Below are 57,333 nucleotides of genomic sequence, written 5' to 3'. Positions count from 1 at the left end.
CTTCTTCAGGTAGGGCCCGTACCGGCCGTTCTGCGCGGTGATCTCCGCGCCGGTCTCCGGGTCCTTGCCGACCACGCGCGGCAGCGAGAGCAGCCTGAGCGCGTCGTCCAGCGTGACCGTGTCCAGCGACATCGACTTGAACAGCGAGCCGGTGCGCGGCTTCGGCGCCTTCTTCGTGCCCTCCGGCGCCTCGGGCAGCACCTCGGTCACGTACGGGCCGAACCGGCCCTCCTTGGCCACGATCTCGTGCCCGGTGACCGGGTCGTTGCCCAGCGAACGCCCCTCCTGCGGCGTGGCGAACAGCTTCTCCGCGATCTCGCGGTTGAGTTCGTCCGGCGGCAGGTCGTCGGGCAGGTTCGCCCGCTGCGCGGCCACCGTGCCGTCCGGGCCCTCGACCTCGCGCTCCAGGTACGGCCCGTAGCGGCCGACCCGCACGTACACCGTGCGGCCGTCCAGGTCGGGGAACAGCGGGATCGAGTTGACCTCGCGGGCGTCGATCTCCTCGACGCTGGAGCCGACCAGCTTCTTCAGCCCGCCGGACCGGCCGACCGACGACTCCGGGCCGACGTTGCCGCCGAAGTAGAACCCGGACAGCCACGTGGTGCGCTCCTGGCGGCCGGCGGCGATGCCGTCCAGCTCGTCCTCCAGCGCGGCGGTGAAGTCGTAGTCGACCAGCCGGCCGAAGTGCTGCTCCAGCAGCCCCACCACGGCGAACGCCACCCACGACGGGACCAGGGCGGAGCCCTTCTTCCACACGTAGCCGCGGTCCTGGATGGTGCTGATGATCGAGGCGTAGGTGGACGGGCGGCCGATGCCCAGCTCCTCCATCGTCTTGATCAGGCTCGGCTCGGTGAAGCGCGGCGGCGGCGAGGTCGAGTGGCCGTCCGGGGACAGCTCGGCCGCGAGCACCGACTGGTCCTTGACCAGCTGCGGCAGGCGCGACTCGACGTCGTCGGACTCACCGCCCGCCTCCGAGTCGACCGTCTCCACGTAGGCCTTGAGGAAGCCCGGGAACGTGATCGTGCGGCCGGAGGCGGCGAACGTGACGTCCTCGCCCCCCGCCGTCGTTCCGGAGATCCGCACGGACGTCGTGTTGCCGCGGGCGTCGGCCATCTGGGAGGCGATCGTGCGCTGCCAGATCAGCTCGTACAGCTTGAACTCGTCGGACTCCAGCTCACGGGCGACCTGGCCGGGGGTGCGGAACACCTCACCCGCCGGGCGGATGGCCTCGTGCGCCTCCTGCGCGTTCTTGACCTTGCGGGTGTACTGGCGGGGCTCCTTGGACACGAACTGCGAGCCGTACAGCTCGGTGGCCTGTGCCCGGGCCGCCGCGATCGCGGTCTCCGACAGCGTGGTGCTGTCGGTGCGCATGTAGGTGATGTAGCCGTTCTCGTACAGCTTCTGCGCGGTGCGCATGGCGCGGTCCGCGGAGAACCGCAGCTTGCGGCCCGCTTCCTGCTGGAGCGTGGAGGTCATGAACGGCGCGTACGGCTTGCGCGAGTACGGCTTCTCCTCCACCGAGGACACCGTCATGGTGGCGTTGACCAGGCCTTCGGCGATCGCCGTCGCCTGCGCCTCGTCCAGCACGCGGACGTCCGCTCCTGCCTTGAGCCTGCCGTCCGGCCCGAAGTCGCGCCCCGCGGCGAGGCGGGTGCCGTCGACCGCGACCAGGCGGGCGCCGAACGTGCGCGGCGAGGCGTCCTCGCCCGCGTCCATGGTCGCCGAGACGTCCCAGTACGAGGCGGTGACGAACTTCATCCGCTCGCGCTCGCGCTCGACCACGATCCGGGTCGCCACGGACTGCACGCGGCCCGCCGAGAGCTTCGGCATGACCTTCTTCCACAGCACCGGGCTGACCTCGTAGCCGTAGAGGCGGTCGAGGATGCGGCGGGTCTCCTGGGCGTCGACCAGGTCCTGGTCCAGGTCGCGCGGGTTCGCGGCGGCGGCGAGGATCGCGGGCTCGGTGATCTCGTGGAACACCATCCGGCGGACCGGGACCTTGGGCTTGAGCGTGTCCAGCAGGTGCCAGGCGATGGCCTCGCCCTCGCGGTCGCCGTCTGTCGCGAGGTAGAGCTCGTCGACGTCCTTGAGCAGCTCTTTCAGCTCCGCGACGGTCGCCTTCTTGTCCGGCGTGACGACGTAGAGCGGCTCGAAGCCGTGGTCCACGTCGACCCCGAGGCGTGCCCACGACATGCCCTTGTACTTCGCGGGCACGTCGGCCGCGCCGCGGGGCAGGTCCCTGATGTGCCCCTTGGATGACTCCACGACGAAGTCGTTGCCGAGGTAGGACGCGATCTTCCGCGCCTTCGTGGGCGACTCGACGATCACCAACCGCCGGTTGCCGCTCGCTGATCCCCCGTTTGTCTTCCTCGCCCGTGTCGATCCAGCCACGCCGTCCCGCTCTCTTCGAACACTGTGTCCCGACCCGCCAGTGTGCACTGTCCTTTGTCGCCGCATGGGCAGCCCTGGTCGGGACAGGGTGACACAACTGTGCCGGATCCTCCGCCAACCTGACGCGCTACGCGGCCGGCCAGGTGCGTTCCGCGACGCCCCGCGGCGCACGTCCGACCAGCTCGGCGAGCCGTTCGAGCCGCCGCCTGCCGACGACACGCAGCGCCGGCCCCCCGGCTCTGCCGGTCAAGAGTGTCGAGGGCAGGCCCGACGTGGCCAATGCTTTTCGCAACGCTTCGTGCGTGTCGGGTGCCTCGGGGTCGAGGCCGAGGAGGTACCCGGAGCCCGACTCGACCCACCGGCCGGACGCGAGCGCCCACAGCCGCAGGGCCGCGCCGTCGAGGGTGAACTCGGGCGGGACGACCTTGCGGTCGCCGTCGAGCCAGTGCGCCGCCAACCCGGCCAGGTCGGTGCGGAAAGCCGTCGTGACCTGCCACGACTCGGTGAACTCGGGCTCCACCGCCTTGGGCTCCTCGGACTCGACCGGCCCGGGCTCGACCACGGGCTCCACGACCTCGGCGTCCGGCTCGGGTGCCGCCGGTCGGCTCCGGCCCGATCCGATCACCACGGGCGCGAAGCCGTCCGGCTCGTCGTCGACCGGGTCGTCGAGCACCTCGTCCAGCGGATCGCCCGGGGCGATCCCCTCCGCCACCGACTCGAGCTCGGCGGGCTCCTCGGCCACCGGCTCGTCCCCCGGCTCGTCCGGTGTGGCGCCGTCCTCCTCGGCTTCGGCCTTCACCGGCGTCCTGACCAGCTCGGACCTGGCCTGCACGCCGCGCTCGGCCAGCGCCGCCACCACCGCGGCGGCCCGGTCCCGGGTGTCGACGGTCACCGACACCCGGGCCGCACGTCCACGGGCGAAGCCCAGCGCCCGGCCGGGCCCGCACAGCAGGCCCGCCAGGTCACCGACGCAAGGCTGTCTCGCCTCGGCCGAGTAGAAGGACAGTTGCCCCACGGACACGCAGCGTAGAACACACGTTCGACCTCGGCCAGTCTCCGAAGGGCTGAACCACCGACCCCACCGGTCTCAGCAGTCCCAGCGGTGTCAGCCGCCGAGGCCCGTCACCGTCTTCGACAGCTCCACGCACTGCGGGGCCTTCCCGTAGGCGTCGGCGAGCTGCGGGTCCTGCTGCACCTTCTTGATGTGCTCCTGCAGCTTGGACGGGTCGGACTGGTCGCCGCCCAGCCGCTCCAGCTTGGCGTCGAAGTCCGGGTCGGCCGGGTCGAGCCCCGCCAGCCCCGTGTTGACCTCGGTCAACGACTTGCCGGAGTCGGTGAAGAACTTGACCAGCTCATCGTGCAGCTCCCGGGCCTCGGCCGACGGCGCGCCGAGGCCCTCGAGCTTCGCGCCCGCCGCGGTCATCGACTTGCCCGCCTTGCCGCTGTACTCGAGCAGCGCGGCTTTCTGCACGGCCGGGTCCTCCGCGCCGCCCTCGAACATCGTCTTCAGCATGGCCAGCACGCCCTCGACCGCGGGCCCGATGCCCTCGCAGAACGTGCCGGTCCACTCGACCGGGTCGGCGTCGGCCGCCGCGGCCTTGGTCGTGGTCGTGGTGGTCGCCGGAGAACCGGACGTCGGAGACGGCGAAGCGCCACCGCCGCCGCACGCGGCCGTAACCAGGACGGCGGCGAACACGCCGGCGAGCGCGACACGGTGCTTCACGGAAGTCCCCCAGATAGGGTGAAAAGAGGTGAGGGGGCAACCTACTACGTGGTCGGCTGCGGCGACTCCGACGGTTGCAGCCTCCGCAGGCTCTGGCAGGCAGGCGCCTTCTGGCTCGCCGCAGCCAGTTCCGGCACCGACTCCAGCTGCTTCAGCGGCGCGACGAGTTCATCCAGCCGGGTGATGGCCTCGCCGGCGGCCTGGAGCCCGCCGACCGGGTCGTTGGCGTCCGCCGCCTCGATGGCCGCCTTGGCGTCGGTGAAGTTCTTCGCGATGCCGGCGAACGTCGCCGCCATCTGCTCGACCTGCTGGTCACCGCCCGCCACCGGCGACGGCCCGACCTCGCGCAGCTTGGTGGCGGGCTGGTTGTACGCCTCCGCCATCTGGCCCATGTACACGGCCATGTCGGCCTTGCCCTTCGCGGGGTCGTTCGGGTCGATCTGCGGCGGCGTCCTGGTCACCGAGGCGAACGACGCCGTCGCCGTGCACACCTTGTCCATGTACGCCACCGCGGCCTCGTCGGACGGCGTCGCGGACGTCGCCGACGTGGGCGCGGTGGACTCGTCCCCGGACCCGCACCCGGCGACCGCCACGACCACGGCGGCCGAGGCGAGCAGCGGAATCAGTCTCATCAGGGGGCTCCCCATCGTTCTGCGCGACAGTGCCGGTCGTCACCGAACAGTGTGCCCCCATCCGGGCGCGTCCACCCGGCCTACCCGGACGTGCGAGGGCGGGGTGCCTCCGACCGCGGCACCCCGCCCTAGTGCGGCACTAGCCACACGTCACGCGGAGGTGGTGGCCTCCGCCGGGGTGTCCGCGATGGCCGTGCCGCGCCGCTTGGACACGACCACGGCCGCCACGATGACCACCGCCGCGACGATCGCGATGGCGTAGCGGATGCCCGCCGACTCGCCCGTGCCGACGCTGAAGCCGACGATGGCGGGCGCGATCAGCACCGAGACCAGGTTCATCACCTTGATCAGCGGGTTGATGGCCGGACCGGCGGTGTCCTTGAACGGGTCGCCGACGGTGTCGCCGATGACCGTCGCGGCGTGGGCGTCGGAGCCCTTGCCGCCGTGGTTGCCGTCCTCGACCAGCTTCTTCGCGTTGTCCCAGGCGCCACCGGAGTTGGCCAGGAACACCGCCATCAGCGTGCCGGTGGCGATCGCACCGGCCAGGTAGCCGGCCAGCGGGCCGACGCCCAGGCCGAAGCCGACCGCGATCGGCGCCAGCACCGCGAGCAGGCCGGGGGTGGCCAGTTCGCGCAGCGAGTCCTTCGTGCAGATGTCGACGACCTTGCCGTACTCCGGCTTGACCGTGCCGTCCATGATCCCGGGGTTGTCGCGGAACTGGCGGCGCACCTCGAACACGATCGCGCCCGCCGCGCGCGTCACCGCGTTGACCGCGAGACCGGAGAACATGAACACCACGGCCGCGCCGATCAGCACGCCGACCAGCACGTTCGGGCTGAACACCACGTTGCTGAACGACACCGGGACCTCGCCGAGGCCCACCTGCACGTCCCGCAGCGCCTGCTCGATGGCGTCCTTGTAGGAGCCGAACAGCGCGGTCGCCGCCAGCACGGCGGTGGCGATCGCGATGCCCTTGGTGATCGCCTTGGTGGTGTTGCCGACCGCGTCCAGCTCGGTGAGGATCTGCGCGCCCTCGCCGTCCACGTCACCGGACATCTCGGCGATGCCCTGCGCGTTGTCGGAGACCGGGCCGAAGGTGTCCATGGCCACGATGACGCCGACCGTGGTCAGCAGGCCGCAACCGGCCAGCGCGACCGCGAACAGCGACACGACCACCGAACCGGACAGCAGGAACGCGCCGTAGACCGCGCCGCCGATGACCAGCGCGGTGTAGACCGCCGACTCGAAGCCGACCGAGATGCCGGACAGGATGACGGTCGCCGCGCCGGTGAGCGAGGTGCGGCCGACCTCCTTGACCGGCTTGTGCTCGGTGCCGGTGAAGTAGCCGGTCAGCCACAGGATGACGCCCGCCAGCACGATGCCGATGATCACCGCGACGGCGGCGATCAGGGCCGGGTTGCCCGGGGTGCCCGCGATCTCCTCGGACACGCCCGCCAGGCCCGCGAACGAGCTGGGCAGGAACACGAACGCCGCCACCGTGCACAGCACCGCCGAGATGACCGCCGAGATGTAGAACGAGCGGTTGATCGCGGTGAGGCCGTTCTCGCCGGTCCTGGCGCTGGTGATGTAGACGCCGATGACCGCGGTGAGCACGCCGATCGCCGGCACGATCAGCGGGAACAGCAGGCCCTTCGCGCCGAACGCGGCCGTGCCGAGGATCAGCGACGCCACGAGGGTCACGGCGTAGGACTCGAACAGGTCGGCCGCCATGCCGGCGCAGTCGCCGACGTTGTCGCCCACGTTGTCGGCGATGGTCGCGGCGTTGCGCGGGTCGTCCTCGGGGATGCCCTGCTCGACCTTGCCGACCAGGTCCGCGCCGACGTCGGCGGCCTTGGTGAAGATGCCGCCGCCGACCCGCATGAACATGGCGAGCAGGGCCGCGCCGAAGCCGAAGCCCTCCAGCACCCGGGGTGCCTGGCCGACGTAGACGAACACGACCAAAGCCGCGCCGAACAGGCCGAGGCCGACGGTGAACATGCCGACCACGCCGCCCGTGCGGAACGCGATCCGCATGGCCTTCTCGCGACCGCCGTTCTCCTTGGCCGCGGCGGCGACGCGCACGTTCGCGCGGGTCGACAGCCACATGCCCAGGTAGCCGATGACGGCGGAGAAGCCCGCACCGACGAGGAAGAACAGCGACCTGCCGATCCGTTCCCCGATGTCCTCGGCGGGCAACGCGAACAGCAGCACGAACACGATGACGACGAAGATGCCGAGCGTTCGGAACTGCCGGTTGAGGTAGGCCGCCGCGCCCTCTTGGACCGCCTTGGCGATGTCCTGCATCTTGGAGGTGCCCTGGCCCGCGGCCAGTACCTCCCGGAGCAGCACGTAGCCCACGGCCAGGGCAGCCAGGGCGACCACGGCGACCACGGCGACGAGGCCGCGATCACCTCCGGAGAGCTCTAGGCCCTCCGCGAGGAATTGCCGGGACATCCGTCCTCCTGGTGAGTTTTCCAAGCCCAATGTCAGGGCCACCCCGCTGCTGTGAGGCGGGTCACTCACGCGACTGTCAGCCCCGACACAACGTGATGCACCCCTCAATTGGATGCGATAGCGGCGGAGTCTATTCATAGGACGCAAGTAGGCAACGGGGCGTCCCGATCCGTACACACACCGTTATCCGCAGAGGCAGGGTCCGGATGTCGGACAGGTGTGCGAAGCTGCGCCACGTGGCGAACCAGGGACGACGTTTGCTGGACCGGGTCCTCGCCGGTGTTCCGGCGGGCGAATCGCCGTTGACGCACACCCAAGACCAGCCGGCACGGCCCGCGCAGCCCGTGCCGTGGCCGTCGTGGGCACCGGCGCCGGTGGTGTCCGCGCTGGTGGAGCGGGGTGTAGTCCATCCGTGGCGGCACCAGGCGGAAGCGGCGACGCACGCGTGGTCCGGATCACACGTCGTCGTGGCTACGGGCACCGCTTCGGGTAAATCGCTGGCGTACCAATTGCCTGTCTTGAGCGCGTTGACAGTTGATCCGAAGGCAACAGCCCTGTACCTGTCACCGACGAAGGCGTTGGGCGCCGACCAGTTGAGATCGGTGACCGGTTTGGGCGTGCCGGGCGTACGCGCCGCGTCGTTCGACGGCGACACCCCGATGGCGGAACGCGATTGGGTGCGCGCCCACGCCAACTGGGTGTTCAGCAACCCCGACATGCTGCACCGCGGTGTGCTGCCCAACCACGCCAGGTGGATCAGGTTCCTGCGCAGGCTGTCGTACGTGGTGGTCGACGAATGCCACACGTACCGGGGTGTTTTCGGCTCGCACGTGGCGTTGTTGCTGCGGCGGTTGCGCAGGGTGGCGCGGCGGTACGGCGCGGACCCGGTGTTCGTGCTGGCGTCGGCGACGGTGGCCGATCCGGCGGCGTCGGCCTCGGCGCTGCTGGGCGCGGACGTGGCGGCGGTGACGGAGGACGGGTCGCCGCGGGCCGGGCGGACGGTGGCGTTGTGGGAGCCGCCGCTGCTGGACGACCTGGAGGGCGAGAACGGGGCGCCGGTGCGGCGGTCGGCGGGCGCGGAGACCGCGCGGATCCTGGCCGACCTGGTGGTGGAGGGCGCGCGGTCGTTGGCGTTCGTGCGGTCGCGGGTGGGGGCGGAGCTGACCGCGTTGGGCGCGCGTCGGGTGCTGTCGGAGGTCGACCCGTCGCTGACCTCGCGGGTGGCCGCGTACCGGGGCGGGTACCTGCCGGAGGAGCGGCGGGTGTTGGAGCGGGCGGTGTCGTCGGGCGAGCTGCTGGGCGTGGCGACGACGAACGCGCTGGAGCTGGGCGTCGACATCGTCGGGCTGGACGCCGTGGTGGTGGCCGGGTTCCCGGGCACGCTGGCGTCGTTCTGGCAGCAGGCCGGGCGGGCGGGGCGGACCGGGGACAGCGACGCCCTGGTGGTGTTCGTGGCGCGGGACGACCCGTTGGACACCTACCTGGTGCACAACCCGTCGGCGGTGCTGGACAAGCCGGTCGAGGCGACGGTGCTGGACCCGACGAACCCGTACGTGCTGGAGCCGCAGTTGGCGTGCGCGGCGGCGGAGCTGCCGTTGACGCCGGAGTCGCTGGACGCGTTCGGTGGTGACGCGGCGCTGGCCGTGCTGGAGGACATGACGGCGCGGCGGGTGCTGCGGCGGCGGCCGAACGGCTGGTACTGGACGTCGCACGACCGGCCGCACGCCCACGTGGACATCCGCGGGTCCGGTGGCGAGCAGGTCGTGGTGGTGGAGGCCGACTCGGGGCGGATGCTCGGCACCGTCGACCCGGGTTCGGCGTGCTGGCAGGTGCACTCGGGTGCCGTGTACCTGCACCAGGGCGAGTCGTACGTGGTGGACGAGCTCGACCTGGACGCCGGTCTGGCGATGGTGCACGCGGAGAAGCCGGACTGGACGACGACCGCCCGTGACACCAAGGACATCTCGGTGGTGCGGGTGTTGGAGAAGCGCTCGTTCGAGGGGGTGACGGTGTGCCTGGGCGAGGTGGAGGTGACCTCGCAGGTGGTCGGCTACCTGCGCAAGCTGCCATCCGGCCAGGTGATCGACTCGGTGCCGCTGTCACTGCCCGCGCAGACGTTGGTCACGCGGGCGGTCTGGTACACGGTGTCGGCCGAACTGTTGGGCACTGCGTCGTTGGGCGCTGGTGATGGGCACAGTGCGCCGGGGGGCGCCGGTCTGACTCCGGCGCGCGTCCCCGGCGCACTGCACGCCGCCGAACACGCGGCGATCGGCCTGCTACCGCTCTTCGCGACCTGTGACCGCTGGGACATCGGCGGAGTCTCGACCGCGCTGCACCAGGACACCGGGGAGGCGACGGTGTTCGTGCACGACGGTCATCCCGGGGGAGCCGGGTTCGCCGACCGCGGGTTCGACGCGGTAGTCCCGTGGTTGGTCGCTACTAGGGAGGCCATCGCGGCTTGCGCGTGTCCGGCCGGGTGCCCGTCCTGCGTGCAGTCGCCGAAGTGCGGGAACGGCAACGATCCGCTGGACAAGGCGGGCGGTGTGGCCGTGCTGGACGTCGTGCTCGGGGTGGTCGGGGAGAGACACCACGACGTCCAACACGGCCACGTCGATCACGACCGGTCGGCGGCGACCAGGCCGTAGTCGGAGGTGCGGTCGGCGGCCTGGAGCAGGGCGTCGCGGACCACGTCCACGTGCGGCAGGTGCCACGCGCAGATCTGCGGCTTGACCCGCCAGTGCACCACGCCGACCTGGCCGGGGCTGGGCGGCAGCGGGACGTACTCGCCCTGGCCGTAGTGCGTGACGTCCGGGTCGGTGATCGGCGTGCCACCGGAGGCGACCAGGAACATCCAGCGGCCTTCCGGGGTGGCCACGATCGGCACCGGGATGCCCGCCGCGCGCAGCTCGACCGCGGCCCGGCGGCCGAGGTCGGCGCTCACCTCGACGGCGTCCACGCCGTGGCCGGTGGCCAGCAGGATGCTGTAGGAGTGGCCCGCCCACCAGGTGGCGACCTGCTCCGCCTTGGTGCCGATGCGCTCCTGCCAGTCGTGGTGCACCGGGACGGGCCCGCTGTCCTCGACGCCGTCACGCCCGGCCCACCGGTCACCCGCCGGATAGGTGCCCGGCAGCACAGACCACCCGTGCCACGCGAGGTTGACCGCCTCTGCGCGCAGCTCGATGCGGAAGGCCCCGCGCCAGCTATCCGACCACTCCATCTTTCGTTCGCCTCCTGCGTTCTGCGTCCACGACACCGTGTCGCGCGTTGTTCGACACCGTGTCGGTGCCACCACTTGAACTAACGCCATGACCGGCGGTTTTGGTAAGCGCTTGTCGGTCACTGGTCGTTGTGGCACGGCGAGCGCGGTCGGCGGGGGCGGCCGGCAGAACGGCGTGCGGGCCGCTCACCCACCGTGAAGCCGCGAATCTGCGGTCGTGTGAGTCCGCTCACCGCCGGCGGACGACCGTTCGTCGCGTCGGGCCGGGGTCACGGTTCGGCCGGACCTGCCCGGGCACGTGCGCTGGGCGCGCCGAACACCGTGGCCTCGCCGGACACCCGGACGCTCACCTCCCACCCGTCCACCTGGCACGCGGTCAGCCGGCCGCCCATCCGTGCCACGACCCACTCGGCCCGCGCGCACGCGTGCGCGACCCCGCCGGCGAGCTGCCCGGCCGCCGCCAACGCCCCGAGGTCGGCCGCCGCGGCCACCCGGTGCCGGCTCACCACGGCCTCGCCGACGTGCACGCCGACCGCCACCAACCCGAACCACACCGCGCCCACGGCCACCGCCACGACGGACGCCGACCCGCGGTCATCCACGCCGGTCACCCACCGACCACCCCCGGCTCCAGCACCGCGTAGGCACCTCCTCGCAGCTCGACACCCAGCCACGAGACCGTGACCTCCACCGACGCCGTGTCCTGCGCTCTTCGCACCGCCCACCGGGCGCCCTCGGGCGCGATCCCCTCGACCACGCCCGGCACCCGGGCGTCGTCACCCCGGGCCACCAGCCGTGCCGCCTCCCGCGCCGCGTCCGTGCACCGGAGGTAGTCCACGACCGCCATCACGGCACCGATGCCCAGCACCAGCAAGGCGACCAACCCGCACACCGCCACGGCCGCTTCGACCGTCACCCCGCCTTGGTCGTCACCGAGCGCGCCGCGCCCGCGCTTCACGTGTCCACCGCGAAGGCCCGCACGATCAAGGCCCGGAGCAGGCCCTCCACCCAGTCACCGCTCATCAGCGAGAACAGGAGCAGGGCGAGCGCGGCGGCGGCGAGCGAGCCGATCGCATACTCCACCGTCGACATGCCACCGTCATCGAGCAGGATTCGTTTGCCGGTCACCATTTCCTCCACACCAATGTCTAATATGGACAGTCAGAAACCTTCGCTCACCCGGCTGACGACGCCGATCACCACCGGCACCACACCGAGGCACAGGAACGCGGGCAGGAAGCACAGCGCCAACGGCCCCGCCACCAGCACGGCGGCACGGTGCGCCCGAGCCTCCGCCTGGTCCGACACGCTCGCCCGCGCCTCCGCGGCCAGGTCCGCCGCCGCCCCGGCCAACGCCGCACCCGACCGCGCGGTCCGCCGCGCCGCCCTGGCCAGCGGCGCCGTGTCCGGGTGTGCCAACGCCTTGGCCCACGCCTCCACCGGATCCGCACCCAACGTCAACAGGTCGACCACTTCCCGCAGCCGCCCCGCCGCTCCGGCCGGAACACCCGGCAGCACCGCCCGCACCGCCTCCGCCACCGGCAACCCGGCCCTCAGCGCGGCCGCCAGCAGGTCCCACGCCGCCGCCGCGGCGAACGGGTCCGCGGATCGCGCCTCGGGCCCGCGTTTTCGCCTCACCTCCGCACCGAACCGTCGCCAGGTCCTCAGCGGTGTCCGCCTCCCGGCCACCGGCCGAGCCACCCGCTCAGCGCTCGCACCGGATCGTCGCCCGATGCCCACCCAGGGGTGTCGCCAGGCCTCCACCCCAAGCTTTCGCCCGATGTCCGGCGCGGGCGTCCGCCCGATCGCCGAAGCGGGCTGCGGCCCCGGCTCCAGCCAGAACGGCCGCTCGATCTCCGCCCTGACCTGTCCGCCGGCCTCCGACACCGGTTCTCGCTCGGCCTTCGACCGAGGCCGGCGGCCGACCCTCAGCCACGGTTGCCGCCCAGCGCCCGCGCCGAGTTCTCGCGCGGCCTCCGGACCAGGTTCCCGCCCGGCTCCCGGTTGCCCCCGGGCCGTGTGCCTGAGCCGCGCCGCGGCCCTGCCCGGTGCCGGGAGCGCGATGACCGCCAAGGCAAGCAGCACCAGCGGCAGCACCAGCGGCGGCGACAGGCTCATGCGATCACCTGCCTGGTCAGTCGGCCGCTCCACCGCAGCCCGGCACAGATGAGGACCACCCCCGCGACCAGCAGCACCTGTCCCGGCGCGGTGCCGGACAGCACGGCCAGCGGTCCCGCCCCACTCAGCTCACCGAGCACCACACCGAAGAGCGGCAACCCGGCCAGCACCGCCGCGCTCGCCCGCGGACCGGCCATGCGGGCGTGGACCTGCTTGGCGAAGGCGGTGCGCCGATCGAAATCCCGGCGGACCGCGTCGAGCACGTCCGCCAACGGCACGCCGTGCACGGCCGACAGCCGCCACGCCCGGGCCAACTGGCGGGCGTCGGGGAAGTCGGCCAGCGCCGCTTCCACGTCACCGCCACGTGCCGACGTCGCCGCGACGGCCCGCAGCACGTCGGTCGCGGGCGGCTCCGCGTCCTCCGCCGCACCCATCGCCGCCTTCGCCGGGTGCGCACCCGACCGCAGCTCGGCGACGAACGCCTTCAGCCCGTCCGCGAGCGCGACGGACGCCGCCAGCCGGTCGCGTTGCCGAGTCGCCTCGCGGTACGCGTGCCACACGGTCGCCGCCAGCAACGCACCCGCGATCACCCCACCGACTCCCACCGGCAGGCCCAACGCGATCCCGACCAGCACCGCGTGCACTTGCTTGGGCCTCAACGGCTTCCACCGCACCCGACGGCGAGGTCCGGCGAGGCGTCGCCGCGCCTCGGCCGAGGGCACCACCAGCAACGCCGCGGCCAGCAACAGCAGAGTCATGGCGCACCGACCAGGTCCTTGAGCGCCGCACCGGCTTCCCGCCAACCGCCGTCACGCCGCCAAGCGGGCCGGACGACCAGGTCACCGGAACGCCGTTCCAGCACACCGATCTCCGCCAAGTGCCGGGTGCCGTCACCCGCGCGGCGCATGTGCAGCACGACCTTCACCGCGGCGGCCAGCTGGCTGTGCAAGGCGTGCCGGTCGAGCCCACCGAGCGCGGCCAACGCCTCCAACCGGGCGGGCACCTCGGCGGGCGAGTTGGCGTGCAACGTCCCCGCACCGCCGTCGTGCCCGGTGTTGAGCGACGACAGCAGCTCGCACACCTCGGCGCCCCGCACCTCCCCGACCACGATCCGGTCGGGGCGCATCCGCAACGCCTGCCGGACCAGGTCCCGCATCGTCACCTCGCCCGCGCCCTCGACGTTCGGGCCGCGGGCCAGCAGCCGGACCACCTGCGGGTGGTCGGGCTGGAGTTCCCCGGCGTCCTCGACGCAGACAATGCGCTCGTCGGGCGGGACACACCCCAGCAGCGCGGCGAGGAGAGTCGTCTTCCCCGACCCCGTGCCGCCGACGACCAGGAACGCCTGCCGCGCGGCCACGATCGCCCGCAGCAGGTCGGCCGCCACCTGGTCGAACGTGCCGGAGTCCCGCAAGGCCACCAGGTCGTGCGCCGCCGGCCGCAGGACCCGCAACGACAGGCAGGTGAACGGCGCGATCGGCGGCAACACCGCGTGCAACCGCACCGAGCCGGGCAACCACCCGTCGACGTAGGGCGAGGCGTCGTCCAACCGCCGCCCAGCCGCCACCGCGAGCCGCTGCGCGAGCCGTCGAACCGCGGCCTCATCGGGAAACGTGACGTCCGTGCGGCGCAACCCGTCCACACCGTCGACCCACACCTGGTCCGGCCCGGTCACCAACACGTCGGTCGTGCCAGGGTCCCGCAACAGCGGCTCCAGCGGCCCGGCACCGACGAACTCCTGCCGCAGCACCGCGAGCGCCCGCTGGACGTCCTCGTCACCGAGCACCCCGCCGGCCTCACCCCGCACCGCCGCCGCGACCGCCGCGGACGTGAGGTCCCCGCGCCCACTGGCCAACCGCACCCGAACCCGCTCAACAAGGTCGTTCACGATCACCCTCCCGACGACGCCCACCCAGAACTTCCCGAGCGGCATCGACCAACCCCTGCCGCCCACCACCCGCCTCGGCTCGCAACTGCGCCGACAACTCGGCGAACACCAGCGTCGAAAGCAGCTCGGGCCGACACCGCCGAAACCGCACCGGCGCCCGAAACCCGGGATGCCGCCTCAAGGTGGGCCCGAGATCACGACCCACAACCCACCGCCCGACCCCTGACTGCCGCAGGTCGCCAGGCCCGTGCGATGGATGGGTTCGATCAGTGGTCATGAAGCACCGCCAAGAGGTCTTGGTCCGCCCTCACCAAGGGCGGACGACTGGATCGCGGGCACTTGCCGGGCCTCGGACCGCGCGGTCCGGGCGCCCGGGGAAGTGATGTCGCGACGGGTGATGGGGAACGCGGGAACCCGAGTGGTGCTCGGAGTGCTCCGCGTGAGGCTGGGAGGACTTCGGGTGGCTCGGTGAACCGCGCGCCGCGTTCGGCTTGCCTACCACCGCCGTCGACCGCGGCCTGGTGTTGCTCGGCGCCGGGTTCGACGTGCAGGCGCCCGCTCTCGGCCGGGTGTCGCCCCACGCCGGATTCCGCACCCGGGCAACCATCGTCGACCGGGCGCTGCCCCGCACACAGTCCCGCGCACCGGCAACCGCTCTCGGCTGGATGTTGTGGCCGGTCGGGTCGTGCCGGCGGGGAACCGGCGCCGGTCGGGGATGGTGGGGCGGATTCCGTTTGAGGGCGGGTGGCGTTGGACAGCGGGGCGTTCGGGTCAGTGGGCATGGAGGGCCGCCAGGACTTTTCGGGCGGCCTTCGCCAACGGGCCGCGGGTGGTTTCGGGGAAGTGGCCGTTGTCCAGTGCCCTGGCCAGCCTCGGTTCCGGGCGCATGGTGGTCAGCAGCGGCACGTTGATCGCCTCCACCACTTGCGCGGTGGTCAGGCCACCGGGAGCCGGGCCTCGGACCACCGCCTTCAGCCGCACGCCCCGTTCGGCGGTCTGCTCGACCACGGTCCTGGCCGCCATGCACGCCTTCACGTCCGCCGGCACCACCAACACCGCCAGGTCGGCCCGGTCGAGCGCGGCGAACGCCGCGGCGGTGAGCTGACGCGGCACGTCGCACACGACGGTTCCTCCGGCACGCCTGCCCGCCTCGACCACCGCCACCACGGCGTCCGGCTCCGGGCCAGGACCTGTCCGGCCGCAGGACAGCACGGTCAGGCTGCCGCGCCTGCCCGAACGGCCCGGCAGCGCCGAGCGCAGCGCCGCGGCGGGCACGCGGCCACCCTTCAGCCGCAACGTGGGCCACCGCAGCCCTTCCTGCCGCTCCGCACCCAACGTCAGGTCGAGACCGCCGCCCAACGGGTCGCAGTCGACGAGCAGGCCGTGACCACCGGCCGCCAGCACGGCCTGCCCCACCGCCACCGCCAGCACCGACGCACCGGCACCGCCCCGCGCGCCCAGGATCGCCAGCATCCCGCCCTCACCGACCGGCACGTCCTCCGCCGCATCGGCCAGCACCGCCCGCAGCCGCTCCTGGTCGGCGGGCAGCTCCAGCACCTGCTCCGCGCCCAGCGCCAGGGCACGCCGCCACACCTCCGCACCCGGCGGACCGGTACCGACCACGTGCACACCCGATCTGCGCGGGAACCCGGCGCACGCGACCACGGCCTCGAAGTCCAGCACCAGCGCCGCCGCACCGTGCCAACGCCCGCGCAACGCCGTCACGTCGACCATGCGCTCCAACTCGCAGCCCACGACCGCCGCCGCGTGCAGCACCTCGTCCACCAGTCCCGCGTCGGTCACCAAAGCCACCGGTCGCTTCACGCCACTCCCCCGTTCCCGTTGTGGATCTACGGGTTCCACGGTGTCGGGCGGTGAGGAAGGACACAACGCCACATGATCAACATGTGGACAACCGGATGGCCTGTGGACAACTCGACGGCCGACCACACCGGGCAGCAGTCCGCAAGACGGCGGTCACGGCCGTCGCGGCAAAAGATTCGGAGGATGATGCAAGAAGGGGCGCGAGTGCGCGGAGGTCCAGCGCGACGACCCCGGAAAACCGACCCCGGACATGGGACGACCCCCGCCAGGGGGGAGGGACGGGGGTCGTCATTGGTTCAGTCCCGGGGGGTCGGACTGAACCCGTCCGGTCGAGCCGGACCCGTCTACTGTATCCCCACGGGACACGGTCATGCGTGCTTCTCGTTAGAGGGAGACCAAATTTCGACCGACCGCACATCTGATTCGTAAACTCACGAACATCTGCGGCGGCCGGCCGACCCCTCCCCGCTTAAGCTTGACCGGTGACCGAGCACGCCACCGACGGCAGTCGAGTCGCCGCGTTCTTCGACCTGGACAAGACCGTCATCGCCAAGTCGAGCACGCTGGCGTTCAGCCGGCCCTTCTTCCAAGAGGGCCTGATCAACCGGCGTGCGGTGCTCAAGAGCGCCTACGCGCAGTTCGTCTTCATGCTGGCCGGCGCCGACGCCGACCAGATGGACCGGATGCGCTCGCACATCACCGCGCTCTGCGAGGGCTGGGACGTCGAGCAGGTGCGCTCGATCGTCGAGGAGACGCTGCACGACATCGTCGACCCCCTCGTCTACAAGGAGGCCACGCAGCTCATCACCGACCACAAGGGCGAGGGCCACGACGTGGTCGTCGTGTCTGCTTCCGGCGAGGAGCTGGTCGCGCCCATCTCCACCATGATCGGCGCCACCCACAGCGTGGGCACCCGGATGGTGGTCGCGGGCGGCCGCTACTCCGGCGAGGTCGACTTCTACTGCGCCGGCGAGAACAAGGCGATCGCCCTCAAGCAGCTCGCCGAGCTGCACGACTACGACCTGAGCCGCTGCTACGCCTACTCGGACTCGATCACCGACTTGCCGCTGCTGGAGGCCGTCGGCCACCCGACCGCGGTCAACCCGGACCGCGCGCTGCGCCGCGTCGCCACCCAGCGCGGCTGGCCGGTGCTCACGTTCTCCGACCCCGTGTCGCTGCGCGCCCGCATCCCCCGCCCGTCGGGCACCGCGGTGGCCGTCACCGCGATCGGGTTGGGCGCCGCGACGGCCGCGGGCGTGGCCTGGTACGGCCTGCGCAGGCGCCGCCGGAGCTGATTCACCCCGGCGTGCCCCGGTCAGCGGTACCGGGGGTCCCGAGGGGCACGGAATCACTGTCACAAAAGACTTTCCACTACTGACGGTCGCTTGAACGGTGCACCCCATCGAGCCCTTGCTGTGACGGCGGACACGCACTACAAAGGAAGTGCGGACCTCGGGTCGGCCAGGGACGAAGCGGAAGAGAAGCGGCGTCCACCCCGACGGAGCTCCGTGCGCGGACTTCGAGACACCCACGCGCAGCACGCCGCGGGAGGCTTGTCGTCTAGGGCCTGCGTACCGGGACGCCGGACGCCGAGGCCAGGTCGGTACGACACGAGTTGCACGCCTGGTAACTCAGAAGCCCGCGCTGACGACGGTGGGGCCCCTCAACCGAGGGGCCCCACCGTCTTTTTGCGCCACTGCTTCCTGCCCCGAAAGCGCGACCCGCCGAACTAGTGCCCGAACGAGTGACGCGCCAAACCCCTGGTTCTGTCGGTGCCCCTCCGCACAATGGCCACACAACGCAACCCGTTGACCCGCCTGTGTGACGTGGGTAACTTGCCAAACGCACCACGTTGTGGTTGAAGATTCCCAGTGGGGAGGCCGCAGTGCTCCGTCCGCTCGTCGCCGTCGCCGTGGCCGCGGCTTCCGCAATGCCGACACCGGCGCACGCCGCCCCGGACCAGGCGCAGCACGTCACCGCCATGGTCCGCGGCATGTCGCTGGAGCAGAAGGTCGGCCAGCTGTTCGTCACCTACCTGCACGGCCAGTCCCCGGACGAGGCGCACCCCGGCAACCTGCGCGACTTCGGCGTCGCCACGCCCGCCGAGGTGGTGGCGAAGTTCCAGCCGGGCGGTGTCGTCTACTTCAACAACTCCAGCTACGACAACATCGACACACCGCGCCAGATCGCCACCCTCTCCAACGGCCTGCAGGCGGCGAGCCGGATCCCGCTGGCCATCGCCACGGACCAGGAGATGGGCATCGTCACCCGCATCGGCGCGCCCGCCACCCAGTTCCCCGGCAACATGGCCCTCGGCGCGGGCCGCAGCGCCGAGAACGCCGAGCACGCCGCCCGCATCACCGCCCGCGAGCTGCGCGCCATGGGCATCACCCAGAACTTCGCGCCGGACGCGGACGTGAACTCCAACCCGGCCAACCCGGTCATCGGCGTGCGCTCCTACTCCAGCGACCCGGCGCTGGCGGCCGAGCTGACCGCCGCCCAGGTGCGCGGCTACCAGGGCCGCTTCCTGGCCAAGCACACCGTCAGCGCGACCGCCAAGCACTTCCCCGGCCACGGCGACACCGACCAGGACAGCCACACCACGCTGCCGAAGGTCGACCGCTCCGAGGCGGAGTGGAGCGAGGTGGACGCCCCGCCGTTCCGGGCGGCCATCGCCGCGGGCGTCGACTCGATCATGACCGCGCACATCCAGATGCCGAAGATCGACCCGTCGGGTGAGCCGGCGACGCTGTCCAAGCCCGCGCTCGACCTGCTGCGCCGCAACCTCGGCTACGACGGCGTGGTCATCACCGACTCGCTGGCCATGGCGGGCGTGCGGCAGCTGCACAGCGACGCCGAGATCCCCGTGCTGGCCTTGAAGGCGGGCGTGGACCAGCTGCTGATGCCGGTGAACCTGGAGCTGGCCGTCAACAGCGTGCTGGCGGCCGTGCGCAGCGGTGAGCTGACCGAGCGGCGCATCGACCAGAGCGTGCTGCGGATCCTGCGGATGAAGTTCCTGCGCGGCATGCTCACCGGCCCCGCGGTGGACGTGGACAAGGTCGACGCCGCGGTCGGCCCGGCCGAGCACCTCGACGCCGCCGAGCGGATCACCGACCGCACGATCACCGCCGTGCGCAACGACGCGGGCGTCCTGCCGCTGCGCACCAAGCCCACCGCCGCGCTGGTCACGGGCTGGGGTGAGACGACGACCCGCACCCTGGCGGGCTTCCTCGGTGGCACGGCCCTGCCCACCGGTGCCGCGCCGACCCAGGCCCAGATCACGGCTGCCGTCACCGCCGCCGCCAACGCCGACGTGGTCGTCGTGCTCACCAACGCGCTGTCGCGGCAACCGGCGCAGCAGACCCTGCTGACCAGGCTCCTGGCCACCGGCAAGCCGGTCGTCGCGGTCGCCGTGCAGAACCCGTACGACGTGGCGCACACGGCCGCGCCCACCTGGCTGGCGACCTACTCCTACGGCGCGGTGTCGATGGCCGCGCTGACCAGGGTGATCACCGGCGAGGCGGCACCGGTCGGCAAGCTGCCGGTCGAGGTGCCCGGACCGACGCCCTACCCCTTCGGCCACGGACTGGAGTGGTGACCGCCATGGATCGCAGGCACTTCCTCGCGGCGGGCGCCGGCGCCCTCGCCGTCCCCGCGCTCGGCGCGTTCGACAGCGCTCCCGACCACCCGGACCGGCCGCGCCTGATCAAGACCGGTGCCGAACAGCTGGCCGAGGACGGCTGGCGGCGGTTCGCGGGCGGCAAGGTCGGCGTGGTCACCAACCCGACCGGTGTGCTGCGCGACCACACCCACATCGTCGACTCGATGGTGGCCGCCGGGGTCAGGCCGCTGGCCGCGTTCGGCCCCGAGCACGGCTTCCGCGGCACGGCGCAGGCCGGCGGCTCGGAGGGCGACTACCTCGACCCGCGCACCGGCATCCCGGTCTACGACACCTACGGCGCGAGCGTCACCAAGATCGCCGGGATGATCACGAAGTCGGGCGTGGACACGCTCGTGTTCGACATCGCGGACATCGGCGCGCGGTTCTACACCTACATCTGGACGATGTACGCGGTCATGCAGGCCGCCGCGGCGACCGGCGCGCGGTTCGTCGTGCTCGACCGGCCCAACCCGGTCGGCGGCACAGCCCGCGGCCCGCAGCTCGACCCGGCCTACGCGACGTTCGTCGGCCGCAAGCCGATCGCGCAGCAGCACGGCATGACCATCGGGGAGCTGGCCCGGCTGTTCGACGGCGAGTTCCTGCCCACCGACGGCGGCCGGGTGTCGAGCCTGGAAGTGGTCGACGTGCGGGGCTGGAAGCGCGACGACCTGCACTCCGGCCTGCCGTGGGTCCCGCCGAGCCCGAACGTCCCCACGCACGACACCGCCCTGGTCTACCCGGGCACGTGCCTGTTCGAAGGGCTGGTGTTCTCCGAGGGCCGGGGCACCACCCGCCCGTTCGAGACGATCGGCGCACCGGGCCTGGACTGGCGGTGGGCCGAGGACCTCAACGCGATGGGCCTGCCCGGTGTCCGGTTCCGCGAGACCTACTTCACGCCCACGTTCAGCAAGTTCGCCAACAAGCTGTGCGGCGGCGTCGCCCTGCACCTCACCGACGTCCACAGCTTCGACGCGCCGCGCACGGCCGTCGCCATGATCGTCACGGCGAAGGCCCGCTACCCCCAGGTCTTCGCGTGGCGACCCGACCTCTACATCGACAAGCTCAGCGGCTCGGACCGGCTGCGCCGCATGGTCGACGCGGGCGCGAACACCGACGAGGTGGTTGGCGCCTGGGCCGACGAGCTGGCCGCGTTCGACCGCACCCGCCGGCCTTACCTGCGCTACCGGTAGAGGGAGAACAGCGATGCGCGTCCCCGCCCTGCTGATCGCGACCACCATGGCCCTGTCCGTCACCCTGCCGGCGCACGCCGAGGGCCGCGAAGCGCGCTTCGACCAGCCGCACGAGGGCTGGTCGAGCAGCGTGCTGCGAACGGGTACCCCGCAGCGCGTGGGACTCGACCCGGCCCCGCTGGACGCCGCCCTGGCGCAGATCGAGCGCTACACCGTGCCCGATGCGACCGGCCACCCGCTGTTCGCGGGCGCCGTCACGCTGTTCGCGCACGACGGCGTCGTGGTCACGCACGAGCCGACCGGCTGGGCGGTCCGCTACGCCGACGCCGCCGGCACCGAGCTGCCCGAGGCGCAGCGGGTGCCGATGACCCAGGACACGATCTTCGACCTGGCGTCGATCTCGAAGCTGTTCACCTCGATCGTGGTGATGCGGCAGCACGAGCTGGGCCGCTTCGGCCTGGACGACCCGGTGGCGCGCCACCTGCCGGAGTTCGGCGTCAACGGCAAGGAGTCGATCACCGTCCGGCAACTGCTGACCCACACCTCCGGCCTGGTCGCGTGGCTGCCGCTGTGGTCGCAGTACCCGGACGTCCCGTCGCGGCTCAAGGCCGTGATGGACACCAAGCCGCGCAGCACCCCCGGCACCACGTACCTCTACTCGGACCTCAACCTGATCACGCTGGGCCTGCTGGCCGAGAAGTGGTCGGGCAAGAAGCTGGACGAGCTGGTCCGCGACGACATCACCGCGCCGCTCGGCCTGGTGGACACCGGCTACAACCCGCCGGCGGCCAAGCTGGACCGGATCGCGGCCACCGAGTACCAGGCGGGCCGGGGCATCATCCGCGGCAGCGTGCACGACGAGAACGCCTGGTCGCTGGGCGGCGTCGCGGGCCACGCGGGCATGTTCTCCACCGCGCGGGAGCTGGCCGTGCTCGGCCAGGCGATCCTCAACGGCGGTGCGCACGCGGGCGGCCGGATCCTGCGCGAGGAGACCGTCGAGCTGATGCTCACCGACTTCAACCAGGGCTTCCCGGGCAACTCGCACGGCCTGGGCTTCGAGCTGGACCAGCGCTGGTACATGGGCGCGCTGACCTCGCCGCGCGCCGCCGGGCACACCGGTTACACGGGCACCACGCTGGTGCTGGACCCGTTGTCGCGGTCGATCGCGATCCTGCTGACCAACCGCGTGCACCCGAGCCGGAACTGGGGCTCGATCAACCCGGCCCGGCGGGTGGCGGCCGACGGCTTGGCGCGGGCGCTGGCGGTGCGTCCCCGGCACGGCACGGCGTGGACGCCGGAGGCGAACGGCGGCACGTTGACCACGCGGGAGCTGCCGCGGCGCTCGGCGAAGCAGCAGCTGTCGTTCTGGGCGTTCGTGGACCTCGACCCGGGCGACGAGGTCGTCCTCGAAGCGACTGACGACGGGTCCACGTGGCGCGAGGTCCACGCGTTGGCCGGTTACGGGCAGCGGCGTTGGCAGAAGGTCGAGCTGGAGACGGAGTCGGCGGGCAAGTTCCGCTGGCGGTACGTCCGGGGCACGGGCTACGGCGGCCGGGGCGTGTACGTGGATGCCGTCCGGGTCACCGACGAGCGGGGCGTGGCACTCGACGCGGAGCGCGAACCAGCGGGTTTGCACCCCGAAGGGTGGCGGGCCGCGGACCGTTAGTGACATCGGCGCGGTCCGGACCCGCCAAGCGGTGATATTGGGTCACGGTTGGGGTGAGTTACCCCCACCGTGCGTTGACCACCGGTTGGACGGTTAGTAAGTTTCCCACGTGTCCACCGAAAGTACCGCCGACTCCAGTCCCCTGGTCAAGATCCGTTCACTCCTGCCGGGCCTGGCCCGGGCCGAGCAGCGGGTCGCCAAGGTCGTGCTGGACAACCCGGCGACCGTCGCCCACCGCAGCATCACCGAGGTCGCCGAGGCCGCGGGCACCAGCGAGACCACGGTGACCCGGTTCTGCAAGGCCATCGGCGTCGGCGGGTATCCCGAACTGCGCATAGCGCTGGCCGCCGACACCGCCCGCACGTCCATGCGCACCGACCGCGACCTGGGCGGCGACATCGGCCCCGGCGACGACCTGCGCCAGGTCGTCGGCAAGGTCGCGTTCGCGGACGCGCGGGCGGTCGAGGAGACCGCCGAACAGCTGAACGTGGAAACGCTCGAAGCGGTCGTCGAGGCGGTCGCGGGCGCGGGCCGGGTGGACGTCTACGGGTTCGGGGCGAGCGCGTTCGTGGCGTTCGACCTCCAGCAGAAGCTTCACCGGATCGGGCGAACCTGCTTCGCGTGGAACGACACGCACATCGCGCTCACGTCCGCCGCCGTGCTCACCGGCGCGGACGTGGCGGTCGGCATCTCGCACACCGGCTCCACCTCCGAGACCGTCGAGGCGCTGCGGGTGGCCAAGGAGCACGGCGCGACCACGGTGGCGCTGACGAACTTCCCGCGCTCGCCGATCAGCGAGGTCGCCGACCACGTGCTGACCACGGCGGCACGCGAGACCACGTTCCGCTCGGGTGCGATGGCCAGCCGGATCGCCCAGCTCACCGTGATCGACTGCCTGTTCATCGGGGTCGCGCAGCGGCACGTGGACAGCGCCAAGACCGCCCTCGAAGCGACGTACGACGCGGTGTCGGGGCACCGCCTCGGAGCGCGGCCGGACGGCAGGCGGCGCCGGGAGTCCGGTAAATGACGCCGCCCCGGGACGGTGTCGCGGTCCGCGTGGACTCACCCACCGAGGCCAGGAACCCGCGGACGGAGGACATCGACCGGCTCTCCACGCTGGACGTGCTCCGCCTGATCAACACCGAGGACCACCTGGTCCCCGAGGCCGTGGCCGCCGTGCTGCCCGAGCTGGCCCGTGCCGCGGACCTCGCCGTGGGCGCCCTGCGCGCCGGTGGCCGCGTGCACTACGTCGGCGCGGGCACGTCCGGCCGGCTGGCCACGCTCGACGCCGCCGAGCTGGTGCCGACGTTCAACGCGCCGCCGGACTGGTTCGTCGCGCACCACGCGGGTGGCCGGGACGCCCTGGTCAACGCGGTGGAGAACGTGGAGGACCAGGCGTCCGCCGGCGCCGCCGAGATCCGCGAGCACGCGGCACCGGGCGACCTGGTCGTCGGCGTCACGGCGTCCGGCCGCACTCCGTTCGTGGTGGCGGCGCTGGAAGAGGCGCGCACGCTGGGCGCGCACACCGTGCTCGTGTCCAACAACCCGACCGCGCCGGCACCGGTCGAGGTGGACGTGCTGATCGCGCTTGACACCGGCCCGGAGGCGATCGCCGGGTCCACCCGGATGAAGGCGGGCACGTCGCAGAAGCTGGTACTGACGTCGTTCTCCACCGCGGTGATGGTCCGGCTCGGCCGCACGTACTCGAACCTGATGGTGTCGATGCGCGCGACCAACGCCAAGCTGCGCGGCCGCACGGTCCGCATCCTGCGCGAGGCGACGGGCCTGGGCGAGCAGGAGTGCACGACCGCGCTGGCCGACGCGGGCGGTGACCTGAAGGTCGCTCTGGTGCACCTGCTGGCCGGTGTGCCCGCGGCGCGTGCCGCGGAGGCGTTGGAACGCACCCAGGGGCACGTCCGGCTGGCGCTCAGCCAGCTAGCACCGGGCGCCACGGGATAGGCGTCGACAGCACCATCGCGCTGGACGTCTCGCCGTAGCCGCCCAGCCGCACCAGCAACCGCTCCAGCTCGCTGATCGACGTGGTCACCACCTTCACCACCGAGCAGATGTCGCCGGTCAGCCGCAGCACCTCCACCACCTCGGGGCAGTCGTCGAGCAGCTCCGGGTGCACCGTGATGCACCGCGGCCCGTAGCACTTCATCCGCACCAGGGCGACCACCGACCGCCCCACCGCCGTCGGGTCCACGGTGGCGCGGTAGCCGGTGATGACGCCCGCGTTCTCCAGCCTGCGCACGCGCTGCGCGACCGTCGGCGGCGACACGTGCACGCGCCGTGCCAGCTCGTTGTACGAGAGCCGCGCGTCCTCCTGCAGTGCCTCCAGCAGGGCCCAGTCCACGCCGTCCAGTTCGATGCTCACGATCGCAAAGCTACTCGCGGAGTCGTCTTTCGTTCGTAAGAACTTCGCGGTCAAACAGTCGTCGTCACCCATTCAACTCACCCGAACACCCAGGTCATGATGAAGACATGACTTGCCCGGTTTCACCCAAACTCGACTTCGGCGGCACGACGCCCTACGAGGACTACGTGCACGCCTCCGTGCTGCACTCGCTGCAGCAGCAGTGGTCCGAGGACCCGCGTGAGATGTCGTTCCTGGTGATCACGCAGGTCATGGAGCTGTACTTCGGCCTGCTGTGCTTCGAGTGGCGGCAGGCCAAGAAGGAACTGCGCGCGGACGACCTGCGCGCGGCGGTCCGCACCCTGCGTCGCAGCGACCTGCACATGCAGGCGCTCAACGCGGCGTGGCGGCCGATCGCCCGGATGACGCCCGCCGAGTTCAACTCGTTCCGCGACGCCCTCGGCGAGGGCTCCGGTTTCCAGTCGGGCCGGTACCGCGAGGTGGAGTTCCTGCTCGGCGAGAAGTCGCGGTCGATGCTCGTGCCGCACCGCGCCGTGCCGCGGCAGCACGAGGCGCTCGAGCAGCTGTTGACCGAGCCGAGCCTGTACGACGACGTGCTCGCCGCCCTGTACCGGCAGGGCCTGCCGATCCCGCAGGACGTGCTCAAGCGTGACGTCAGCCAACCGTACGAGCCGAACGCCGAGGTGGAGGCCGTGTGGGCGGACATCTACCGCGGCGGCTCCCGTGACCTGCTCGAACTGGGCGAGGCGTTGACCGACATCGCCGAGGAGTTCGCCCGCTGGCGCTACGACCACCTGCTGGCCACCCGGCGTTCGATGGGCGCGAAAACCGGAACCGGTGGCTCCGCGGGGGTTGCGTGGTTGGAGAAGCGCACGCAACGCTCCGTCTTCCCGGAACTCTGGACGGCCAGGAGCTACGTGTGAACGACCCGTTGGCGCACATCCGCGACTTGTTCGACCTCGACGACGACGTGGTGTACCTGGACGGCAACTCGCTGGGCGCGCCACCGAAGGCCGTCGCCGAGCGTGTGCAGGAGGTGGTGCGCCACCAGTGGGGCCGCCGCCTGATCCGCAGCTGGTCGGAGGGCTGGTGGGAGGCTCCGGAACGGGTCGGCAACCGCATCGGCAGGCTCATCGGCGCCAAGCCCGGACAGGTCGTCGTGGCCGACTCGACCAGCGTGAACCTGTTCAAGGCGCTGATGGCGGCGGTGCGCAACACCGACCGCATGGAGATCGTGGTGGACGCGGGGACGTTCCCGACCGACGGGTACATCGCCCGGTCGGTGGCGGAGCTGACGGGCCTGGCGTTGCGGCCGGCGCCGCCGGAGGAGCTGGACCTGCGGGACACGACGGCGGTCGTGCTGCTCAACCACGTCGACTACCGCACGGGCCGGCTGCTGGACATGGCGAAGCTGACGGCGCAGGCGCACGCGGTGGGCGCGAAGGTCGTGTGGGACCTGTGCCACAGCGCCGGCGTGCTGCCGATCGAGCTGGACGCGCTGGACGTCGACCTGGCCGTCGGGTGCACGTACAAGTTCCTCAACGGCGGGCCGGGTTCGCCCGCGTTCATCTACGTGCCGAAGCACGCCCAGCCGACGTTCGACCAACCGCTGACGGGCTGGACGGGCCACGAGGTGCCGTTCGCGATGTCACCGGAGTACACGCCGGACCCCGGCGTCTCCCGGGCGCGTGTCGGCACACCGGACATCCTCTCGATGCTCGCGCTGGACGCGGCCCTCGACGTCTGGGACCACGTGGACCTGCGTGACGTCCGCGCCAAGGGCCTGGCCCTGACCGCCCACTTCCGCTCGCTGGTCGAGGACCTGCCGGGCATCGAGGTGATCACCCCGGCCGACGAGTGGCGCGGCCACCAGGTCTCCCTGCGCCACCCGGACGCGGCACGCCTGATGGCCGAGCTGATCGACCACCAGGTCATCGGCGACCACCGCCCACCGGACGTCCTGCGCTTCGGCTTCGCCCCGCTCTACAACACCTTCGACGACGCCGACCGTGCCGCCACCACCCTGAAACAACTCCTCTGACCCGGTTCGACAAGCCGGGCAAGGCACGGGAACCGACGATCCCTAACATTGCCCGATGCGTGTCGGTGTGTACGTGGACGGTTACAACCTGTATTACGGAGGGCGCAAGCACTGCGGCAGAGGCACCGCCGGTTGGCGTTGGTTGGACATCCGCGCCCTGGTCAGCGCAGTGCTGACGGAAAAGGCGACCGACTGGCCCTCGGCCCGGCTCGAGCGGATCGTGTACTGCACCGCCCGGATCAGCGCCGCGCACAACGCGTCCGGCTCGCAGGACCAGGACGTCTACCTCAAGGCGCTGCTCGCCGTGGGCAGTGTCGACCACATCGAGTACGGCAACTACATCAGCAAGGTCGTCAAGCGGCCGTTGGCCGTGGAGAAGGGCGGCAGCGGGAAGAGCAGGCACCACCCGGTGCTGATCACCCCGAGCTGGCCGATCATGGTCCAGAGTGCGGGCGCACCCGTCGCCGACGCCCTGTTCATGGCGTCCGTGGCGACGTTCGAGGAGAAGGGCTCGGACGTCAACGTCGCCGCGCACCTGCTGGTCGACGTGCTCACCTCGGCGGTGGACGCCGTCATCGTGATCAGCAACGACAGCGACCTGCGCCTGCCCGTCCACGAGGCGTGGAACCGCGTGCCCGTCGGCTTGGTCAACCCGGGCGGCGGTTACACGGCAGGCGCGCTGTCCATGAACGCGGGCACGGGCCTGGGTACCGGGAACCACTGGTGGCGCACCCTGGGCAGGGACGACTACACCGCCCACCAACTGCCGGACCCGGCCGGCCGCTACACCCGACCGCCGGGCTGGTGACGTCGAGCACCGTGTTTGATAACGCCACGGAGACCGGTTAACCTGGTCCCATACCCGCCCGGTCCCTCGTGGGCCGGGTTTTCCTTTTCCCGGAGTTCCCCGCTACGAGGCGGCGGCGTCGGCGATGCCGCGGGCTTCGCGGGCGCCGGCTTCGAGAGCCTCGCAGTGGAAGAGGATCCAGCGGGTGATGCCGTCCGGGTCGCCGGTGGAGAAGCCGTGCAGGGCGGCGGCGTAGTCGGTCTGGCGGCGCAGGCAGAAGACCTCGGGGACGGCCAGGGACTTCGGGTCCACGCCGGTCGCGATGGAGGCCAGGCGGGACGCCGCACGCGCCACCACGCCGTTGGCCGTGTCGAACGGCGCCAGCGACATCAGCTCGCCGTGCACGACGGCCACGAGCAGCGAGCCGGGTACGGACGTGCCGCCGGTGACGAGCTGCGCGAGCAGGTCCAACCGGGAGGAGACGCCCGGTGCCGAGCGGGGACGGCCCAGTTCGCCGCCCAGGTCCGCGCCCGCCAGCACGTGCAGCCGCGCCAACGCCTGCAGCGGCGCCCGCTGCCAGGTCGGGAACACCACCCCCAGCGACTCGGCCACCCGCAACGCACCCGCCAGCACGGGGTCCGACACGGTGCCGTCCGCCGGGATCGCGGTCGGGCCGCCGTCCAACGCCGCCGACGCACGGGCGGCGCGCACGGACGCCTCGGCCGCGGTGGTCGCCCAGCCGCGCAGGTTCACCCGGTGCCGGTGCACCTGGAACACGGCGTCACGCGCCGCGGCGACGGCGTCGGCCACACCGGGCAGGTCCAGCAGCGGGGCAAGCGGATCGGTCACGCCGGAGCACACTACCCGCCGGTAAGTGGCCACCTACAACAAGCTGGAAATGGATGTTTCAAGTAGCCACTAAAGCATCTACCGTCGATGCATGAACTGGTACGACCGCCCGGTGCTCATCGGCAGCCACGTCCGCCTCGAACCCCTCACCCCCGACCACGCCGAGGGCCTGCACGAGGCGGGCAAGGACCCTGAGGTCTGGACGTGGCTCAGCTCCACCCAGCCCGCCACGGTCGAGGAAACCCGCGCCTACATCGAACGCGGCCTCGCCGACCCGACCCGGCTGGCCTGGGCGCAGATCGACCCGCGGACGAACGAGGTCGCCGGCACGACGTCGTACTACGAGATCGACCCCCGACAACCGCGGCCTCTACATCGGCCACACGTGGATCGGCACCCGTTGGCAGCGCACCGCCCTCAACACCAACGCCAAGTTCCTGCTCCTCCAACGCGCCTTCGAGGACCTCGGGGCCCTGCGCGTCGGCTGGCACACCGACCTGCGCAACGAGCGGTCACAGAAGGCCATCGAACGGCTCGGCGCGACCCGCGAGGGCGTCCTCCGGGTGCACCGCATCAGGCCGGACGGCACACTGCGCGACACGGTCGTGTACTCGATGACCGCGGACGAGTGGCCGGACCTGAAGGCCAGGCTCACGACGTGACGCGAGTCACGCCACGTGCCGCTGGTCGCAACCTAGGTGTCGTTCGGCGGAATCGCGGTGGTCACCGGCCCCGGACCGGGTTACACAGTTACCCACGCGTTTCGAACTCGGCCGAAATTGGTCTGAACCTTTTGGGTGCGCAGTGAGCTGAATCGCACTACGGTCAGTGCGCATCCCCACGGATTCAGGAGGTCCTCCCGCCATGACAGAGCCGCAAGCCGCCCTGGACAACCTGTCGACGGAGACCAGGACGTTCCCGCCCAGCGAGGAGTTCGCCGCGCAGGCGAACGCCACCGCCGCCCTGTACGAGGAGGCGGACGCCGATCGCGAGGCGTTCTGGGCGAAGCAGGCCGAGCGGCTTTCCTGGGACACCAAGTGGGACCGGGTGCTCGACTGGTCGAACGCCCCGTTCGCGAAGTGGTTCGTCGGCGGCAAGCTCAACGTCGCCTACAACTGCGTCGACCGGCACGTCGAGTCCGGCCACGGCGACCAGGTCGCCATCCACTGGGAGGGCGAGCCCGGCGACAGCCGCGCCATCACCTACGCCGAGCTGCAGCGCGAGGTCTCCAAGGCCGCCAACGCGCTGATCGAGCTGGGTGTCGGCGCGGAGGACCGGGTCGCCATCTACATGCCGATGGTCCCCGAGGCCATCTTCGCCATGCTCGCCTGCGCGCGGCTCGGCGCGATGCACAGCGTGGTGTTCGGCGGCTTCTCCGCCGAGGCGCTGCGCACCCGCATCGAGGACTCGCAGGCCAAGCTGGTGATCACCACCGACGGCCAGTACCGGCGCGGCAACCCGGCGGCACTCAAGCCGGCCGTGGACGAGGCCGTGGCCAACGCCAAGACCGTCGAGCACGTGCTGGTGGTCAAGCGCACGAACACCGACGTCGAGTGGACCGAGGGCCGCGACGTCTGGTGGCACGACGTGGTGGAGCGCCAGTCCGACCAGCACGCGCCGGAGGCGTTCGACTCCGAGCACCCGCTGTTCATCCTCTACACGTCGGGCACCACGGGTAAGCCGAAGGGCATCCTGCACACCTCCGGCGGCTACCTGACCCAGGCGTCGTACACGCACTACAACGTGTTCGACCTCAAGCCGGACACCGACGTCTACTGGTGCACCGCGGACATCGGTTGGGTCACCGGGCACAGCTACATCGTCTACGGCCCGCTGTCCAACCGCGTCACGCAGGTCGTCTACGAGGGCACGCCCAACACCCCGCACGAGGGCCGCCACTGGGAGATCGTGCAGAAGTACGGCGTGTCGATCTACTACACCGCGCCGACGCTGATCCGCACGTTCATGAAGTGGGGCGCGGACATCCCCGCCAAGTACGACCTGTCCAGCCTGCGCGTGCTGGGCAGCGTCGGCGAGCCGATCAACCCCGAGGCGTGGATCTGGTACCGGGAGACAATCGGCGCTGGTCAGACCCCCGTCGTGGACACCTGGTGGCAGACCGAGACCGGCGCGATCATGATCTCGCCGCTGCCCGGTGCGACGTCCGCCAAGCCCGGCTCGGCGCAGCGCCCGCTGCCCGGCATCGGCGCGAAGGTCGTGGACGACCAGGGCAACGAGGTGCCGCACGGTGGCGGCGGCTACCTGGTGCTCGACCAGCCGTGGCCGGGCATGCTGCGCGGCATCTGGGGCGACGACGAGCGCTACCGCGACACGTACTGGTCGCGGTTCGCCGAGCAGGGCTACTACTTCGCCGGTGACGGCGCGAAGTACGACGCCGACGGTGACATCTGGCTGCTGGGCCGGGTGGACGACGTGATGAACGTGTCCGGGCACCGCATCTCCACCACCGAGGTCGAGTCCGCGCTGGTCTCGCACCCGACGGTGGCCGAGGCGGCGGTGGTCGGCGCGTCCGACCCGACCACGGGCCAGGGCATCGTGGCGTTCGTGATCCTGCGCGGCGGCGTGGCCGAGGGCTCCGATGGCGCGGAGGCGATCAAGGCGCTGCGCGACCACGTGGCCAAGGAGATCGGCCCGATCGCGAAGCCGCGGCAGATCATGGTGGTGCCGGAGCTGCCGAAGACCCGCTCGGGCAAGATCATGCGCCGCCTGCTGCGCGACGTGGCGGAGAACCGGCAGGTCGGCGACGTGACCACGCTCGCGGACTCGTCGGTGATGGACCTCATCTCCAGCGGCCTGAAGTCCGGTGCCCAGGAGGATTGAGCAGAGCAGGACTGAGCGCTGGGATCGAACACAGAGGGGGCTCGCCGTTCGTCGGCGGGCCCCCTTCTGGGTTAGGGTCATTCCCGGTGAGCCGGGAAGCCTGGTCGGCACGAGGATGAGTCGTTGCCGAACCACCGGAGTCGATCTTGATCGAGAAGCGCCCCACCGCCGCCGAGTTCGCGCGCTACCTGCGCACCGAGACCGTCGGCGGGATGATCCTCCTCGCCGCCACCGCCGTCGCGCTGATCTGGGCGAACTCGCCGATCTCCGGCGCCTACACGGCGTTGCGCGACTTCCACCTCGGTCCGGAGTCGCTGCACCTGAGCCTGAGCGTGGGCGACTGGGCCAAGGACGGCCTGCTCGCGATCTTCTTCTTCGTCGCGGGGCTGGAGCTCAAGCGCGAGCTGGTGGTCGGCGAGCTGAACAACTTCAAGGCGGCGGTCCTGCCGGTGGTCGCGGCGATCGGCGGCATGGTCGTGCCCGCCGCGGTGGCGCTTGCGGTCGGCTGGGGTGAGCCGGGCGTCGAGAGGGCCTGGGCGATCCCGGTGGCGACCGACATCGCCTTCGCCCTCGGCGTGCTCGCGATCACCGCGTCCGGGTTGCCGAGCAGCCTGCGGGTCTTCCTGCTCAGCCTGGCCGTGGTGGACGACCTGGGCGCGATCATCCTCATCGCCGTGCTGTTCACCGCGACGCTGAACCCGCTCGCCGCGCTGGCCGCGGTGGCGTTGCTGGCGCTGTACGCGTTCCTGCAGCACAAACGGGTGACGTCACCCTGGCTGTACGTGCCGATCGCGGTGGGCACGTGGGTGGCGGTGCACGAGGCGGGCATCCACGCCACCATCGCGGGTGTCGCGCTGGCCCTGCTGACCCGGGTGCGCAAGGACCACTACGAGCACGAGGCGCCCGCCGTGCGGCTGGAGCACCGGTTGCAGCCGTGGTCGGCGGGCCTGGCGGTGCCGCTGTTCGCGTTGTTCGCGGCCGGCGTGCCGGTGAACGGTGAGGCGTTGGGCTCGCTGTTCAGCGACCGGCTGGCGTTGGGCGTGATGCTCGGCCTGGTGGTGGGCAAGGTGATCGGGATCGTGGGCGCGTCGGCGTTGGCGGTGCTGTTCAAGGCGGCCGTGTGGCCGAGCGGCGCCGGACCGCGGGACATCGTCGCGGTCGCCATGCTCGGCGGTGTCGGGTTCACCGTGAGCCTGCTGATCGCGGACCTGGCGCTGGACGGCGCGGACGCCGAACAGGCCAAGGCGGCGGTGCTGCTGGCGTCGTTGGCGGCGTCGTTGCTGGCGGCGGTTCTGCTGGTCCGGCGCAGTCGCGTCCACCAACGTGCCGACGACGATGACTGAACGTGCGCAGTTGGGCCGGTCGGGCGGCCCTGGTCCGCGCTGCATGGCACGATGAGCTGGTGACCAGCGCTCGGGAGAACACCAACGGCAGCGGACTGCCATCTGTTCCGTCGATCCCGTTGACCGCGGAGACCGCGGTGAAGATCGCGGAGGAAACCTCCATCGGCGGCCTGGTGCGCGACGCCACGGCCCACCTGTCCACGTTGGTCAGGGCGGAGGTCGAGCTCGCCAAGTCCGAGGTGGCGGGCGAGATCAAGAAGGGCGTCAAGGGCAGCGTCTTCTTCATCGTCGCGCTGGCGGTGCTGCTGTTCAGCTCGTTCTTCTTTTTCTTCTTCGGCGCGGAGCTGCTGGACGTGTGGCTGCCCCGCTGGTCGGCGTTCCTCATCGTGTTCGGGCTGATGCTGCTCACGGCGGGGCTGTTCGCCTTCCTGGGCGTGCGCAAGTTGAAGAAGCTGCGCGCGCCGCAGCGGACCATCGACTCGGCCAAGGACGCCGTCGCGGCACTCCGGCACCGCGGCGAAGGCCACTGAGCCGCGCCGTGCGGCTGCCACCGGACCCGTCGACGGCGCGGGTGCCCGGCCCGTGGACACACCGCGACGTGTCCGCGAACGGCATCCGCCTGCACGTCGCCGAGCTGGGCGAGGGCCCGCTCGTGCTGCTGCTGCACGGTTTCCCGGAGTTCTGGTGGACGTGGCGGCACCAGCTGGTCTCGCTCGCCGAGGCGGGCTACCGCGCGGTGGCCGTGGACCTGCGCGGCTACGGCGACTCGGACAAACCACCGCGCGGGTACGACGGTTTCACGCTCGCGGGTGACGTCGCGGGCCTGGTGAAGGCTCTCGGTGAACCGCGGGCGCACCTCGTCGGCCACGGGTGGGGCGGCATGCTGGCGTGGACGGTCGCCGCCATGCACTCGCGGCTGGTCTACTCGGTGACGGCCGTGTCCGCGCCGCACCCGCTGGCGCTGCGCCGTGCGATCCGTCGCCACCCCCGCCGCCAGGGCCGGGCCAGCGCCCACCTGTTCCGCTCCCAGCTGCCGGTGTACCCCGAGCGGTGGCTGACCAAGGACCGCGGCGCGGCGGTGGCCGGGATGCTCGGCGCGTGGGGCAGTCCGAAGTGGAGGGTGTCGCCGGAGTTCGACGAGGTGGTGCGGCGCAACCGCGAGGCGTTCCTGGTGCCCGGCGTCGCGCACAGCTCGATGGAGTACCACCGCTGGGCCGTGCGGTCCCAGCTGCGCGGCGACGGCCGCCGCTTCGCCGAGGCGGTGGACCGCAGGCTCGACGTGCCGGTCCTGCAGCTGCACGGCGCGCTGGACCCGGTGGTGCTGGAGTCCACCGCGGCCGACTCGGCGCTGTGGACGGGTGCCCGCTCGTCGTACCACGTGCTGTCGGAGGTGGGCCACTTCGCGCACCAGGAGGCGCCGAACACGACGAGCCGGCTGGTCGTCGACTTCCTGGCGAGGGTCTGACCTCCGGCGGAATCAGGACGCGCAGGTCTGCGTCGACGCGCGCCGGACCATCGTCGGAGCCTTCGCCACTTCCTCCGCGACCTCGTCCGCGGTCAGCACGAACCCGGTCTCCTGGTCGTCCACGGCCGCGCCGAACACCACGCCCATCACCCGGCCCTGCGGGTCGACCAACGGCCCACCGGAGTTGCCGCTGCGCACCTTCGCCCGCACCGTGTAGACGTCCCGCGTCACGGTCTGCGCGTCGTAGATGTCCGGCCCGCGCAGCATCCTGATCCGCTCGCGCACCCGCGCCTCCGACGCCGTGTACGGCCCGTCCAGCGGGTAGCCCAGCACGATCCCGTCCTCGCCCGGCGCGATCTCGTCGGTGCGGAACTGCAGCGGCGTCGCCTCCAGGTCCGGCACGGCCAGGATCGCGATGTCGGTCTGCGCGTCGTAGTGCACGACGGTGGCGTCGAACTCGCCGATGCCGACCTCGACCGTCACGTCGGTGGTGCCCGCGACCACGTGCGCGTTGGTCATCACCCGTTCCGGCGAGATGACGAAACCCGTGCCCTCCAACGCCCGCGAGCACGACGGCGCCCGTCCGCGCACCTTCAGCACGCTGGGCTCCAGCTTCCGCACGATCGGGTTCGCGCTCAGCGCCGGGTCGGGCGGGCCGACCTCCCGCATCGGGGTCCGGTCGAACGGGTCCATCGCGGCCGGGAAACCGGACACGTCGAACAGGTTCTGCAGGTCGTCGGCCAACGTCCGGGCGGCGGGCGGCATCACGTCGTCGACCGTGGACAGGATCACCGACTGGTTGAGCGTCTTCGCCAGCGACGGCAGCCCCGCGACCATGGTCAGCGGCAGCGCGATCATCCACGCCACCACGAACACCACCGCGCCCTGCACGATCGCGCCCAGCGCGTTGTCCGCGCCGCGCAGCGGGCTGGAGTTCACCTTGGGCTTGATGCCGCGGCCGATGTAGACGCCCAGCGTCTCGCCCAGCGCGACCAGCAGCACCACGATGCCGACCGCGAACACGACCTTGGTCACCACGTTGTCGAACTGGGAGACGACCAGCGGCGCGAGCTGCGTGCCCAGCACCAGGCCGACGAGCACACCCACGAACGCGGGCAGCGCCACGACCATGCCCTGCCGCGCGCCGGACACCGCGGCGAAGGCGGCCAGCGCCAGCACGAGCAGGTCGACCCAGTTCACGACACCTCCACCGCGCGCAGCGCGAGGTCGAGATCACGGACGTCCGCGGTGTCCCACGGCCGTTCCCACCCGCCCAGCGCGAGCAGGCCGTCGAGCAGGCCGGCGGTGAAGCCCCACACCAGCATGCCGGGCGCGGCGAACGCCGGACCGATGTACCCGGACGGGTGGCTCACCCGGAACCGGTTCGCCGGGTCGGCCAGGTGCGAGATCGGCACCCGGGCCACCGCGGCGGTCTCGGCCGGGTCGACCGGCGCGACCGGCGACGGCGCGTCCCAGTGCGCCAGCACCGGCGTGACGACGAACCCGGACACCGGCACGTACAGCCGCGGCAACGTCGCCACCGGCCGCACGCCCTCGCGCAGCACACCGGTCTCCTCGAACGCCTCGCGCAGCGCCGTGTCCACCGGGCCGTCGTCGGTCGGGTCGGCCGCACCGCCCGGGAACGCGACCTGGCCGGGGTGCGAGCCGAGCGTGTCGGCCCGCCGCAGCAGCAGCACGTCCGGGCCGTCCGGGCCGTCGCCGAACAGCATGAGCACGGCGGCGGGACGTCCGGTGCCGTCGGGTGGCGGCTTGATCCGGGTGAACGCGCGGGCGTCGATCTCGGCGGTCGCCTTGACCAGCCCGCTCATCCACTCCGGGACGTCGTCCGGGTCGACCAGGGCCGTCATCCGACCACCTCGCGCACCTGCTCGACGGACGTGAAGGCCACGGGGTCGGTCACCTGGGTCAGCGAACCGTCCGCGCCGACGACGTAGCTCAGCGGCAACGTCCGGGGCGCGCGGGCGGCCTTGCGCACGCCGTCGGCCGGGTCGAAGACCGAAGGCAGGTGCACGCCGAGTTTCGCCAACAGCTCCAGACCGTCCGCCTCCTTGCTTTCGACCAGGACCGCGACCACCGGTACCGCGCCGGGCTCCCGCGCGTAGGTGTCGAGGACCCTCAGCTCCTCCTGACAGGGAACGCACCAGGTGGCCCAGAAGTTCACCACAGCGCGCCCGGTCACGGTGGACGCCACGTCGACCGGGTTCCCGTCGGCCAGGCAGGTGGCGATCACACCGCGCAACGCCGCGGGGCCCTGTGCGTCGGGCGGACCTTGCGGGCACGGCCTGAGCGCGGCCTGGCCGCGCACCGCGTCGAGGTCGACGGTGCGCTGGGTGCGGGTCGGGATCGCGGCCTGGTCGACCGGGTCGGACGAGCGCGGCCACAGCGCGACGGCACCCGCCACCGCCAGCACCAGGACGACGACGGCCCACCGCGCCGGTGCGCTCACGCCAGCTTCTCCCCCGCCCGCACGCGTTCGGCGAGGTCGATCAGGTGCGGCGCTTCCTCGCCCTTGACCAGCTTCTGCGCCTTGACCGGGTCGACCTGGCCGATGCCGTAGGACGGGCACTGGGGCGCCAGCAGGCACGCGCCGCAGGCCGGTGTGCGGGCGTGGCAGACGCGGCGGCCGTGGAAGATCGTGCGGTGCGAGAGCGAGGTCCACTCCTTGCGCTCGACCAGCGCGCCGATCGCGTGCTCGACCTTGACCGGGTCTTCCTCCTGTGTCCAACCCCACCGGCGGACGAGCCGGCCGAAGTGCGTGTCGACGGTGATCCCGGGCACACCGAAAGCGTCGCCCAGCACCACGTTCGCGGTCTTGCGGCCGACACCGGGCAGCGTCACCAGGTCTTCCAGGCGGCCGGGCACCTCGCCGCCGAACCGCTCCACCAGGGCCGAGCCCAGGCCGATCAGCGAGGTGGCTTTGTTGCGGTAGAAGCCGGTCGGCTTGATCAGCTCTTCCAGCTCGGTGCGATCGGCGGCGGCGTAGTCGGCGGCCGTCGGGTACCGCTTGAACAACGCGGGCGTGACCTGGTTCACCCGGACGTCGGTCGTCTGCGCCGAGAGCACGACCGCGACCAGCAGTTGCAACGGGTCGACGAAGTCCAGCTCGCAGTGCGCGTCCGGGTAGCCCTCACCGAGGACCCGCACCATGCGACGCGCCCGGCGGACCAGCCCCAGCCGCGTCTCCGGCTGCTTCACCGCGCTCTTCGCCATGCCGACGAGATTACTGGCCGCCGGCGGGTGGACGGCGGCTCGGTCGTCGCGCGGTCGTTCGCCCCTGATCGTGCGGAAGTCCCACCCTCGCGGGGGATGCCGCACGGTGAGCGGCCTCCGGTTTGGCGGGCGACGATCGGGGGCAAGCAACCACCGGCCGACCGCACACGTCCTCTGCACGACGGCTTGAACCACCGAACGACCTCGAACCGACACGCCGGAGTGACCCCCCTTGACCGCGCGCCGAACCGGATGCGCAAGGATCGGAGCCATCATGACTGCCTGGTTCGTCATCGCCGTTCCGATCGTGATCATGTTCTTCGCGCTCTTCATGGAGCGCGTGGAAGCTCGTCTGCGGCACGTCGCCGTGCAGGAGGACGAGGTCGAGGAGTTCCTGGAGTCGGCCCGCCCCGACGAGGTCAGGGCGCTCTACGGGCACGGCATCGGCCGCGCGCTGGAACTGTTCCGGCTGCGCAGGCTGGGCGGTCGTGCCAGGAACCTGCGTCAGCGGCGCACCCGCCGCTAAGCGGGGTAGGACCGGCGAGGCCCACGGGGTCAACCCCCGCGGGCCTTATCGGGCTGTCCGGGCTGTGGTGAGCGGCGCGCCGAAAGGCGATCCCGACCACAGCCTTTAGACTGCACTCAGTGATCGGCGGCAGGCGCTGATCCGCCAGAAGGCGGAACGCGCTCAACCATGCCGCCGCGTCTCGACAGGAGGGACGAGGTGGACGAGACCCTGGCCCGCGCGGGCATTTTCCAGGGGGTTGAACAGGCCGCAGCGGAGGCACTGGCGCAGACGCTGGAGTCTGTTGAATTCCCGCGTGGCCACGTGATCTTCGCGGAAGGCGAGCCGGGTGACCGGCTCTACATCATCCAGTCCGGCAAGGTGAAGATCGGCCGCAAGTCGCCGGACGGCCGGGAGAACCTGCTGGGGATCTTCGGCCCGTCCGACATGTTCGGCGAGCTGTCGATCTTCGACCCCGGTCCGCGCACGTCCACCGCGACCACGGTGACCGAAGTGCGCGCGGTCAGCATGGACCGCCCCGCACTGCGGCAGTGGATCACCAACCGGCCGGAGATCGCCGAGCAGCTGCTGAGGGCCCTGGCCCGCAGGCTGCGGCGGACGAACTCGATGCTGGCCGACCTGATCTTCACCGACGTGCCCGGCCGGGTGGCCAAGGCGCTGCTGCAGCTCGCGCAGCGCTTCGGCAGCCAGGAGGCCGGACTGCTGCGGGTCACGCACGACCTGACGCAGGAGGAGATCGCCCAGTTCGTGGGCGCCTCGCGCGAGACGGTGAACAAGGCCCTGGCCGACTTCGCCCACCGCGGCTGGTTGCGACTGGAGGGCAAGAGCGTGCTGATCCTGGACCCGGAGCGGCTGGCCCGCCGGGCCCGCTAGGAGAACAACAAGACCGGGCGCCGCCCCCGACGCGGCGCACCGGTCTTGTTGCGCACGGCCCATCCCCCGACAGACCGCGCCTTCCACACCTCCGGCACCCGCAGGCCCCGACCCTCGTGGCGCCGGAAGGAGGCTTGGTTACCCGCCGCGACCGAGCGCGAAACGGGCTGGCAGTTGGCTTGCTCCCACGATCGCACGCCACCTACCCCGCAACTCAAGCCCGTTCACCCTCAAGTGCCCTCTGTTCAGCGGTTTCTCCTGGTGGTTTCACCCGGTCATCCCAGTGTTGTAATCGAACTGCAATCCACTCCCAGCCGATGGACGGTTCAAGACCATCCGGCGGCCTCGTGGTGACCGGTGATGGATCACACCGCGCAATTGACTGGTACGCGCGTACCAGTGCGCGCATACTGGTACGCATGTCCCAGTCTGCCCGCCTCTCCGACTACCGCACCGCCCTGACGACCCCCGGCATGCGCGGCCCCGTGGTCGCGTCCCTGCTGGCCCGCCTGCCGATCGCGATGGTCGGCCTGTCGCTGCTGCTCTACGTGCAGCGCGAGACCGGCTCGTTCGCCGCGGCCGGTCTGGTGTCGGCGTCGTCGCTGGTGGGTGTCGCGGTCGGGTCGATCGTGCAGGGCAGGCTGATGGACCGGCTCGGGCCGACCCGCCCGCTGCTCGGCGCGGTGTCGTTGTTCGCGGTGTTCGTGACGCTGGCGATCAGCGCGGTCGAGGCCGGTGCGGCGCTGGGCGTGCTGGTGCCGGTCGCGTTCCTGGTCGGCCTCACCGAGCCGATGGTGGGTTCCGCGTCCCGTGCCCTGTGGTCGCACGTGCTGCCCGCGGGGTCGGCGCGGCTGGCCGGGTACGCGTACGAGGCGATCAGCATGGAGGTGTTCTTCATCCTCGGCCCCGGCCTGGCCGGGCTGCTGGTCGCGGCGCCGTGGGCGGGGACCGGCGTGGTGATCGGCGCGGTGTCGATGGCGGTCGGCGCGGTGTGGTTCGCGTTGAACCCGACCGTGCGCGGTGTGCGTCCGGTGGCGATGAGCCGCAACCTGCTCGGTGCGCTGGCATCACCCGGTATGCGCACGGTCGCGTTGGCGGCGCTGGGCTTCGGCGTGACGATCGGGTTCATCGAGGTGGCCGTGCCCGCCGCGGCGGAGCGGGCCGGTCACGTCGGCATGGGCGGGCTGCTGCTGAGCCTGTGGTCGGTGAGCTCGGTGCTGTTCGGCGTCCTGTACTCGATGAAGCCGTTCCCGCGGGCGATGCACCTGCGGCTGCCCGTGCTGCTGGGCGGGTTCGCGGTGCTGTCGCTGCTGCTCGCCGTGCCGTCGACCCTCATCGGCCTGGGTGCGGCGCTGCTCGTGGTCGGCACGTTGATCACGCCGCAGGCGACGACCCACTCGGCCGCGATCGAGCAGGTCGCGCCCGCCGGGACGGCCACCGAGGCGTTCGGCTGGGTGGTGACCGCGGTGACGGTCGGGTTGGCGATCGGCCAGTCGGCCAGCGGTCAGCTGGTGGAGTCGCACGGCACCGGTGTGGCGTTCGTCGCGGCGGCGGCCTCCGGCCTGGTGATCGCCGTCCTCGTGTGGATCTTCCGCCGCACGGTGGCCGCCGGCGTGCCGCCGCTGCGCCAGGACGAACTGGCCCTGGTCTCCCGCTGACCCCGGGAATTGTCGGTGGTCGGGTCTAGCTTGTCGGCATGGACCTGACCGCCACCACCGCCGACCTGGCCACCGCCGCCGCCGATGTCGCCCGCCTCCTGCCGACGAGGGTGTACGACCCGGTGCTGGCCGGGTTGGTCCTGCGTGCCGACGGTGCCGGGATCGAGCTGGCGGGCAGCGACCGCGAGCACGCCGTCCGCCTGACCCGCGCCGCGACCGTGCACACGGACGGCGCGGTGGTGGTCCCGGCCCGGCCGCTGGCCGACACCCTCCGCAGCCTCGAAGACCCCCAGGTCAGACTGGTGGTGGAGGGCTCCCGCCTGGCCGTGCGCACGTCCACGGCCCGCTTCGCCCTGCCGCTCCTCGACCTCACCGCCCACCCCGGCATCCCACCGCTGCCACCCGCGCTGGGCACCATCCCCGCCCGCACCCTGACCGCCGCCCTGACCTCGGTCTCCTCTGCCGCGTCCAAGGACGACGCGCTGCCGGTGTTCACCGGCGTCCGGATGCACAGCGCCCCCGGCGGCCGGCTGGAACTGATCGCCACGGACCGTTATCGCATGGCGTTCGCCTCGCTACTCTGGGCGCCGACAGGCGAGCTGGACGTCCTGGCCCCGGCGGTGGTGCTGGCCGAGGCGTCCCGTCAGCCGGACCGTTCGGCGGAGGTCACGGTGCACGCCGACGCGGACCGCATCGCCCTGTCGTGGCCGGGTGGCAGCGTGAGCACGGCGCTGCTGGCGGCCCCTTTCCCCGACGATCGAGTGCGGAAGCTGTTGGAGGCGGTCATCGACAGCACGGTGTTGGTGGAGGCCGACGTCCTGGCCGGCGCGGTGCGCCGCGCGGTCCCGTACGCCGGGCCACACGGTTCGGTCACCATCCAGGTGGACGACGGTGAGCTGCGGGTGCGGGGCAGCGATCCGCAGAGCGGCGAGTCCGAGGAGTCGGTCAAGGCCACGATCGACGGCAACCGCGTCACCAAGACCTTCCAAGCCCGCTACCTGGCGGACGCCCTCCGCGCCTTCAGCGGCCGCCGGGTGGAACTGAAGATCCAAGACGGCCTCCGCTCCACCGTCCTGACCTCACAGGCAGGCGACGACGGCATCGAACTGACCTACCTGGTCGTCCCCCTCCGCCAGACCCCCTGACCAAACACAATCGGGTGATCTCCACCCGAAAATGTACGGAAACACCGTTACCGTCCCTCGGTTAGAAACCAGCGGAGCGCCTCAACCACCCCCGACCGCCAACCCCCGGAGCCGCCCCACCCCCGACCCACACCGCCGCCTCCCCTCAGCCCTCACCGCCTCCGACCCGCCCGCCCCTGCCCCACCAACCACAATCGCCCGCCATCGACAGCCGGAATCGCCCCCAGCCCCCGCACCAGGAACGTGGTCGACCCACCAGCGGCGAACCGGAACCGCGCCACCACCGGGCGGACACACCACGGCGAGCGGACGCAACCGACCCCGACACACCGCCACCGGCCACTGAACACCACGACCGCGCGGAACGGACCGCCCGAGCGACCGACGAGCGGCGACCAACGGACGGCGGACCACGTCGCAGCGGGACTGGCGGGCAGCGGGACCGGCGGGCAGCGGAGCAGCAGGCAGCGTCGCAACGGACCGGCGGGCAGCGGAGCAGCGGAGCAGCGTCGCAACGGACCGGCGGGCAGCGGAGCAGCGGAGCAGCGGAGCAGCGGAGCAGCGTCGCAACGGACCGGCGGCCCCGTGGTCAGCGGACTGGCGGGGGTGGACCGGGACGGCGGATGGCTGGCCTACGTCGCCGTGGCGGCGCCCCAGGCCCACATGGCGTCCAGCACCCCGCGCAGCGCGTGCCCGCGGGCCGTGAGCGAGTACCGCACCCGACTCGGCCACCCCGGCTCGCGCACCCGCACCACGACGCCGCTCGCGACCAGTTGCGCGAGCCGGTCGGCCAGCACCTTGTCGGACAACGTCGGCAGGGCGGCGGCCAGGTCGCCGAAAGCCCGCTCGCCCTCGAACAGCTCGCGCACGACCAACGTCGTCCACCGCCCGCGCAGCGCTCGCAACGTCACCTCCACCGGACAATCCGGCACCGGGTGGTCGACTTCGCCGTGCGGGTCGCCGTCCCACGCGCTCGTCGCAGATGAGGTGCGGGTCATGGTGGCGGCGGTGGAAGTCTCGGTACTCACCGTTTGGTTGGTCACGCAACGTCCTCCTAGCGTCACCCGCATGATCGCGCGTACCCCCGAAGAGTTGCCCCCGTTGTTCGCCGCGGGCTTCAACTCCGGTGACCCCAGTGGTGTCTACGAGCCCGGCGCGCAGCCAGCGGAGCTTGCCGAACACCTTGCTCTCACCCAAAAGATTACGGTCAACACCCGAAAGGTGATCACGAGGGGTGATCTGGCTCTGCTGATCGTCGACTGGCGCATCGGCGACCTCACCGGCACGGCGACCGATGTCGCCCGTCGCGGCCCCGACGGTGGGTGGCGGTACGCGATCGACAACCCGTCAGGCGTCGAGTAAGCCCGTCAAGCCTCGCGCAGGTACTCCAGCTGTGCCCGCACGGACCACTCCGCCGCGGGCCACAGCGAACGGTCCACGTCGGCATACACCAACTCGACCACCGCACGTGCCGTCGGCGCACCACCCAACGCCTCCACCGCCGCCTTCACCTGCGCCAACCGCTGCTCCCGGTGCACCAAGTACCCCCCGGCCGCAGCCACCACGTCCGGCAGCTCCGGCCCATGCCCCGGCAACCCGATCGTGCCCACCGGAAGTGTGGTCAGCAGCCGCAACGACTCCAGGTAGTCACCGAGCCGCCCATCCGGATGGGCCACCACGGTCGTCCCCCGACCCAACACCGTGTCCCCGGTCAGCACCGCGTCGTCCAACAGGAAGCACATCGAATCAGCCGTGTGCCCGGGCGTCGGCAACACCCGGATCGACAACCCGGCCGCCGAGATCACGTCCCCCTCTGCCAACCCCTCCCCACCCAACCGGAACGCGGGGTCCACCGACCGCACCGGCGCATCCACCTGTCGCCCGAAAGAACGTGCCCCTTCCGAGTGGTCAGCATGACCGTGCGTCAGCAGCACCACCTCCACCGGCGCCTGCGAAGCGATCCGCCCCAGGTGCGCCGGATCCATCGGCCCCGGATCGACCACCACGCAGGACTCCGACCCCGGCGCCCGCAGCACCCAGGTGTTCGTCCCGTCCAACGTCATCACCCCGGGGTTCTCCGCCAACAGCACCGCCGCCGTGGGCGTGACCTGCCGCAACACCCCATAAGCCAACTCACTCACGGCACGACCACCCGCAGCACGTCACCCTCCCGCACCAGTTTCGGAATCACCTTCGACACCGTCCGCGGCGCGGCCAGCACCGCCGCCACCGATCCCAGCTCGTCCAACTCCGACAACGTCACCCAAGTGGGCGGCATCAACGCCCGCCGCCCGGCCTTCCGATCCGCCAACGCATCACCAGGCCGCTGCCACACCGCATCGGACGCCTCCGTCGTCGCCCCATCCGCCCGCTGCCCCGACGGCAGCACCGCCACGAAGAAGTACGTGTCGTACCGCCGCGGCTCCTCCTCCGGCGTCAACCAGTTCGCCCACGGCCGCAGCAGGTCCGCCCGCAGCACCAACCCCTCCGACGCCAGGAACTGCGCCAACGACAACTCCCGCGCGACCAACGCCGCCCGCGCCGCCGCGAACGCCGCCGTATCGGCCACCACGGACGTCGCCGAAGGCCCGGCCAGCAGCACCCCGGACTCCTCGAACGTCTCCCGCACCGCCGCGCACACCAACGCCGTGGCCAACTCCACCGAGCACCCGAACCGCGAGGCCCACCACGTCGGCGGCGGCCCGCTCCAGGCCACCGACGTGTCCGCGTCACGCTGGTCGACCCCACCGCCGGGGAACACCGTCATCCCGCCCGCGAACGCCATCCCGGCCACCCGCCGCAGCAGGAACGCCTCCAGCCCGGCCGCACCGTCGCGCACCAGCACCACGGTCGCCGCGTCACGGGGCCGCACCGGCGGCCCCGTGAAGTCCTCCGGCGCGAAGTGGCCGGGCAACACGAGATCATCGGGGAGTTCGCGCACGCCCCGAGCCTACGAGGATCATCCGCCTGTGGACACCACGCCCGAACCCGCACTCCGACCCGCCCGCAAGGGCTGCCTGCTCAACGTCGTCCTGTTCGTGGTCGGCGCGATCGTCGGCACCGGCCTCACCGCGACAGCCGCCGTCCTCCTCTTCCTCCCCAGCGTCACCCTGACCAGCACGAACGAGGGCACGCCGAACGTCTACACCAAGCAGCGGTCGAGCCTGCTCGGCGGCACGGACCACGAGGTCTGGCTCGGCGAGTCCCCCGACCACGGCCACGTGGTCGAGATCCCGAGTGGCTGGGACGACACTCCGGAGGTAGACCGCCGGCCCGACGGCGTGGAGCTGCGGTTCGACCACGGCGGCCGGATCTTCGTCCCCGAGTCGAGTTACGTCGGCGGCCGATGAAAGGCAGGATGGGCCGAGTGGACGAACAGCTGCGCGTAGGACTCGTCGGTGCCGGCCCGTGGGCGACCATGGTGCACGCACCGGGCATCGCCGACCACCCGGGCACCCGCCTGACCACGATCTGGGCGCGCCGCGAGGAGGCCGCCGCCGAGCTGGCGCGGGCCCACGACGCGGCCGTCGCAATAACCACCGACGAGCTCCTGGACCAGGTGGACGCGGTCGCGTTCGCCGTGCCGCCCGAGGTGCAGGCCGAGATCGCGATCAAGGCCGCCGAGCGGGGCAGGCACCTCATCCTGGAGAAGCCGATCGCGGCCTCCCTGAAGGACGCCGAACGCCTCGCCGACGCCGTCAAGGCCAACGGCGTCGCCTCCCTGGTCGTCCTCACCAAGCGCTACACCCCGGAGACCCGCGAACAACTCGAACAGCTGAACCAGGCGGGCGGCTGGGTGGGCGGCAGCGCGCGCTGGCTGACCGGTGCGCTGCTCGGCGGCCCGTTCTCGAACTCCCCTTGGCGGCACGAGCGCGGTCCGCTGGACGACATCGGCCCGCACGCTTTCGACCTGCTCGACGCCACCTTGGGCAGGATCACCGACGTCATCGCCGCGAACGAGTCGGAGCACGGCCTGTGGCAGATCGTGTTCCAGCACGAAGGCGGCGCGACGAGCGTGGCCACCATGACGATGACGTTGCCGCTCAACCCGAGCATCGCCGAGGTGATCGTCTACGGCGAGCACGGCCACCGCGTGCTGGCCGATCGCGGCACGACCGCGCAGCAGGCGTTCACCAACCTGCTGGACGACTTCGTCGCCATGATCGACAGCGGCACGACCGAACACCCCCTCGACGTGCGCCGCGGTCTGCACCTGCAGCGGATCATCGACCTGGCCCGCCGGAAGGCCGAGGCGTGAAGTACCGGATCGACCCGGAGACCCTGCGCGAAATCCCGGAAGACCCCGAGGCGTTGGCGGCCTGGCTGGACCGCCAACGCCCGACCACGCACGCCGAGTGGACCGAGGTGGGCCTGGCCGCACGCCTGCTCCACCGCTTGGACCAGGCCGAACACGCGTTCCGGCAGGCCGACGACACGCCCGCGACCCGGCTCCGGCTGGCGCACGTCCACCAGTGGCAGGGTCGGTTCGCGGAGGCCGACGAGGTGTTCGCCGAGCTGCTGGACCACGACCGGCTCGGGCACTTCGCCCACCAGCACGCGGGCAAGTCGCGCTACGACCAGGGCGACTGGCGTGCCGCCGAACGCCACTTCCGCATGGCCCTCGACCTGCGCGAAGACCCCGAGCTCCGGGCGTCCAGCGAGCTGGCCCTGGACGCGGCAAACGCTTGCGCCACCGCCGCCGAGGTCGCTGTGGAGCTGCACCGCCTCATCCCGCCCGTGCACCGCCTGAGCGCGCGCTATCTCCACGGCGAACGTCCACCGCACGTGCCGGTCCTGGGCGACCTGGCGAGCGTCCTCGCCCACGGCCCGATGCCACGGCGAGCGGTCGAAGACCTGCACCGCTACAACCCGCACCTGGACGCCGCGCTCGCCGACCCGGACTGGCTGGTGGCCGAGGACGACCAGGTCACCGCCACCCCGCGAGCCCGCGCGTTCCTGGCCATGGTCAACGATGCCCACACCAGGGCCGCCGCCGACCTGTGGCCGACCCCGCCGGACATCGCGGTCCCGTCGGTGGACCACCCGATGAGCGCCGCGCACACCGGCGACACGCCCCAGGCACGCCTGTTCGACCAGCTCAGGGCCCTGCGACACCACCGGGCCGACGCGCACGCCGCCGCGTGGGCCGAAGAGGGCCTCGAAGTCCAGGACCTGCCCGCCGACGACCCGGTCCGCCGCCGCATCGAAGCCTCCACGGACCGCGAAGCAGCTCGGCCCTACCGCCCCTTCACCAGGGACGACAGGGCCGAGCTGCTTCGCAGACTGAGGAACCTCTAGTGCCGCGACCGGCAGCCTTTGCCCCGTATTCCGCCGGTCGGACGGGTGGATCGGGGTGCCGGCCCCACGTCCTCATCCTGGTCGGATGGGGGCGTGGGGCCGGTGCCGCGAGGCGCCCTGCCGAGCGCCGGAAGACGCGGTGAAGGTTGCCGGTCGCGGCACTAGCCGGGGTACTTGCCGTTCGACGGCTTCGGCACCCCGTTGACGAACTCGGGACCCGCTCCCGGCCACGACTGCTGCTCCCGCTGCGCCAACTCCTCGTGCAGCTGCTGCAACAACGCCCGTTCCCGGTCGCTGAGCTTGGCGTCCACGGTCGGCGGCAGCTGCACGGCGGCGGGCGCCTGCCCGTCGGCCAACGCGGCCTGCAACGCGGCCAGGTCGTCCGGCCCGAGTTCGGTGGTGACCTCGGCCCGCGACAACGGGTGGTCGTCCGGGAACGCGAACACCGGCGCCGGCGGCCGCTCCTCGACCACGGGCGGCGGCTCGACGGGCGCCTCCTGCACCGGAAGGGCTTCCACCTCCTCCGACCGCGGCACCTCGTCAACACGCACGTCGTCAACACGCACGTCATCGACGCGAACTTCGTCGACGCGCGCGTCCTCGACGTGCTCCGGCTCCCGCACCGGCAACCGCTTCACCGGCTTCGGCGGGAACGGCTGCGCGCCCTCGTACGACTCGACGCGCGCCCGACGTGACTTGGAGCCGTTCTGGGGTTCGACAGGCACCGGTTCCGGCTCGACCACCGGTGCCTGGTCCCGCGGTTCACCGTCGAACCACGTGGCGGCGTCCGGTGGTGGCTGCGGGGTGGTCGACCCGGATGGGAAGAACACCTCGCGCGCGGTCGTGACGGCCGCCGCGTGGTATTCGCCCAGCTGCGTGCCGACGGTCAGCACCTCGACCGCCGCGCGGATGCCCGCCTTGCGCAGCACGGTGTCCACCCGGTAGGCGGTGGCGGGCGCGAAGCCCGCCGGGCCGATGTCGACCAGGACGACCCGCTGCGGCAGCGGTCCGGGCGTCGCACCGGCCGGGCTGGACCGCCACGTGGCACGCACGCCGCGCACGTCCGGCAGCACCGACACGGTCTTGCCCAGCACGTCACCGAGGCCTTCGGCCGGGTCGGAGTCCACGCTGAACCGGTGCTTGACCACCGGCACCCGCTCGACCGCGAACAGCCGGTCGGCCAGCGAGCGGTCCGAGCGGACCTCGCCGAGCAGCCAGCCGATCTCGTGGCGTTCCTCCGGCGACACCGGGATGCGCCCGGCCAGCAGGCAGCCGACGACGAGTTCCACGGCTCTGTCCAGCTCCGCGACCGCCAGCAGCTCCCGGGCCTGGGTCAACGCGTCGTCGTCGACTCTTCCGGCCAACGCCAACAGGAGGTCGTGTAAACGGACGGGGAGTCCCACTCCGTCGTTCGTCACGCCTGTTCTCCTTCCGGCCCGCGCGGGAGCGCCGAGCTCTATACCGGCACCAGGTGCCCGTCGGCGTCGGCGCCGGTGCACACCAGCTCCGATGCCGCCAACGCCGCCCTGTGGTAGGGCGGCAGGTCCAGTCCGGCGGGCAGGACCTCCACACACGGGTCGTGCTCGCCGAGCGCCCGCAGCACCCGCTGGAGCTCACCGGCCAACCGGGCTTCGCCGGTCGTGGCGGTGACCAGGATCAGCCTCCTGGGTTCGCCCCCGCCCAGCCGCCACGAGGACCGGACTTCGCCGACCCCGGGACGTCCTCGCAAGGTCGCTCCGAGCACCACGGTCGCGGAATCACCCATCGACACCCGATCGGGTGATTCCGGGGAGAAGGTGTAGCCGGATTCGGGCAGTTCGTCCAGCCCTTTGACAGAACTGATGACGGACCGGTCGGCTCCGTGCGGCACGAGCGCGTCCGCCAGCAGTCGCTGCTCGTAGTCCGTCAGACCGATGCGGTCGTGCAGCAACGTGCGCGGCAGGGCCCGGGCGAGCACCGCGACGGCGTCCGTGGCGGCCCAGTCGCGGAACCTCCAGAGGAGGTCGTCCGGCAGCCGCCCGGCCAGCCTCAGCAACAGCTCGTGGCACGTGTCCGACATCTCACTCCCCGATCTCGACGATCAGTTCCACCTCGACCGGCGCGCCCAGCGGCAACTCGGCCACGCCGACCGCGGCCCGCGCGTGCTGCCCGGCCTCGCCGAACACCTCGCCGAGCAGGTCGGAGGCGCCGTTGATCACGGCGGGCTGTCCGGTGAAGCCCTCGGCGGAGGCGACGAACCCGACCAGTTTGACCACGCGGGTCACCTTGTCGAGGCCGACCAGCGCGTCCACGGCGGCCAACGCGTTCAGCGCGCACGTGCGGGCGTGTGCCTTGGCCTCTTCGGGGCTGATGTCGTCGCCGACCTTGCCGGTGGCCGCGAGCGAGCCCTTGACGAACGGCAGCTGCCCGGACGTGTAGACCAGCTGCCCGGTGCGCACGGCGGGCACGTAGGCCGCGACGGGTGCCGCGACCTCGGGCAGTTCGACTCCCAGCTCGGCCAGACGTGCCGTCCAGCTCATGCCTTGGGCCGCTTCAGGTAGGCGACGTGCTGCTCACCGCTCGGGTTCGGCAGCACCGTGACCAGCTCCCAGCCGTCGTCACCCCACTGGTCCAGGATCGCCTTGGTGGCGTGGATCAACAGCGGGACGGTCGCGTACTCCCACTTCTGCATGGCGCGCAGCCTAGCGGGGTGCCGAACAGGGGCACCCGTCCGAGTACCCCCATTCGTGTCACGCCGTGCTCAGACTTGAGACCTCTTCACATCGGCAAGGAACGCGGCGAACGCCCGCGCCCCGAACACCAACGTGCCGCCGTCCCGGTTCTTCGTGTCCCGCACACCGGCGACACGCTCGCCCACCGCCAGCTCCACGCACTGCGCGGCGGAACCACTTCGGCTGCTCTTCCGCCAAGCCTGGTTGATCATCTGTCTCCTAGCGCGTCGCGCACCGACCCGATGAGACCCACGGAGTCGTCCTCCGTGAGTGCCAGGCGCGCGGCGTCGTCCCAGACCGCCGACAGCACCTCGGCCTCCTCATCTTCTACGGGAACCATGCCCGTCAGGGCCTCCACATAGGCGGCCCGGGGTTCGTCCGACTCGATGAAGTCGAGCAGGAACATAGCCCCGACCTGCGCGCCGTAGGCGCCGACCGAGTACGGCAGAACCTGGATGGTCACGTTCGGCCGCTTCGCCATCGCGACGAGGTAATCCAACTGCTCCCGCATCACCTCGGGGCCGCCGACCAGGCGGCGGAGTGCGGCCTCATCGATCAGGGCGTGGTACTCGATCGGGTCTTCCCTGGTCAGCGCCGCTTGCCGGTCGGCACGTTCGGACGCGGCCCGGGAGTCCCAGCTGTCGCCGATGATCTGCCGGTGGGTCGCCCGCGCGACGGCCTCGGCGTACCCGGCGGTCTGGAGCAGGCCGGGGACGAGGGCCGAGTCGAGGGTGCGCTCCCGCACCGCCTCCAGCTCGTCCATCCGCAGCCGCTTGTAGTTCGCGGGCAGGTCACGGGCGTGCTCGATCGCGGACGGGTCGACGTCGGCGACTTCCCAGAGCTGCAGCGCCCGGGTCTTCTCCTCGGGTGTGGCGCCGATCACGTCGAGGACCATCGCCAGCGCGGGCCAGCGCGCGAGGGCCTCGCCGGACAGCATGCGGGTGATCGTCGGGCGGGACACCCGCGACTGCTTGACCACCTCGTCGACCTTGAGGCCGGACCTCTCGAGGATCGGGCGGATGTGACGTCCGAGGCGGCGCTTGCCCCGCGTCGAGCCGATTGCCATTCGATCACCTTAACCACTCTGCGTGACGACCCATTCCGCGAACTTCACTCGTTCGATTTTGCGGGTTTGAACGACTCGAACGCTACCATCCAGCCATGAACAATGCAGAGTTGATCGCGGAGGCGCCGAGGCTGTTCGCGATCGTCCAGGAGAACGCCGAGGGCGGGTGGGTCGCGGCGTGGGGCCTGAGGTTCGGGAGCGGCTCGGCGGAGGTCACGGGTCCGGAGGGCGGTTCGGGGCTGCGGATCTCCACCACGAGCGCGGAGCGGGCGCTGTGGTACTTCGCGATCGACAAGTCGGCGCGGGCGCGGCTGGTGTGGGTGGAGGGGGAGGTGGTGCCCGAGGGCCAAAGCGTGACGTGACTGGGTGGTCACTCGGCGCTAGCGTTGATCACGTGGAAACGTGGCGGATCGTCGCCACCAGCGCGTTCCTGCTGGGCGGGCTGGTGATGATCCTCGTCGGGATGGCGCAGGCACGCGATCGCAAGGGTGCCAGGCGGTCCGACGTGATGCGGGCGTTGCTGGTCGGGGCCGTGATCGTCGCGGTCGTGGCGGTGCTGATCGCGTACGTGCTGCCGTCGGTCCTGGCGTGGGGCGTCGTCGCGGCGACCGCCATCGCGGTGGTGTTCGTCACCATGTGGGACTGACCTTGGCAGGCGGCGTGGCCAGCGGGTCTCAGGGCGGCGCGCATAGGCTGATCTGGTGAACGGCTGGACCGACGAACTGACCCGCGCCCGGCTGCACGTGGTGACGGGCAAGGGCGGGACCGGCAAGACCACGGTCGCCGCGGCGCTCGCGCTGGCGCTGGCCACCGGCGGACGGCGTGTGCTGCTGGTGGAGGTGGAGAACCGGCAGGGCATCGCGCAGCTGTTCGACCGCCCGCCGCTGCCGTACTCCGAGGAGCGGATCGCGTCCGCGCCCGGTGGGGGCGAGGTGCGTGCGCTGGCCGTCGACCCCGAGGCGGCGCTGCTCGAGTACCTCGACATGTTCTACAACCTCGGCTTCGCCGGCCGGACGTTGAAGAAGATGGGAGCGATCGAGTTCGCCACCACCCTCGCGCCGGGTCTGCGGGACGTGCTGCTCACCGGCAAGGTCAAGGAGTGCGTGCGCCGCGCGGGCAAGACCGGGCGGCACGAGTACGACGCCGTCGTGCTCGACGCGCCGCCGACCGGTCGGGTGGTCCGGTTCCTGGACGTCACCAGGGCCATGGCCGACCTCGCCAAGGTCGGGCCGATCAAGGGCCAGAGCGACGGCGTGGTCAAGCTGCTGCACTCCGGTGACACGGCGGTGCACCTGGTGGCGTTGCTGGAGGAGATGCCGGTGCGCGAGACGTTGGACGCGGTGGCCGAGCTGGACGCCGCGGACCTGCGGCCGGGCGCGGTGTTCGTGAACCGGGTCAGCCCGCCGCGGCTGCCCGCGCGGTCGGTCGCGTCGGCGTCCGAGGGGCGGGTCGACGTCGGCCGGGTGCGGACCGGGCTGGAGGCGGCGGGCGTCGAGGTGGACGCCGACGTGCTGGACGGGCTGGTCGAGCAGACCGTGGAGCACGCCCTACGGGTTCGGATGGAGGAGCGGGCGAAGGAGAAGCTGGCCGAGGCGGACCTGCCGACGCTGGAACTGCCGGAGCTGACCGACGGCGTGGACGTGGCCGCGCTGTACGAGCTGGCCGAGGTGCTGGTCGGGCGAGGTGTGCGGTGAACCGGCTGGACGTGGACGCGTTGCTGGACAACCCGGAGACCCGGGTGCTGGTGTGCTGCGGTTCAGGTGGCGTCGGCAAGACGACCACGGCGGCGGCGCTGGCCGTGCGTGCCGCCGAACGGGGCAGGCGGGCGGTCGTGCTGACGATCGACCCGGCGCGCAGGCTGGCCCAGTCGCTGGGCCTCGGTGAGCTGGACAACCAGCCCCGCCGGGTCGACGCGCTGGACGTCGACAAGGGCGAGCTGCACGCGATGATGCTGGACATGCGTCGCACGTTCGACGACATGGTGTGGCAGCACGCCGGTCGCGAGCGGGCCGAGCAGATCCTGGCGAACCCGTTCTACCAGACGATTTCCACGTCGTTCTCCGGCACGCAGGAGTACATGGCGATGGAGAAGCTGGGCCAACTGGTCGAACGCGACGAGTGGGACCTGATCGTCGTGGACACCCCGCCGAGCCGGTCGGCGCTGGACTTCCTGGACGCGCCGCAGCGGCTGTCGACCGTGTTGGACGGCAAGCTGATCCGGATGCTGTCGGCGCCCGCCCGTGCGGGCGGGCGCGGCATCCGCAAGATCGTGGGCGCGGGCTTCGGCCTGTTCACCAAAGCCGTGTCCACCATCGTCGGCGGCCAACTCCTGCAGGACGCGTCGACGTTCGTGCAGGCGTTCGACAGCATGTTCGGAGGCTTCCGGCAACGCGCCCAGGCCACCTATGAGCTGCTGCGATCACCCGGAACCGGATTTCTGGTGGTCGCGGCGGCCGAACCGGACGCGTTGCGCGAGGCCAGCTACTTCGTGGAGCGGTTGAGCGCGGAACGGATGCCGTTGACCGGCCTGGTGGCGAACCGGACGCACCCGGTGCTGGCCCCCTTGCCGGCACCAGGTGCGTTGGCGGCGGCGGACCGGCTCGAGCGCACTGGGGACGCTCCGCTGGCTGCCGCGGTGTTGCGGGTGCACGCGGATCGCGTGGCGGTCGCCGATCGGGAGAAGCGACTGCTCGCGCGATTCACCCGTGCGCACCCTGGTGTTCCGCTGATCGGAGTACCCGCGCTACCTACCGACGTGCACGACCTGGACGGTCTGCACGAGATCGGACGGCGGTTGGCGGGCGAGTAGCGGAGCCCGGCCGGTCAACCGACCTTGGACTCCTCGCGGTGCTCCTGACGTGCCGTATCGAGGAGCTCGTGCCATGACGTGACATCCGGGCGACGCCGCAGCAACGCCCGCCGTTCACGCTCGGTCATGCCGCCCCACACACCGAACTCGATCCGGTTGTCCAGGGCCTCGGCCAGGCACTCGGTGCGCACCGGGCAACCCAGGCACACCACCTTGGCCTTGCGCTGCTCCGCACCGCGGACGAAGAGCTGGTCCGGCTCCTCATCACGGCACGAGGCCTTGATCCGCCAATCCCCCTGCTGCATATCCCCCACCTCAGTTCACACAGTGCCCAGACCTTCTAAATCCGCCACACCCCTGCCGCGGATGCCGTAGGCTCACCATCGAGTGGTCGTGCCGTTGGCTGCTGTCGTGGACAGTGACGGACTGTAGAGCCTTCCGGTTCCACCTCCAACCCTGGGTTGCCCACCTGTTACCTGTCTTGAGTACGAGTACTCATCCTGAGTAATCAACTGTGCGCGATCTCGATCACCTCTTCAGGTGCCGCGTACGCTGACCTGCATGCGAGCCAGGAACGGCGTGCTGAAACTGCTCGGACTGTGTCTGCTGGCCGGAGTGCTGCTGGCAGGCATGTTGTTCCCTGTCGTGGGCTCGCTGGGCATGGTGTCGAACAGAGCCAGCGACACGGTCGACAGCATCTCGGCCGACCTGGTCACCACCGACCCGCCGTTGATCTCCACGATCACCGACAAGGACGGCGCGCCGATCGCGTACCTGTACGACCAGTACCGCGTGCTCGTCCCGCCGGAGATGATCTCGCCGACGATGAAGGCCGCGCTCGTCTCGGTGGAGGACCGCCGGTTCTACGAGCACCAGGGCGTCGACTGGCGGGGCACGATCCGGGCCGGGCTGACGAACCAGTTCAGCGGATCGGTCACGCAGGGTGCCTCCACGCTCACGCAGCAGTACGTGAAGAACTACCTCGTGCACGTCGTGGCGCGCAACAACCAGGTGGAGCAGCAGAAGGCGCAGGAGCAGACGGTCGCGCGCAAGGCGCGTGAGTGGCGGATCTCGCTGCAACTGGAGAGCCAGCTGGGCAAGGAGGAAATCCTGGCCCGGTACCTGAACGTGGTGCCGTTCGGGTCGACGATCTACGGCATCGCGGCGGCGTCCCAGGCGTACTTCAACACCACGGCGGACAAGCTGACCGTGTCGCAGGCGGCGATGCTCGCGGGCATGGTCAACAGCCCGTCCGCGCTGAACCCGGAGGTGTTCCCGGAGAAGGCGTTGGAGCGGCGCAACCAGGTGATCGACAAGATGGTCGAGAACGACAAGCTGTCGCGGGACGCCGCCGAGGCCGCGAAGGCCGAACCGCTGGGTCTGGCGACGCCGGTGCGGACGCCCGCCAACGGGTGCATCGGGGCGGGGCCGGAGCACGGGTTCTTCTGCTCGTACGCGCTGACCTACTTGGAGCGCAACGGTTTCAGCCTGGAGCAGTTGAAGACCGGCGGTTACACGATCCGGACCACTTTGGACCGCACCATCACCGATCACGCGAAGCGCGCGGCGGAGGCGCAGGTCGCGAAGTCGACCGACGGGATCGCGAACACGATGGCGGTCGTGCGGCCGGGCAAGGAGCGGCACGAGGTCGTGGCGCTGGTGGCGAACCGCGACTACGGGTTGAAGGCCGACCAGTTCCAGACCCAGTTCGACCTGCCGTCCGGGGTGGAGAACAAGTTCGGGGCGGGGTCGGTCTACAAGGTGTTCACGGCCGCGGCGGCGTTGGAGAAGGGCATGGGCATCGAGAACACGATGGCCACGCCGAACTCGTACGTGTCAAGGGTGTTCAAGGGCGGTGGGGACAAGTGCCCGCCGGCGCCCGAGCCGGCCACGCGGTGGTACTGCCTGGGCAACGCGTCGTCGAACTACCCGCCGCAGATGTCGTTGCAGACGGCGTTGCAGACCTCGCCGAACACCGGGTTCGTGATCCTGGAAGAGCAGCTGGGCATGGACCCGGTGGTGGACATGGCGTCCCGGTTGGGGATGCGCGAGACGATGGCGACGAACATCGCGGGCGTGCGGCCGGACCCGAAGGCGAAGAACAAGGAGCTGCGGATCTCGCAGACCGAGTTCTACAAGTCCAACGGCGGCAACGCGTCGTTCACCCTCAGCCCCGCGCCGGTGAGCACGCTCGAACTGGCGAACGTGGCGGCGACGATCATGAGCGGCGGCGTGTGGTGCCCGCCGTCCCCGATCAACCAGATCCTGGACCGCAACGGCAAGCCCGTGCCGGTGAACGAGGCGCCGTGCGAGCAGGTCGTGGCCGAGCCGTTGGCGAACGGCCTGGCGGTCGGCATGTCCAAGGACGACCAGGGTGCCGGTACCGCGGCGCGGGCGGCGCAGCAGTTCAAGTGGACGCGGCCGATGCTCGGCAAGACGGGGACGACGGAGGACTACAAGTCGGCCGCGTTCATCGGCGCGACCCCCGACTTCGCCGGCGCCGTGCAGACCTTCAACGACGGCGTCGAACCGCGCGGCATCTGCGTGAACGGCGGCCCACCTCGCTTGTGCGCCAAGGGCGACATCTACGGCGGCACAGTGCCCGCGCGCACGTGGTTCGAGACGATGACGAAGATCCACGAGGGACTGCCGGTGCGCGGCATGCCGCCGGTCGAGGAGCGCTACCTCAAGGGCGGCAGCGAGATCCGGATCCCCGACGTCGTCGGCCGCAACATCAACGACGCCACCCGGATCCTCGAACAAGCGGGCTACAAGGTCTCCGCCCAGAACCGCAACTCGGAGCAGCCGAAGGGCCAGGTCGTCAGCCAAACCCCACGCGGCAGCGCCCTGAAGGGCACCATCGTCACGCTCCTGGTCTCCACGGGCTACGTCCCCCCACCACAACCGTCAGACCCACCCCCGACCACCGAATCCCCCGACCCGGGCCAAGGCAACCCCGGCCGCCCCACCGGCCCAGGCCGCCCCACGGGCCCCCCACAGATCACCCTGCCAACCGACCCACCCCGCCGCTGACCGCCACCGCGCGCACCGACCCCCAGGGCGACAACCCACCACCGCTCCACCCCACCGCCCCAGCCCGACCCCACCACCCAGCCACCGCCCTCAGGCCCGAACCCCACCGCTCGGCCACCGCCTCCGGCCCAGCGCGCCCTTCGCGCCCTCCCCGCCGGCCAGACGCCGCCCGGCCCGCCCGCACACCCATCTGACCATGCCAACACCGGCCCAGGGCCTCAAGCTGTCTCCCTGCCAAGCCCGACCCGCGGCCGGCCGCCGGCCCCGTCTCCCACGCGTGCCGCACCCACCGCTCGTGATCGACCGCTCGTCACGAGCACGTCGCCCCGCCCCGCCCCGGCTCACTCCCACCCCACCCCGGCCCGGCCCGGCCCGGCCCGGCTCGCCCCGCCCCGGCACGGCTCGCCCCGCCCCGCCCCGGCACGGCTCGCCCCGCCCCGCCCCGCCCCGGCACGGCCCGCCCCGCCCCGGCCCGGCCCGGCACGGCTTTGCCGGCCGGGCTTCTCGCCGGCTCCGGGG

56 protein-coding genes and 1 pseudogene (1 of these 57 only partly in view) are annotated in these 57,333 nt (G+C 71.5%); 28 read left to right on the top strand and 29 right to left on the bottom strand.

Annotated elements, in window-relative coordinates:
• The 5 genes from topA to A6A25_RS06535 form a co-directional block, all read right to left on the bottom strand.
• Positions 1-2,391, bottom strand: partial view of a type I DNA topoisomerase gene (gene topA, locus A6A25_RS06555; RefSeq protein WP_073886877.1) — the 5' portion only. It extends 372 nt beyond the left edge of the window; only the first 2,391 of its 2,763 coding nucleotides appear in the window; its start codon is at positions 2,389-2,391; its stop codon lies off the left edge, out of view.
• Between the two features lie 127 nt (positions 2,392-2,518).
• Positions 2,519-3,406 (bottom strand): hypothetical protein, encoded by an 888-nt coding sequence (locus A6A25_RS44610; RefSeq protein ID WP_198932593.1) that lies wholly within the window; start codon positions 3,404-3,406, stop codon positions 2,519-2,521.
• Between the two features lie 90 nt (positions 3,407-3,496).
• On the bottom strand, positions 3,497-4,114 hold the full coding sequence (locus A6A25_RS06545) for a hypothetical protein (protein ID WP_073886875.1): 618 nt from the start codon (positions 4,112-4,114) through the stop codon (positions 3,497-3,499).
• Between the two features lie 44 nt (positions 4,115-4,158).
• Positions 4,159-4,746 (bottom strand): hypothetical protein, encoded by a 588-nt coding sequence (locus A6A25_RS06540; protein WP_241828527.1) that lies wholly within the window; start codon positions 4,744-4,746, stop codon positions 4,159-4,161.
• Between the two features lie 150 nt (positions 4,747-4,896).
• On the bottom strand, positions 4,897-7,200 hold the full coding sequence (locus A6A25_RS06535) for a sodium-translocating pyrophosphatase (protein WP_143192991.1): 2,304 nt from the start codon (positions 7,198-7,200) through the stop codon (positions 4,897-4,899).
• A 206-nt stretch (positions 7,201-7,406) separates the two neighbouring features.
• Here A6A25_RS06535 and A6A25_RS06530 point away from each other — a divergent pair, with 206 nt between their 5' ends.
• On the top strand, positions 7,407-9,845 hold the full coding sequence (locus A6A25_RS06530) for a DEAD/DEAH box helicase (RefSeq protein ID WP_073886872.1): 2,439 nt from the start codon (positions 7,407-7,409) through the stop codon (positions 9,843-9,845).
• Here A6A25_RS06530 and A6A25_RS06525 read toward each other — a convergent pair.
• From A6A25_RS06525 to ssd, 8 genes are all read right to left on the bottom strand, one after another.
• Positions 9,815-10,417, bottom strand: a complete 603-nt coding sequence (locus A6A25_RS06525; protein WP_073886871.1) for a bifunctional DNA primase/polymerase — start codon at positions 10,415-10,417, stop codon at positions 9,815-9,817. The genes A6A25_RS06530 and A6A25_RS06525 overlap by 31 nt on opposite strands.
• A gap of 269 nt (positions 10,418-10,686) precedes the next feature.
• Positions 10,687-11,028, bottom strand: coding sequence for an Rv3654c family TadE-like protein (locus tag A6A25_RS06520; protein WP_073886870.1), 342 nt, complete (start codon positions 11,026-11,028; stop codon positions 10,687-10,689).
• Positions 11,025-11,375 (bottom strand): TadE family type IV pilus minor pilin, encoded by a 351-nt coding sequence (locus A6A25_RS06515; RefSeq protein ID WP_073886869.1) that lies wholly within the window; start codon positions 11,373-11,375, stop codon positions 11,025-11,027. Before A6A25_RS06515 ends, A6A25_RS06520 begins: the two co-directional genes overlap by 4 nt.
• Positions 11,372-11,545, bottom strand: coding sequence for a DUF4244 domain-containing protein (locus tag A6A25_RS06510; protein WP_241828526.1), 174 nt, complete (start codon positions 11,543-11,545; stop codon positions 11,372-11,374). Before A6A25_RS06510 ends, A6A25_RS06515 begins: the two co-directional genes overlap by 4 nt.
• A 33-nt stretch (positions 11,546-11,578) precedes the next feature.
• Positions 11,579-12,055 (bottom strand): type II secretion system F family protein, encoded by a 477-nt coding sequence (locus A6A25_RS45250; RefSeq protein WP_241828525.1) that lies wholly within the window; start codon positions 12,053-12,055, stop codon positions 11,579-11,581.
• Between the two features lie 476 nt (positions 12,056-12,531).
• Positions 12,532-13,293, bottom strand: coding sequence for a type II secretion system F family protein (locus A6A25_RS06500; RefSeq protein WP_073886867.1), 762 nt, complete (start codon positions 13,291-13,293; stop codon positions 12,532-12,534).
• Complete coding sequence (locus tag A6A25_RS06495; RefSeq protein ID WP_143193001.1) at positions 13,290-14,423, bottom strand: TadA family conjugal transfer-associated ATPase; 1,134 nt, start codon at positions 14,421-14,423, stop codon at positions 13,290-13,292. The genes A6A25_RS06500 and A6A25_RS06495 overlap by 4 nt, the downstream gene beginning before the upstream one ends.
• A 768-nt stretch (positions 14,424-15,191) precedes the next feature.
• On the bottom strand, positions 15,192-16,244 hold the full coding sequence (ssd, locus tag A6A25_RS06490; RefSeq protein WP_073886866.1) for a septum site-determining protein Ssd: 1,053 nt from the start codon (positions 16,242-16,244) through the stop codon (positions 15,192-15,194).
• Positions 16,245-16,726: 482 nt separating this feature from the next.
• Here ssd and A6A25_RS06485 point away from each other — a divergent pair, with 482 nt between their 5' ends.
• The 6 genes from A6A25_RS06485 (at position 16,727) to murQ (ending at position 24,720) form a co-directional block, all read left to right on the top strand.
• On the top strand, positions 16,727-17,539 hold the full coding sequence (locus A6A25_RS06485) for an HAD-IB family hydrolase (protein WP_073886865.1): 813 nt from the start codon (positions 16,727-16,729) through the stop codon (positions 17,537-17,539).
• 635 nt (positions 17,540-18,174) lie between these two features.
• On the top strand, positions 18,175-19,842 hold the full coding sequence (locus A6A25_RS06480; protein WP_073887028.1) for a glycoside hydrolase family 3 protein: 1,668 nt from the start codon (positions 18,175-18,177) through the stop codon (positions 19,840-19,842).
• Between the two features lie 5 nt (positions 19,843-19,847).
• Positions 19,848-21,095 carry an exo-beta-N-acetylmuramidase NamZ family protein gene (locus A6A25_RS06475; RefSeq protein ID WP_073887024.1) on the top strand — a complete coding sequence of 416 codons (1,248 nt, stop codon included), beginning with the start codon at positions 19,848-19,850 and terminating at the stop codon, positions 21,093-21,095.
• A gap of 13 nt (positions 21,096-21,108) precedes the next feature.
• Positions 21,109-22,761 carry a serine hydrolase domain-containing protein gene (locus tag A6A25_RS06470; protein WP_083668040.1) on the top strand — a complete coding sequence of 551 codons (1,653 nt, stop codon included), beginning with the start codon at positions 21,109-21,111 and terminating at the stop codon, positions 22,759-22,761.
• Between the two features lie 109 nt (positions 22,762-22,870).
• Positions 22,871-23,788 (top strand): MurR/RpiR family transcriptional regulator, encoded by a 918-nt coding sequence (locus tag A6A25_RS06465; protein ID WP_073886864.1) that lies wholly within the window; start codon positions 22,871-22,873, stop codon positions 23,786-23,788.
• Complete coding sequence (gene murQ / locus A6A25_RS06460) at positions 23,785-24,720, top strand: N-acetylmuramic acid 6-phosphate etherase (RefSeq protein WP_073886863.1); 936 nt, start codon at positions 23,785-23,787, stop codon at positions 24,718-24,720. The genes A6A25_RS06465 and murQ overlap by 4 nt, the downstream gene beginning before the upstream one ends.
• On the opposite strand, the gene A6A25_RS06455 is transcribed toward murQ, so the two are convergent.
• Positions 24,689-25,138: an Lrp/AsnC family transcriptional regulator gene (locus tag A6A25_RS06455; RefSeq protein ID WP_198932592.1), complete on the bottom strand. Its 450-nt coding sequence runs from the start codon at positions 25,136-25,138 to the stop codon at positions 24,689-24,691. The genes murQ and A6A25_RS06455 overlap by 32 nt on opposite strands.
• 107 nt (positions 25,139-25,245) lie before the next feature.
• On the opposite strand from A6A25_RS06455, the gene A6A25_RS06450 reads away from it, so the two are divergent.
• From A6A25_RS06450 to A6A25_RS06440, 3 genes are read left to right on the top strand one after another with little or no spacing between them, the layout of a single operon-like run.
• On the top strand, positions 25,246-26,061 hold the full coding sequence (locus tag A6A25_RS06450; protein WP_073886862.1) for a tryptophan 2,3-dioxygenase: 816 nt from the start codon (positions 25,246-25,248) through the stop codon (positions 26,059-26,061).
• The gene (gene kynU, locus A6A25_RS06445) at positions 26,058-27,179 is read left to right on the top strand and encodes a kynureninase (protein ID WP_073886861.1); all 1,122 of its coding nucleotides are present in this window, start codon (positions 26,058-26,060) and stop codon (positions 27,177-27,179) included. Before A6A25_RS06450 ends, kynU begins: the two co-directional genes overlap by 4 nt.
• 55 nt (positions 27,180-27,234) lie before the next feature.
• On the top strand, positions 27,235-27,987 hold the full coding sequence (locus tag A6A25_RS06440) for an NYN domain-containing protein (protein ID WP_073886860.1): 753 nt from the start codon (positions 27,235-27,237) through the stop codon (positions 27,985-27,987).
• A gap of 102 nt (positions 27,988-28,089) precedes the next feature.
• Here the strand turns inward: A6A25_RS06440 and A6A25_RS06435 are convergent, their stop codons facing one another.
• Positions 28,090-28,815, bottom strand: coding sequence for an oxidoreductase (locus A6A25_RS06435; protein WP_073886859.1), 726 nt, complete (start codon positions 28,813-28,815; stop codon positions 28,090-28,092).
• A 91-nt stretch (positions 28,816-28,906) separates the two neighbouring features.
• Here A6A25_RS06435 and A6A25_RS06430 point away from each other — a divergent pair.
• The 5 genes and pseudogenes from A6A25_RS06430 (at position 28,907) to A6A25_RS06410 (ending at position 34,464) form a co-directional block, all read left to right on the top strand.
• A pseudogene (locus A6A25_RS06430) lies at positions 28,907-29,477 on the top strand (GNAT family N-acetyltransferase).
• Between the two features lie 202 nt (positions 29,478-29,679).
• Positions 29,680-31,656 (top strand): acetate--CoA ligase, encoded by a 1,977-nt coding sequence (acs, locus tag A6A25_RS06425; protein ID WP_073886858.1) that lies wholly within the window; start codon positions 29,680-29,682, stop codon positions 31,654-31,656.
• Between the two features lie 146 nt (positions 31,657-31,802).
• Positions 31,803-32,999 carry a Na+/H+ antiporter NhaA gene (nhaA, locus tag A6A25_RS06420; RefSeq protein ID WP_274534292.1) on the top strand — a complete coding sequence of 399 codons (1,197 nt, stop codon included), beginning with the start codon at positions 31,803-31,805 and terminating at the stop codon, positions 32,997-32,999.
• Positions 33,000-33,058: 59 nt separating this feature from the next.
• A complete protein-coding gene (locus A6A25_RS06415) occupies positions 33,059-33,529 on the top strand; it encodes a phage holin family protein (RefSeq protein ID WP_073886856.1) in 471 nt (156 codons plus the stop codon).
• An 8-nt stretch (positions 33,530-33,537) separates the two neighbouring features.
• The gene (locus A6A25_RS06410; RefSeq protein ID WP_073886855.1) at positions 33,538-34,464 is read left to right on the top strand and encodes an alpha/beta fold hydrolase; all 927 of its coding nucleotides are present in this window, start codon (positions 33,538-33,540) and stop codon (positions 34,462-34,464) included.
• Between the two features lie 12 nt (positions 34,465-34,476).
• On the opposite strand, the gene A6A25_RS06405 is transcribed toward A6A25_RS06410, so the two are convergent.
• From A6A25_RS06405 to nth, 4 genes are read right to left on the bottom strand one after another with little or no spacing between them, the layout of a single operon-like run.
• On the bottom strand, positions 34,477-35,664 hold the full coding sequence (locus tag A6A25_RS06405) for a MarP family serine protease (RefSeq protein WP_073886854.1): 1,188 nt from the start codon (positions 35,662-35,664) through the stop codon (positions 34,477-34,479).
• Entirely contained in the window at positions 35,661-36,332 is a 672-nt protein-coding gene (locus tag A6A25_RS06400) for an NUDIX hydrolase (protein ID WP_073886853.1), read from the bottom strand. Before A6A25_RS06400 ends, A6A25_RS06405 begins: the two co-directional genes overlap by 4 nt.
• On the bottom strand, positions 36,329-36,931 hold the full coding sequence (locus tag A6A25_RS06395; protein ID WP_073886852.1) for a TlpA family protein disulfide reductase: 603 nt from the start codon (positions 36,929-36,931) through the stop codon (positions 36,329-36,331). The genes A6A25_RS06400 and A6A25_RS06395 overlap by 4 nt, the downstream gene beginning before the upstream one ends.
• Complete coding sequence (nth, locus tag A6A25_RS06390; RefSeq protein WP_073886851.1) at positions 36,928-37,695, bottom strand: endonuclease III; 768 nt, start codon at positions 37,693-37,695, stop codon at positions 36,928-36,930. Before nth ends, A6A25_RS06395 begins: the two co-directional genes overlap by 4 nt.
• 274 nt (positions 37,696-37,969) lie before the next feature.
• Here nth and A6A25_RS06385 point away from each other — a divergent pair, with 274 nt between their 5' ends.
• From A6A25_RS06385 to dnaN, 4 genes are all read left to right on the top strand, one after another.
• Positions 37,970-38,221: a hypothetical protein gene (locus A6A25_RS06385; RefSeq protein WP_015097743.1), complete on the top strand. Its 252-nt coding sequence runs from the start codon at positions 37,970-37,972 to the stop codon at positions 38,219-38,221.
• 198 nt (positions 38,222-38,419) lie between these two features.
• Complete coding sequence (locus tag A6A25_RS06380; protein ID WP_033441932.1) at positions 38,420-39,094, top strand: Crp/Fnr family transcriptional regulator; 675 nt, start codon at positions 38,420-38,422, stop codon at positions 39,092-39,094.
• A gap of 419 nt (positions 39,095-39,513) precedes the next feature.
• Positions 39,514-40,752 (top strand): MFS transporter, encoded by a 1,239-nt coding sequence (locus A6A25_RS06375; protein ID WP_073886850.1) that lies wholly within the window; start codon positions 39,514-39,516, stop codon positions 40,750-40,752.
• 38 nt (positions 40,753-40,790) lie between these two features.
• On the top strand, positions 40,791-41,897 hold the full coding sequence (gene dnaN / locus A6A25_RS06370) for a DNA polymerase III subunit beta (protein ID WP_073886849.1): 1,107 nt from the start codon (positions 40,791-40,793) through the stop codon (positions 41,895-41,897).
• Positions 41,898-42,529: 632 nt separating this feature from the next.
• Here the strand turns inward: dnaN and A6A25_RS06365 are convergent.
• Positions 42,530-42,925, bottom strand: coding sequence for a winged helix-turn-helix transcriptional regulator (locus A6A25_RS06365; RefSeq protein WP_241828524.1), 396 nt, complete (start codon positions 42,923-42,925; stop codon positions 42,530-42,532).
• A 40-nt stretch (positions 42,926-42,965) separates the two neighbouring features.
• On the opposite strand from A6A25_RS06365, the gene A6A25_RS06360 reads away from it, so the two are divergent.
• A complete protein-coding gene (locus A6A25_RS06360) occupies positions 42,966-43,259 on the top strand; it encodes a YybH family protein (RefSeq protein ID WP_073886848.1) in 294 nt (97 codons plus the stop codon).
• Between the two features lie 5 nt (positions 43,260-43,264).
• Here the strand turns inward: A6A25_RS06360 and A6A25_RS06355 are convergent, their stop codons facing one another.
• Positions 43,265-44,038 (bottom strand): MBL fold metallo-hydrolase, encoded by a 774-nt coding sequence (locus A6A25_RS06355; RefSeq protein WP_073886847.1) that lies wholly within the window; start codon positions 44,036-44,038, stop codon positions 43,265-43,267.
• A complete protein-coding gene (locus tag A6A25_RS06350) occupies positions 44,035-44,838 on the bottom strand; it encodes an NUDIX hydrolase (RefSeq protein ID WP_073886846.1) in 804 nt (267 codons plus the stop codon). The genes A6A25_RS06355 and A6A25_RS06350 overlap by 4 nt, the downstream gene beginning before the upstream one ends.
• Positions 44,839-44,866: 28 nt before the next feature.
• Between A6A25_RS06350 and A6A25_RS06345 the strand changes: the two genes are divergently transcribed.
• The 3 genes from A6A25_RS06345 to A6A25_RS06335 are packed head-to-tail and all read left to right on the top strand — an operon-like array spanning position 44,867 to position 47,195.
• On the top strand, positions 44,867-45,247 hold the full coding sequence (locus A6A25_RS06345; protein ID WP_073886845.1) for a hypothetical protein: 381 nt from the start codon (positions 44,867-44,869) through the stop codon (positions 45,245-45,247).
• An 8-nt stretch (positions 45,248-45,255) separates the two neighbouring features.
• Positions 45,256-46,155, top strand: a complete 900-nt coding sequence (locus A6A25_RS06340; protein WP_073886844.1) for a Gfo/Idh/MocA family protein — start codon at positions 45,256-45,258, stop codon at positions 46,153-46,155.
• Complete coding sequence (locus A6A25_RS06335; RefSeq protein ID WP_073886843.1) at positions 46,152-47,195, top strand: tetratricopeptide repeat protein; 1,044 nt, start codon at positions 46,152-46,154, stop codon at positions 47,193-47,195. Before A6A25_RS06340 ends, A6A25_RS06335 begins: the two co-directional genes overlap by 4 nt.
• A gap of 161 nt (positions 47,196-47,356) precedes the next feature.
• Here the strand turns inward: A6A25_RS06335 and A6A25_RS06330 are convergent, their stop codons facing one another.
• The 6 genes from A6A25_RS06330 to A6A25_RS06310 form a co-directional block, all read right to left on the bottom strand.
• Positions 47,357-48,613: a hypothetical protein gene (locus tag A6A25_RS06330; protein ID WP_143192989.1), complete on the bottom strand. Its 1,257-nt coding sequence runs from the start codon at positions 48,611-48,613 to the stop codon at positions 47,357-47,359.
• A gap of 38 nt (positions 48,614-48,651) precedes the next feature.
• Entirely contained in the window at positions 48,652-49,254 is a 603-nt protein-coding gene (locus tag A6A25_RS06325; RefSeq protein WP_073886841.1) for a hypothetical protein, read from the bottom strand.
• A 1-nt stretch (position 49,255) separates the two neighbouring features.
• Positions 49,256-49,714: a RidA family protein gene (locus A6A25_RS06320; RefSeq protein ID WP_073886840.1), complete on the bottom strand. Its 459-nt coding sequence runs from the start codon at positions 49,712-49,714 to the stop codon at positions 49,256-49,258.
• The gene (locus A6A25_RS42800; RefSeq protein WP_106616451.1) at positions 49,711-49,866 is read right to left on the bottom strand and encodes a hypothetical protein; all 156 of its coding nucleotides are present in this window, start codon (positions 49,864-49,866) and stop codon (positions 49,711-49,713) included. Before A6A25_RS42800 ends, A6A25_RS06320 begins: the two co-directional genes overlap by 4 nt.
• 69 nt (positions 49,867-49,935) lie before the next feature.
• Positions 49,936-50,118 (bottom strand): DUF397 domain-containing protein, encoded by a 183-nt coding sequence (locus A6A25_RS06315; protein WP_198932591.1) that lies wholly within the window; start codon positions 50,116-50,118, stop codon positions 49,936-49,938.
• Entirely contained in the window at positions 50,115-50,972 is an 858-nt protein-coding gene (locus A6A25_RS06310; RefSeq protein ID WP_073886839.1) for a helix-turn-helix domain-containing protein, read from the bottom strand. The genes A6A25_RS06315 and A6A25_RS06310 overlap by 4 nt, the downstream gene beginning before the upstream one ends.
• Positions 50,973-51,067: 95 nt before the next feature.
• On the opposite strand from A6A25_RS06310, the gene A6A25_RS06305 reads away from it, so the two are divergent.
• From A6A25_RS06305 to A6A25_RS06290, 4 genes are read left to right on the top strand one after another with little or no spacing between them, the layout of a single operon-like run.
• Positions 51,068-51,334: a hypothetical protein gene (locus tag A6A25_RS06305; protein WP_073886838.1), complete on the top strand. Its 267-nt coding sequence runs from the start codon at positions 51,068-51,070 to the stop codon at positions 51,332-51,334.
• A gap of 32 nt (positions 51,335-51,366) precedes the next feature.
• Complete coding sequence (locus tag A6A25_RS06300) at positions 51,367-51,618, top strand: hypothetical protein (RefSeq protein ID WP_073886837.1); 252 nt, start codon at positions 51,367-51,369, stop codon at positions 51,616-51,618.
• A 55-nt stretch (positions 51,619-51,673) separates the two neighbouring features.
• Entirely contained in the window at positions 51,674-52,666 is a 993-nt protein-coding gene (locus A6A25_RS06295) for an ArsA-related P-loop ATPase (protein WP_198932590.1), read from the top strand.
• A complete protein-coding gene (locus A6A25_RS06290; RefSeq protein WP_073886835.1) occupies positions 52,663-53,781 on the top strand; it encodes an ArsA family ATPase in 1,119 nt (372 codons plus the stop codon). Before A6A25_RS06295 ends, A6A25_RS06290 begins: the two co-directional genes overlap by 4 nt.
• 14 nt (positions 53,782-53,795) lie before the next feature.
• On the opposite strand, the gene A6A25_RS06285 is transcribed toward A6A25_RS06290, so the two are convergent.
• Complete coding sequence (locus A6A25_RS06285) at positions 53,796-54,086, bottom strand: WhiB family transcriptional regulator (RefSeq protein WP_073886834.1); 291 nt, start codon at positions 54,084-54,086, stop codon at positions 53,796-53,798.
• 256 nt (positions 54,087-54,342) lie between these two features.
• Between A6A25_RS06285 and A6A25_RS06280 the strand changes: the two genes are divergently transcribed.
• Positions 54,343-56,814 (top strand): penicillin-binding protein, encoded by a 2,472-nt coding sequence (locus A6A25_RS06280; protein ID WP_073886833.1) that lies wholly within the window; start codon positions 54,343-54,345, stop codon positions 56,812-56,814.
• Positions 56,815-57,333 lie beyond the last annotated feature (519 nt).

The sequence above is a fragment of the Saccharothrix sp. CB00851 genome (assembly GCF_001905065.1).
Classification (GTDB): domain Bacteria; phylum Actinomycetota; class Actinomycetes; order Mycobacteriales; family Pseudonocardiaceae; genus Actinosynnema.
This window is presented reverse-complemented; position numbering and strand designations above follow the sequence as displayed.

Excerpts from the sequence above, each read along its gene's own strand:
- A6A25_RS06340 (WP_073886844.1), top strand. The coding sequence starts at position 45,256 with ATGGGCCGAGTGGACGAACAGCTGCGCGTAGGACTCGTCGGTGCCGGC.
- A6A25_RS06375 (WP_073886850.1), top strand. The coding sequence starts at position 39,514 with ATGTCCCAGTCTGCCCGCCTCTCCGACTACCGCACCGCCCTGACGACC.
- murQ (WP_073886863.1), top strand. The coding sequence starts at position 23,785 with ATGACGCCGCCCCGGGACGGTGTCGCGGTCCGCGTGGACTCACCCACC.
- A6A25_RS06320 (WP_073886840.1), bottom strand. The coding sequence starts at position 49,714 with ATGAGCTGGACGGCACGTCTGGCCGAGCTGGGAGTCGAACTGCCCGAG.
- A6A25_RS06450 (WP_073886862.1), top strand. The coding sequence starts at position 25,246 with ATGACTTGCCCGGTTTCACCCAAACTCGACTTCGGCGGCACGACGCCC.
- dnaN (WP_073886849.1), top strand. The coding sequence starts at position 40,791 with ATGGACCTGACCGCCACCACCGCCGACCTGGCCACCGCCGCCGCCGAT.
- A6A25_RS42800 (WP_106616451.1), bottom strand. The coding sequence starts at position 49,866 with ATGCAGAAGTGGGAGTACGCGACCGTCCCGCTGTTGATCCACGCCACC.
- A6A25_RS06475 (WP_073887024.1), top strand. The coding sequence starts at position 19,848 with ATGGATCGCAGGCACTTCCTCGCGGCGGGCGCCGGCGCCCTCGCCGTC.
- A6A25_RS06310 (WP_073886839.1), bottom strand. The coding sequence starts at position 50,972 with ATGGCAATCGGCTCGACGCGGGGCAAGCGCCGCCTCGGACGTCACATC.
- A6A25_RS06440 (WP_073886860.1), top strand. The coding sequence starts at position 27,235 with ATGCGTGTCGGTGTGTACGTGGACGGTTACAACCTGTATTACGGAGGG.
- A6A25_RS06285 (WP_073886834.1), bottom strand. The coding sequence starts at position 54,086 with ATGCAGCAGGGGGATTGGCGGATCAAGGCCTCGTGCCGTGATGAGGAG.
- A6A25_RS06540 (WP_241828527.1), bottom strand. The coding sequence starts at position 4,746 with ATGAGACTGATTCCGCTGCTCGCCTCGGCCGCCGTGGTCGTGGCGGTC.
- A6A25_RS06530 (WP_073886872.1), top strand. The coding sequence starts at position 7,407 with ATGTCGGACAGGTGTGCGAAGCTGCGCCACGTGGCGAACCAGGGACGA.
- A6A25_RS06385 (WP_015097743.1), top strand. The coding sequence starts at position 37,970 with ATGACTGCCTGGTTCGTCATCGCCGTTCCGATCGTGATCATGTTCTTC.
- A6A25_RS06305 (WP_073886838.1), top strand. The coding sequence starts at position 51,068 with ATGAACAATGCAGAGTTGATCGCGGAGGCGCCGAGGCTGTTCGCGATC.
- A6A25_RS06325 (WP_073886841.1), bottom strand. The coding sequence starts at position 49,254 with ATGTCGGACACGTGCCACGAGCTGTTGCTGAGGCTGGCCGGGCGGCTG.
- nth (WP_073886851.1), bottom strand. The coding sequence starts at position 37,695 with ATGGCGAAGAGCGCGGTGAAGCAGCCGGAGACGCGGCTGGGGCTGGTC.
- A6A25_RS06525 (WP_073886871.1), bottom strand. The coding sequence starts at position 10,417 with ATGGAGTGGTCGGATAGCTGGCGCGGGGCCTTCCGCATCGAGCTGCGC.
- A6A25_RS06280 (WP_073886833.1), top strand. The coding sequence starts at position 54,343 with ATGCGAGCCAGGAACGGCGTGCTGAAACTGCTCGGACTGTGTCTGCTG.
- A6A25_RS06480 (WP_073887028.1), top strand. The coding sequence starts at position 18,175 with ATGCCGACACCGGCGCACGCCGCCCCGGACCAGGCGCAGCACGTCACC.
- acs (WP_073886858.1), top strand. The coding sequence starts at position 29,680 with ATGACAGAGCCGCAAGCCGCCCTGGACAACCTGTCGACGGAGACCAGG.
- A6A25_RS06360 (WP_073886848.1), top strand. The coding sequence starts at position 42,966 with ATGATCGCGCGTACCCCCGAAGAGTTGCCCCCGTTGTTCGCCGCGGGC.
- A6A25_RS06315 (WP_198932591.1), bottom strand. The coding sequence starts at position 50,118 with ATGATCAACCAGGCTTGGCGGAAGAGCAGCCGAAGTGGTTCCGCCGCG.
- A6A25_RS06470 (WP_083668040.1), top strand. The coding sequence starts at position 21,109 with ATGCGCGTCCCCGCCCTGCTGATCGCGACCACCATGGCCCTGTCCGTC.
- A6A25_RS06500 (WP_073886867.1), bottom strand. The coding sequence starts at position 13,293 with ATGACTCTGCTGTTGCTGGCCGCGGCGTTGCTGGTGGTGCCCTCGGCC.
- A6A25_RS06535 (WP_143192991.1), bottom strand. The coding sequence starts at position 7,200 with ATGTCCCGGCAATTCCTCGCGGAGGGCCTAGAGCTCTCCGGAGGTGAT.
- A6A25_RS06400 (WP_073886853.1), bottom strand. The coding sequence starts at position 36,332 with ATGACGGCCCTGGTCGACCCGGACGACGTCCCGGAGTGGATGAGCGGG.